Here is a 55190-nt window from a genome sequence, read left to right as displayed (position 1 = left end):
GTCAATGTAGTCCACGCCGAGGGACTGCAGGACCTGGGCTTCGACGAAGTGGCCGATGCGGGCCTTCGCCATGACCGGAATGGACACGGCTTCGATGATGGCGTCGATCATGTCCGGATCGGACATGCGCGACACGCCGCCCTGGGCGCGGATATCGGCCGGAACTCGTTCCAGGGCCATGACTGCAACAGCACCAGCGTCTTCGGCGATGCGGGCCTGTTCAACGTTGACGACGTCCATGATGACGCCGCCCTTGAGCATCTCAGCCATGCCGCGCTTCACGCGGTTGCTGCCCGTGACGCTGTTCGCGGACGAACCGGCCTCGTTGCTTACATCTGGTGTAGACACAAAAACCCCTATGGGTAGATAGACGATCTTCGCCGGGTGTGCAGGCGGGCATGCTGATGCCGGACTGTACACACACGGATTGCCGGGTCCATTGACCGGGCAATCCTTATAGTAGTCCCCCGGCGGCCAGCCGCGGCAATTACGTTTCGTCCGCGGGAAGCGGTTGTGCCAGGGCCTGCCGGCGGACCGAAGCAACACGCTGGACGATCGTCGTGAAGCTGGCCAGCGCCAGCAGCACCAGCGTCACGAGCAGCACCACCGGCGGCAGTCCCAGCCCGGTGAGCCCAGTGACCACCAGGACGGAGACGAGCCGCTCGGCCCGCTCCGCGATGCCGACATTTGCCGTGTATCCAAGGGACTCGGCTTTGGCCCGCGCATAGGAGACCACCATGCCCAGGACCAGGCAGACCATGGCCCCCGCGGCGATGGCAGTATTTTGCCCGCCCGTGAAGAACCACACCGCCAGTCCGGCGAAGAGCGCGCCGTCCGCGACGCGGTCCAGGGTGGAGTCCAGGAAGTTGCCCCAGCGGCTCTTGACGTCCTGCATGCGGGCCATGATGCCGTCCAGGACATCGGAAAAGATGAAGGCCGTAATGAAGACCGTCCCCCAGAACAGTTGCCCGAGGGGATAGAACACCAGGGCGCCCAGCGCGACGCCCGCGGTTCCGATGACTGTTACGGCGTCGGGCGAGACACCCAGGCGCAGGAGCCAGCGGGCCAACGGGGTGAAAAGCGCGGTAAAGAAACCGCGGGCGTGCCTATTCAGCATCAGTCTCCCCGGGCCAGGCGTCGGCCACCATCTGCCGGACCTCATCGAGGGTCTGCGTGATGGCCTTGGTCTGGGCAATGATGGGGAAGAAGTTCCCGTCGCCGCCCCAGCGCGGAACGATGTGCTGGTGCAGGTGGGCGGCGATACCGGCACCGCCCACCACACCCTGGTTCATGCCCAGGTTGAATCCGCCCGGGTTGGACACCTTGCGCAGGACGCGCATCGCCGTCTGGGTCAGGTCGGCGAATTCGGCAGTTTCCTCGACCGTCAGGTCCGTGTAGTCCGGGACGTGCCGGTACGGGCAGACCAGCAGGTGCCCGGGGTTGTACGGAAAGAGGTTCAGCACGACGTAGCAGGTTTTCCCCCGGTACACGATGAGGGCGTCCTCGTCGGTTCGTCCCGGGCCCACGCAGAACGGGCAGTCATTCTCATTCTTGAACTGGTGCTGCCCGCCCTTGATGTAGGCCATCCGGTGCGGAGTCCACAGGCGCTGGAAAGCGTCCGGGACACCGGCCAGGGCAAAGTCGTCGGTTACACCGGCATCCCCTGGATACCCGGCGCCTGTGTTCTCCTCCACGGTGCTGTTCCGTTCGCTAGCTGGTCCGGTTACGGACGGCTTCGGTGATCCGCTTGACTGCTTCTGCCACCGGCACGCCGTTGTCCTGGCTGCCGTCACGGAACCGGAAGGAAACCGCGCCGGCTTCGGCGTCGTCTCCGCCGGCGATCAGCACGAACGGGATCTTGTCCTTGCTGGCGGTACGGATCTTCTTCGGGAAACGGTCCGAGGAGGTGTCCACCTCGGCACGGATACCGGCCGCCTTCAGCTGGTCGACGACGTCGAACATGTACTCGTTGAAGGTTTCGGCCACCGGGATGCCCACCACCTGGACGGGTGCCAGCCATGCCGGGAAGGCGCCGGCGTAGTGCTCGGTGAGGACGCCCATGAACCGCTCCACCGAGCCGAAAAGTGCACGGTGGATCATCACGGGACGCTGCCGGCTGCCGTCTGCAGCCTGGAATTCGAGTTCGAAGCGTTCGGGCAGGTTGAAGTCCAGCTGGATGGTGGACATCTGCCAGGTGCGGCCCAGGGCGTCCTTGGCCTGCACGGAGATCTTGGGGCCGTAGAACGCGGCTCCACCCGGATCCGGTACGAGTTCCAGTCCCGATTCCTGGGCCACTTCGGCCAGGGTGCGGGTGGCTTCCTCCCACGCAGCGTCCTCGCCGACATACTTCTCCGGGTCCTTGGTGGACAGCTCCAGGTAGAAGTCGTTGAGGCCGTAGTCCTTGAGCAGGTCCAGGACGAAGGTGAGCGTCTTGGTGAGCTCGTCCTTCATCTGCTCGCGGGTGCAGTAGATGTGGGCATCGTCCTGTGTCATCCCACGGACGCGGGTCAGGCCGTGGACCACGCCGGACTTCTCGTACCGGTAGACAGACCCGAACTCAAACAGGCGAAGCGGAAGTTCGCGGTAGGAGCGGCCCCGCGAACGGAAGATCAGGTTGTGCATGGGGCAGTTCATCGGCTTCAGGTAATAGTCCTGGCCGGGCTTGCGGACGGTGCCGTCCTCATTGAGCTCGGCGTCGACGTGCATCGCCGGGAACATGCCCTCCTTGTACCAGTCCAGGTGCCCGGAAACTTCGTACAGGTGGCCCTTGGTGATGTGTGGGGTGTAGACGAACTCGTAGCCGGCCTCCACGTGGCGCTGGCGGGAGTAGTCCTCCATTTCCTTCCGGATGATGCCGCCCTTGGGGTGGAACACCGGAAGGCCCGAGCCCAGCTCATCCGGGAAGGAGAACAGGTCCAGCTCGGAACCGAGCTTGCGGTGGTCGCGGCGTTCAGCCTCGGCGATGCGTTCCTGGTAGGCCTTGAGGGCGTCCTTGGTGGGCCAGGCGGTGCCGTAGATGCGCTGCAGCTGCTGGTTCTTCTGGTTGCCCAGCCAGTAGGCGGAAGAGGAACGCGTCAGGGCGAAGGCGTTGGAAATGAGCTTGGTGTTGGGCAGGTGGGGGCCACGGCAGAGGTCGCACCAGACAGTGGTGCCTTCCTTGCGCTCAACGTTGTCGTAGATGGTGATGTCGCCGGCGCCGACCTCGACGTTCACGCCTTCGCCGGCCTCGGCAGCTTCGTTCTTCTTGCCCAGCAGCTCGAGCTTGTAGGGCTCGTTCTTCATGGCATCGCGGGCTTCGTCCTCGCTGACAACGCGGCGGACGAACTTCTGGTTCTGGTTGATGATCTTCTGCATCATCTTCTCGAGGGTTTTGAGGTCCTCGGGGGTGAACGGTTCGGCGACGTCGAAGTCGAAGTAGAAGCCATCGGTGATGTAGGGGCCGATGCCGAGCTTGGCATCGGGGCGCAGCTGCTGGACGGCCTGGGCCATGACGTGGGCGGTGGAGTGGCGCAGGACGTTCAGTCCGTCCGGGGATTCGATGGTGACGCCTTCCACCTCGGCACCTTCGGGCAGTTCCTGGTCCAGGTCCTTGAGTTCGCCATTAACGCGGGCCACGACAACATCGCGGCGCTCAAAGAAGAGTTCCGCACCGGTTGTCCCGGTAGTCACCTTGGTCTCTTCGCCGTCGACGAGAAGGGTGATCTGCTGGGCATCTGACACGGGTGTCTCCTATTCAAAGTTGAGGCTTCATAGCTTGCGGCGTACGGGGACCACAGCCAGCCACCGTCAATGCTATCGGTTCGGCGGAGGGCCGACCAACGCGGCTCACGGCAGCGGGAAAGCCGAAGTCAGCCGTTGAAACCGGTGATGGCGAGGCTCCTGGCAATGCCGTCCAGTGGGTGCGCCACGTCCTGGAAGGGAGTTTCCGACGGCGGGAACGGCAGCGTTTCGGGCCTGCTGAGGTCCCAGGCCATGCTGGCGCTAAGGCTGATTCCCCGCGGACCGGTCCTGCGGGTGGTGCCCCGGATCAGCAGCATCCGGGTTCCGAACAGGAGCGGACCGGCGCTTTCCTGGGCTTCATGGAAGAACACTGAATCGATGCAGCCGGTACCGTCGTCGATGCTAATGAACACCACCCGCCGGCCCCCACGCATGGGTGGCGTCTGGGTGGCTACCCGGACGCCGGCCACCAGCACTTCGGTTCCGTTCCGCAGTCCCAGCAGCTTGTCGGCCGTGGTGACGCCCAGCTTTTCCAGGATTGGGCGGTGGCTGTCCATCAGGTGGGTGCTGACATCCACAGCCATCAGGTCAAGTTCAGCCCGGACGGTTTCCACCAGGGTCGGTTGGGGCAGCCCGGGTTTAACGTTGCGCAACTCAATATCGCCCAGCGGGAAGGACAGCTGCCCTTCCACTACGTCGGTGCCCTTCCGGCTTCCTGAGACCTGGAGTTGCTGCAGGTGCTGGACGAGGTCGGCCCGGTTGGCAGTTCCTCCTGCCTCCCGGTGGAGGGAGTCGAACGCGCCAAGCTGGGCAAGCCGCTTGATGCTGGGCTTGCTGATCCTGGAACGCGACCGAAGGTCCGCGAGCGAGTCAAAAGGCTGCCCGGCGACGATCCTTTTCAGTTCAGTTCCCGAAAGCCCGTAAATGCCTTTCAGGCTGAGACGTATCCCCAGCTTTCCGGAATCGGCTCCGGTCAGGATCCGCTCTACCCGGTATTCGTCCTTGCTCCGGTTGATGTCCAGCGGAAGGATGGGGATGCCCAGGCGCCGTGCTTCAGCTACCAGCAACCGTTTGGGGTACATGCCGGGATCGTGTTCCCACAGCCCAGCCAGGAAGGCCTCCGGGTGGTGCGTTTTGAGCCAGGCGGACTGGTATGTGGGAACGGCAAAGGCTGCGCCGTGGGCCTTGCAGAACCCGAAACTTCCAAAGGCCTTCAGGGTTCCCCAAACTTTGTCCACCACCTCGTGGGCATACCCTTTGGCGCGGGCTGCCTTGCGGAAGAACTCCTCCACAGCGGGTTCGCGGTTTTCATTGCCCAGGGCACGCCGGAACTCGTCGGCACGGGCAAGCCCGCAGTGGGTCATGACATCGAAGGTCTTGAGGATCTGTTCATGGAACACCGTGACCCCGTGGGTTTCGGCAAGGACTGGCTTGAGGTCCGGGTGGGGATATACCTCGGGGGCGAAGCCGTGCCGGTGCTCCAGGAAAGGCCGGACCATGTCTGATTTCATGGGCCCCGGCCGGAACAGGGAGATGTCGATGATGAGGTCGTTGAATTCCCGGGGTGCCATTTTGCCGATCAGTTCCCGCTGCCCGGGAGACTCGATCTGGAAACATCCGAGTGTATGGGTACTCCTAATGAGTTCGAACGTGGCTTCGTCGTCCAGCGGAACAGCATTGAGATCGATGTGCCCGTTATCCGCGATGTAGTCAGGGCCGGCCCCTTCCGGACCGGGAGCATGGTGCCCTGCTGCTACAACGTCGCTCTTGGAGGGATGGATCCGGATGATTTCACGGACGGCAAACGCCATGGCGCTCTGCATCCTGACGCCCAGGACATCAAGCTTCAGCATTCCCATGGGATCCATGTCATGTTTGTCGAACTGGCTCATGGGCAGCCCCAACCCGCTGGGCTGGACCGGGGTGCGGTCCAGCAGGGTGGCGTCACCCAGGATCACTCCGCAGGGGTGCATGGAGATATGGCGGGGCAGCCGATCAAGGCGTTCAGTCAGGTCCACCAGGAGATCCAGTTGCTGGTTGCCGTCTGTGTCCCGTTGTTCCACCCGTCCGGCGAATTCGCGCAGTTCTGGTTTTTCCTGGAGCGCTTCACGGAATTTCCCTGCGGAAAAGCGCCACAGCTGCTTGGCGATCTCCCCCACCTCGTCGCCGTCCATTCCCAGGGCGAGGCCGGCATCGCGGACTGCTCCCCTGGCCCGGTATCCGTTTTGCATGCTCATCAGGGTGACCCGCTCAGCCCCGAACCGTTCGAAGATTTTGCGGTATACATTGTGGCGCTCGGCGCTTTCGACGTCGATATCGATATCCGGCAGGGTGGCCCTGTCCTGGGACAGGAAACGCTCAAATATCAGATCATGCTGCAGCGGATTTACCTGGCTGACGTCAATCAGGTAGTTGACCAGGCTGGATGCACCTGAGCCTCTTGCTGCGGCACGAACTCCCATGTCCTGGATCATCCTGGAGACTTCAGCCACGGTCAGGAAGTAGGAGGAGAAGTTGAGGTTGCGGATGATCCCCAGCTCATGCTCGAGCCTGGTGAGCATGGTTTGCTCAGCGGTACCGGTAATACCCGGGAAGCGCCTGGCGATTCCGGCATGGCACCGTTGGACCAGTTCCAGGGCGGGGTCCTGGTTGATCCCGATGATGGACGCTTCCGGAACGACCGGCTGCTTCCACCCCATGTCACTGGCAGGATCGATGCGGCAGGCATCGGCGAGCGCCTCGGTCTGTGCAAGGAGCTGCGTAAGGTCTGCGGCGCCGTAGCCTGCAGCGGAAATGACTTCCTGGGCAAGCCGGCGCATGTGGTTTGAGGTTTTCAGCCATCCCTGGCCGGTGGGCTGCAGGAGGGGTTCGCCGGCCAGTTCGGGAAGGGATTTGAGCGTGCGTGCGGAGTCGAGGACGTCGGCAGTGGGCGCTCCGTCCGCTCCGCAATACCTGACGGCATTGGTGAGGACCGCAGGAACACGGTGTTCTTCGGCGAGTCGAAGCATCCTTACCGCGTGGGCGGTGCTCAGGGGTGACCCGGGGGCGCTGAGCTGGGAAACAATCTCTGCCACCACTGTCCCAGCGGGCATGGCATCGAGCCATTGCTTGAACAGGGTGCGTGGACGCAGGTATCGCCTTCCTCCCATGGCACGCCCCACGTCGGAGTCTGGCCCGATGAGGACCACCAGGACTGGTTTGAGCGTTTGGGGGTCGAGGGTCCTTGAGGCCAGTTCTGCCCGGGTCACTGCCACGGGGATGGCACCCCCGGCCTTGCCGGACGTCCGGGAGTGGGCATCTGAGATCAGCCGGCAGAGCGCCCTGTAGCCGGCACCGTTGTTGTGCCCCTTGGCGAGCACCACAACCCGTCCGGCGACCTCGGTGCGGCGATCGCCGTCGTCGTCCAGCACCGCAAGGTCCACCCCAACGATGGGGTCGATCCCCGCGGCCATGCAGGCCTTGAGGTGCTTAATGGTGCCGTATAGCCCGTCGCGGTCTGTGCAGGCCAGCGCGGAGGCGCCGTCGTCAGCGGCGGCCTGGGCCAGTTCCTCCGGCCAGGAGACTCCATAGTGCGCGCTGAAGGCGGTGGAGACATGCAGGTGCGTGAAACTCATGCTGTTCTGGGTCGAAGGGCGTCGTGGATGCGCAGCAGCCGCCACCTGCCACTGCGGATGTGGCGGGTGAGGTCAAGCGTGAGTGGTTCCATGGGCTGGCTTTCCCTGCCGGGCAGATGTCCTGGCGAAGCCTGGGGCAGGACCTGGATCCGCCAGATTTCGTGATCCACCATCCCGGGGCCGCTCCCCAGGGGAACCCGGCTTTCCTCAGCCCACCATTGGCGGCGTTCGTACCATCGGAGGGGTTCGGCGCAGATGTCATAGGTACACCCTGCCCATACAAGGCTCTGGGGAAGACCGTCGGAGGTGCAGGCGACATCAACTGATTCGCTGAACATGCCCATGGCGCCTCCGGGACTGGCTGGTACTGCAAACTGGGGAAAATATTCGAATATGTGTTCGAATATCTCCAGTCTACGCCCGGCCCCACCCAATGCATAGAATCGTGGTTCAGGGGGTGGACTGACAGTTCTGCAGGGAGCAGGATGGGTGCATGAGCACCTCTGACGCACTCCTCAAACAAGTCAGCATCAAGGCACAGGACTCCACGCTGGTGGCCACGTTCGATATAGACGGCAACATCCCCGGTTCCGGCGCCTACGTGGTGGGTCTTGTGGCGGCGAGTCCGGACTACTCATCCCAGCGCCGGCTGGGCATTGAATTCATGAACGGGGAGGCCATAGCCTTCTTTTCGTTTAACCACGAACAGAACTGTGAGGAGAACTATGACCTGGGCGGCGTCAGCCATTCAGGCAGCACCATCACAGGCAACTTCCCCATGGCAGCAATCAATGGCCTCGGCAAGGGCCATGTGATGACAGGCTTCAGCGAGGCTGACGGGCGGGACTTCCAGTCCGGCGTGAAGGTGGACGAAAACCTCTAGGGTTCCCCGCAGCGTTGCAGCTGCAGGGTAAGGAGGGGTGGCCCGGGCGGGTCAGCCGTTGTCTTCGTGGTGGACCCGGAGCTCCAGTTCGATGAATCCGGAGATCATTGCCCGGTACGTCGCTTCCACGATGTCCGGGTCGATGTCCTTCTTCTCAGCTGCCGAGCGGACATGCTGGATGATTTTCTCCACGCGGTCCGGTGCGCGGACTTCGGCGTCGTCACCCTTGAGGGTGCCGGCGATCCTGATCAGGCGTTCGCGGCGCGCAATAAGGGTGACGATCTGGTCGTCCACCTCATCCACGGCAATTCGGACTGCGGCGAGCTGTTCCTTGTCGGCCAGTGCATCCCGGTCGTTTCCTTGAATTGTTGCCATCTTCTGACAGTATCGAAGCATGCAACCCAGAGTCGACTTCATCTCGCTAGGTGTCCGCAGTGTTCCGGCCTCCCGGGCCTTTTATGTCGACGGTCTCGGGTGGCCCGTGCACCGGGAGGTCCCCGGCGAAGTCGTTTTCATCCAGGCCAACCACGGGCTGGTGCTTTCCCTGTGGGATGCGGGCCAGATGCACGCCGAGGCCGGGGTGGACGCTCCCGGACCGGTCCCCTGCATCACCCTGAGCCATAACGTGCACGCCGCCGATGAGGTGGACCGGGTCCTGGAGGAGGCGAAGGCCGCCGGGGCTGCAGTTACCGGCGAACCGGTCACCCAGCCGTGGGGCGGCTACACGGGTTACTTCTCCGATCCGGACGGTTTCCGCTGGGAAGTTGCGTACAACCCCACCTGGGCAGTGGACGACGACGGGACGGTCACCGTCTGAGTTCCGGTTCCGGCGGTCCGGGCTGCTAGAAGAGGGCCTCCACGGGCCGGATGAGCTCCGGACCGTTGTTGCGGACGTTGCCCACCTCTTTGCCCACGGACTCCACGTGCCAGTCGGCGGCCACATCCTTGACTCCGGACCGCACCATGTCCACCAGGGCGGCGGCGTCATCAGCCTGCGGATCAAGCCAGGCCTGCATGGTGTCCCTGTCCATGGGCAGCGGTACCCGGTCATGGAGTGCGGTCAGTTTCCCGAACACGGTTGATTCGGAGCCCGGCGGCGGGGTGTCTGCCGTCAGGATGGACGTGGAAAGCAGCCACTGGCCGGGCTCGCCCGCCGGCACCGACGGATCGCGCCACCATTCATAGAGGCCTGCGAAGGCCAGCCCCCTTTCTGCGCCGGGGTGCACGTAGTACGGCTGCTTGGACTTCCCGGGGCCCTGCTTCCACTCGTAGTAGCCATCGGCGGGGACGGCGCAGCGCCGTGACTTGATCGCCTTCCGGAAGGCAGGCTTCTCCAGCACTGATTCGCTGCGGGCGTTGATCATTTTGGACCCGATGCCCGGGTCTTTGGCCCAGGAAGGAACCAGGCCCCAGCGGGCGACGTGCAGCTGGCGGACCTGCCGGGCGTCCGGGCCGTTCTCAACCAACCGCTCCAGGACAATGGGGACGGCATCGGTGGGAGCTACATTCCACGACGGCGGAATGCTCACCTCGTCCTCCAGTTCGGCGTCGAATTCTGCCAGGAGGTCCCCCACGGCGCGTGCCATTACGTAGCGTCCACACATGGCTCCAGCATGCCATCGGCGCCACATACTGTCATCCGGGCAGCGCCCCGGCGGCCGGACGCCGGGGAATACCGGCGGGCACGCTACCGTTGACCCGAACGAAACCTTCACCCAACCCAGAGGAGAACCCTGTGGATTTCACTCCCGAAACCGGCACCATCACCATGTTTTCCACCACCTGGTGCGGCTACTGCAACCGGCTGAAGAAGCAGCTCGACGCGCAGGGCATCGGTTACACCGAAATCAACATCGAGGAAGTGGAGGGTACCGCCGAGCTCGTGGAGCAGATCAACGGCGGCAACCGCACCGTACCCACCGTCCTGTTCCCGGACGGCACGGCGGCCACCAACCCGTCCGCTGCAGAGGTCAGGAACCGCCTGGCGGCCTAGTCCAGGACAATGCGGGCGGCCGGGCCATTACTTGCCCGGTGCCGCGCCCGGACACTGGTGATCCAGCAGACGCGGGTCATGCCCCCAGGCTGCCGAACGGCGCCGAAGCCAAGGTGGCATGGCCCGCGTACGTTTCGAGCAGGGCTTCGGTGACTGCTTCCACCGTCAGCCCGGGGACGAGGTCGTCCGCGGCGCCGGCCGTGGCTGGGTCCCAGTCGAGGCCGAGCGCGGCGTAGCTGTCGGTCAGGACCTTCCGGATCGGTGCGGAGTCCTCCACCACGATGACCGAACTGAACAGCCAGCCGCCGGCCACCACCCGCTGCGCAGTGCCTACGAGTTTGATGCGGGACCCGTCAGCCGCGGCCGTGCCGTGCACGCTGAATTCGCCGGGGCAGTATTCCCCCGGGATTTCCCCTACTGCGGCCTGCACACCCACCCTGCGCAGGGCGTCGGCGAAGAGCTCCCCGAAATAGCCGAACCGCCTTTTGGAACCGGCGATGGCATCGTCGTCAGGCTCAATGTGGTCCACCACCAGGGTGCCTTGGTGATAAGCGGCCGCTCGGCCGCCCGCACGGCGGACCAGGGGTTCGAAGCCGTTGTCGCGGCACGCCTGGGCGGCGGCGTCAAACCCGGGCAGCCGGGTGTCACGCTGGCCGAAGGCCACTGTGGGCGCGGGGCGGTACAGCCGAAGGGTGGGGCCCATGCTTCCGTTGCGCACCCTGGCGAGCAGCTCAAGGCCGAACTCAAGGTCCCGGGCGGCACCGAGCGAGACGTCCTGCCGGACCACGGTCAGGGTTCCGGAGTCAGGGTGGTGGGCCATGGCACTGGGCTCCCTTGGTCGTCATGATGCTGTTCCTTGACCCTGCCGCGGCGGTGCCGGACGGGCCCAACCTAGGGTACGCCGTCGTGCGCCCTGCCCGGTGCCCGACCCACCGGCCGGGCGCCCGGCTACCGCCCCCTCCGCCCCACCCAGGCGCCGTGGAGCAGCGGAACCGCTGACGCTGCCATCAGGACGGTGCCGAGTACGGAATCGTCGGCCCGGACCACGGCCCCGGCGATGAGCAACGCGGCGAAGACCACTGCCGACGCCGTCCGGCGGGCCGTGCGGTCCAGCCTGGCCACCTGCCGCTCCAGCCGGGGGTTGGCGACAGACACGTTGCCTTCACCGATCCGGGTGATCAGGTCATCCACCCTCTGCGGCAGCCGCAGCGCAAGTCCCGCAGCCCCGGCCAGCTGCCGGGCGGCGTCCTGAACGATGTTCCCGCCCTCCTCCCGCAGCAGCCGGGCAGCGTAGGGCTCTACCGAGTCCCACAGGTTGAAGCGCTCATCCAGCGAACTGCACACCCCCGAGGTGAGGGACATCGCCCGGATGATCAGCAGGAAGTTCTCGGGAAGCTGGAACGGCAGGGACCGGACCACTTCGCCGAACTCCTCCGCGAAGTCGCGGAACTCGCGCGGATCCACCTCGCGGAGCTCGGCGAAGCCCATCCCGCCAAACCGGGCGAACAGGTGCGTCATGGCCCGTTCCAGCTCCACGGTGTCCGCCGATGGCACCAGCACTCCGACGTCGCGGATGGCGGCAACCAGTCCCTTGCCGTCGCGGGCCGCGGCGGCGATCAGGAGCTTGCGCAGGCCGCTGCGGGTGGAGGGGGTTACCTCGCCCATCATGCCGAAGTCGATGAAGGTCAGTTTCCAGCGATGGCTGCCCGAACCGGGCCGGGTGGGCGTGACGAAAATGTTGCCCGGGTGCGGGTCGGCGTGGAAGAAGCCGTTGGTGAACAGCTGGTCAAACATGACCGAGGCGAACACCGGCGCCACCTCTGCGGGGTCGATGCCTGCCGAACGGAGCGCGTCCGTGTCCGTGATCTTGATGGCTGTGACATCCTCCAGGGTGAGCACGCGGCGGGTGCACCGCTCCCAGGCGGGCCGTGGCACGTGGACCCGGGCATCGCCGGCGAAATCCGCTGCGAACCGCTCGGCACTGGCGGCCTCGTGGAGGTAGTCGATCTCCTCCAGGCTGGTCTGCGCGAACTCCTCCACCAGGGACGGCATGTCGGCGCGGTCGGCCACGATCCGGAAATGGCTGAGCCAGCCGCCCACCTTCCGCAGCGCCGCGAGGTCGACGGCGACGATCGCCTCTATGCCCGGACGCTGCACCTTGACCACCACGTCCTTGACCCCGGCCACCTCCGCGTCGGCGGGCAGCAGCCGCGCCCGGTGCGCCTGGCCGAGGGAGGCTGCGGCCAGGGGCTCCTCCTCGAACATGGCAAACACCTCGTCAAGGGGAAAACCCAGCTCGGAGGAGGCAAGGGCCCGGATGGCCGGGAACGCGACCGGTGGCACCTCATCCTGCAGGCCTTGGAGTTCCTCGGTGATTTCCGGCGGGAGCACATCGAGCCGGGACGACAGGAACTGGCCCACCTTGATCATGAGGCCGCCGAGCTCCACGGCCAGTGCGTGGAAACGGCGGGCGAACCGCTGCATCCTGGCCGGACGGGTCCGCTCGGCGACGCGGGCCAGCCCTATCCGGGGCAGCAGCAGCTCGTACCACCACACTGATGCCAGGTGCCGTGCGGCAAAACGCAGGATTCGGCGGTAGCGGGAACGGACGTGGCCCAGGAATGCAGCCGGGCCCACCTGCGGGCGAGGGCCGGAAGCCACCCCCGTCAGTCCTGGGCGAGGATCGAGTACAGCCGTCGGCGTGCCTCGTCCAGCACTGCCACGGCCTGCTTCACCTGCTCCGGGGTGCCGGTCCGCCCCACCTGCGCGGCGGCCTGGGCCAGCTCGACGCCTGCCTTGGGAAGGGCAGCGAATCCGGTGGTGGATTGCGGGCCCGCCCCGGCCCAGGGATTTGATGCGGCGCTGCCGGCAGCCTCGTCCCGGCCGGCTTCGGTCAGGGAGTAGATCTTCCGGCCGTTGGATTCCTCGGCCCGGATCACACCCTCATCAGCGAGCAACTGCAGGGTGGGGTAGACAGAACCGGCGCTGGGCTTCCAGCTGCCGCCGCTGCGCTCCTCGATCTCGCGGATGATCTGGTAGCCATGCATGGGGCGCTCCGCCAGCAGGGCAAGGACCGCCGCCCGCACCTCGCCTTTGCCGGCCCTGGTGCCTTCCGGCTTTTCGAAGCGGGAACGGAAGTCCTCGATGGCCTGCCAGAGGCCATCGATGTTGTTGCTGCCGAATCCATATCCCGGGTTTGAGCCACGCATAAGGGTCTCCTCTGGAGATCGTGAACGATATACAACGACACAGTTAACGATACGTCTGGAAGGGCGTGGCAGCCATGGGTCCGGCGCCTAGGTTTGGCGCAGGGTGAGGATCTGTTCAGCCCTGCCGAACGGGCCCTGCGGGTCGTGCAGGACCGTTGATGTCAGGCCGATGCCGTCGCGGCCGAACGATACGGCGTTGTCCAGGCCCAGCCACTCCCCCTCGGGCCGGCGGTACATGTGGATCTGCAGGTCCAGGTTGGGGAAGGCGTAGCTGTCCGGTCCCGGCGGAACCCGTGCGGCAATGCCGTTGGCGGTGTCCACCAGCCCCATGAGGCGGGCAAGGTCTCCGCTGTCTTCACGGTCGGTCAGCGGATGCGCCGTGCGAAGCCAGACCTTCCCCGCGCCGGGACGGTGTCCTTCCGCCACCCGCATCTCCAGGGACCGGATGTAGCCGCCGGGCCAGATGGCGGACCCGTCGTAGGGCTTGCAGTCTTCCGGGCCGGGGATGGCGGTGTCTTCAATGGCGGCAACCGCTGAGGTGTCGCTGGTGACCATCCGCCAGGCGGTGGCCCGGATGGCAGTCCTGCCCTGGGCCACAAGTTCAGCCTGGAGCAGCTCGATGGTCCTGCCGGGCCGCAGCACAGTGGCCTCGATGTGGAATTCCCCGCCGGGAATCAGGCCCAGGATCTCGTAGCTCAGCCGCGCCATCCGCATCCCGGGCCGCGGTTGGAGCCGCTCCAGGGCATCCGCCAGCAGGCCGGAGGCCGGTGCCATGTGCTGCTCGTGCGTGTTCCAGGCGCCCTGGGCGTGGATGGTGGAGCGGAAATGTCCGCCGCCAAGGGCCTGGTAGTAGGCGCTGCCTTCGGCCAGTTCGGGGAGTTCGTCAGTCAACAGTGGCCTTTCAGGAAATCCCAGTGAATTGCCACTAACTCTATCCGGACGCCGCAGAATGGTGGCCAGCGGGTCGCGGCGAAATGTTTGAGCGCAGGGTCCGGCCGCGGACTAGACTCAGGAACTGGTCCTGTCAGCAACCCTCGGAAGAGGTGTTTCATGCGCGTCATCAGCTACAACCTCCGCAAGCACGCAGCGAGCGGCGAACTGCTTGCCCTCGCCCGGAATCATGACATCGATGCGCTGTGCCTGCAGGAAGTTGATGCGGCGGACCTGCCGGAAACCCTGGGCCCGCTCCATCTGGCGGACGCCACCAAGGGGAACCGGCTGGGCCTGGCGATCTATTACCGGACCAGCCGCTTCACGGCCCTGGATACCCAGTCCTTTGCGCTGCAGAAATCGATGCATGACCGGGTATTGGCGCCGGCTCATGAGCGGCTGATCGGAACCCGTGTGATGGACAACGAAACGCAGCACGAACTGGTCATCGGGTCCTTCCACGCCGCCCCGCTCACAGCGTCGAATTCATTGCGGCGCAAGCAGATCCACGCCGCCCACGCCGAATTGCTGAGCATGGGCAAGGGCCTGATGACGCTGATGGTGGGCGACTTCAACTACCCGTTCTTCACCAAGAACCTGCATCTGCACATGAAGAATTCCGGCTACGCCCTGTCCCTCAGCAACCGGCGCACCTACACCCGCTACAAGGTCTTCAAGGGCCACTTCGATTTCGCCACGTCCCTGGGACTGGACATCACCAGCGTCGAAACGCTGCCCCGGGGCAAGTCGGACCATCTGCCCATCCTGGTCCACGCCGAATACGGCAAGGACTACTAGGCCAGCCGTTCCCGGAGGCCGGGCCACGCGGCGCCGAATCCGGGATGCAGCTCCTTGTCCGCCACCTCGGGCAGCGGCACCCACAGCAGTTCGATGCTTTCGGGGTCGCTGATCACGGGCTCGAAAGGCTCGCGGACCTTGACCACCACCGTGGTGTAGGACCAGTAGCCCAGGTCCAGGACCGACGTGAACAGCACGTCCACGTGCCCGGCGGGGACGGCAGCCTCCTCGTGGGCTTCGCGGAGCGCCCCGGACACCGCGTCCTCCCCTTCGTGCAGGGCGCCGCCCGGCAACCCCCAGGTTCCCCCGTTGTGGCTCCAGACGGCGCGGTGCTGCAGCAGTACACCCCTGGCCGGGTCCCAGGCCAGGACGCCGGCGGCGCCGAACCGGCCCCAGAAGCGGCCGCGGTCCCCTTCCACCCAGGCATCGCCCGGGTTGCGGGGGCCGGTGCGGACAGGCGGAATCGACGATGCGGCGACGGAAGCGTGGTCCATCGTCCCAGTCTGACAGGTCCGCTGCGCCGGAGGGCGGCCGGCGGAGGGTCAGTTGGCGTGTCCGTGGTCGACGGCGAAATCACCGCCGGGGTACATGACGGTTTCGTGGCCGTCGTCGAAGCGGACCACATACGGCGGCGCGCCGCCTTCGCCCCGGACTTCCAGGATCACTCCGTGACGGTCCGTTGCACCCACAGTCCTTCCGTGCACAATGATGCGGTCGCCCTGTGCAGCCTCCATGGCACTCACCTCCAAGCCCCCAGATTACGACTCCGGGGCGGGCCCGGACAGGTCCCCGTGGCAGGATTTCCCCATGCCGCTGAACATCCTCCTGATCGCCGATACCCACGTCCCCAAGCGCGCCCGGGAACTGCCCGCCCAGGTGTGGTCCGCCGTCGAACGTGCTGACGTGGTCTTCCACGCCGGAGACTGGGTGGACGCCTCGCTGCTTGATGAATTGGAGCAGCGCGCGCGGCAACTGGTGGGTGTCTATGGCAACAACGACGGCGCGGATCTCCGCGCCCGGCTGCCCGAAACGGCAGCCGTCACCCTGGACGGCGTCCGTTTTGCGATGGTGCACGAGACCGGCCAGGCGAAGGGCCGTGAACTGCACTGCGAGGCGCTCTATCCGGACGCGGATGTCCTGGTTTTCGGTCACAGCCACATCCCGTGGGACACCACGTCGCCGCGGGGCCTGCGGCTGCTGAACCCGGGATCCCCCACGGACCGCCGGCGGCAGCCCGCGTGCACGTACATGACGGCCGTGGTTAGCGGCGGCCGGCTCGCCGGGGTGCACCTGGTGGAGGTACAGCGGCGGTAGCCCGGCTTGGCAGCCGGCCCCCGGGTGCCTAGGCTGGAAACGTAAGCATGCTTAGCTTCGAGAATCCAGCCGTACCAGCAGGAGGAAACCATGACAGACCAGTACACATTCCGCGATCCGGTCACCGCCTACGAGCACATCTCCCCTCCCAAGCAGCACCAGCCTGAACCCGGCCTGGACGCCGAACTGGCTCCCAAGGCCGACCTCGGCGAGGAGACCTACCGCGGCACGGGGCGACTCGAAGGCCGCAAGGCGATCGTTACCGGCGCCGATTCCGGCATCGGGGCGGCAACAGCCATCGCCTTCGCCCGGGAGGGTGCCGACGTAGTTTTGTCCTACCTGCCGCAGGAGGAAGAGGACGCGGCCAGGATCGCGGGGATCATCGAGGCGGCCGGGCGCAAGGCCATCAAAGTGCCGGGCGACCTCAAGGATCCTGCAGTCTGCCGCGAAGTGGTGGAAACCGCCGTGGCCGTCCTGGGCAGTGTGGACATTCTGGTGAACAACGCCGGCAAGCAGGTGGCCCAGGAGGACCTGGCGGACATCACCGACGAACAGTTCGACCACACGGTAAAAACCAACGTCTACGCCATGTTCTGGCTGACCAAAGCGGCCCTGGCGCACATGCCGGCCGGTTCGACCATTATCAATACCACGTCCATCCAGGCGTACAACCCCTCGCCCACGCTGGTGGACTACGCCACCACCAAGGCCAGCATCAACAACTTCACCAAGGGCCTGGCCCAGCAGCTGGCGCCCAAGGGCATCAGGGTCAACGCCGTGGCGCCGGGTCCCATCTGGACGCCGCTGCAGGTAAGCAGCGGACAGCCCAAGGAAGAACTGCCGGAGTTCGGCCAGTCCACTCCCCTGGGCCGTGCCGGGCAGCCGGCCGAACTGGCGCCGGCGTACGTGTTCCTTGCGTCACCGGAATCCAGCTACGTGGTGGGCGAGACCCTGAACGTCAACGGCGGCAGCCCCACGCCGTAGCGGCTATTCCGCGTCCTGGTCGGCAAGCAGCGAGTCGGTGGACCCGTCCGGCTGGCCGTCGAAGAACTGGGGGAGGACCGTATTGAATACCGTTTCGCCGGGCGCGGCGCGGAGGAACAGGGTCATGGACGACTGCAGCTTGCGGGCGTCGATGCCACCCAGGATGTCCTCTGCGGAGCGCCCGGCGTGGTGGGTCAGTGCCTGCGCGGACTCAAGCAGGCGCGGGCCCAGCACGTCATGTTCCAGGTAGGCCCGCGCTTCCGCCAGGGAGGCAATGGCGTATTTGCGGGATGTTGCGCTCTGCCCCAGGCCTGCGATCTGGGGGAAGATGAACCACATCCAGTGGCCTGTCTTGTTCCCGAGCTGGAGCTCGGCCAGCGCCTGGTCATACGTTCCGCCGTTTTGGGCCGCAACGAAACGCTCGAGATTAAAGGGATCGTCCATAGTCATTCTCCTTTGTGGTGGGACAGTGTTGCTGCTGCCGCCCGCAGGTGGGCGTCCGGGTCGGCACCCCATCGGGCCAGCACGGTTTCAGCGCGTTGCCGGTTGCGGTGCTCCAGCCTCTCCAGGAGCGGCCGCAGAACGTCGGTGACGAGCGGATCGGCAAGTTCGGGTGCATGCGCGGAGCGGAGGAATCCCTCAACGCGGGTCAGATCCGAGTGCCGCAGCAGGGCCACCCGCGACTGGAGCAGCACCACCGCGGCCTGGCGGCGTTCGAAGACCGGCCGGGCGCCCGGTTTCGGCTGGCCCCACAGTTCCGAGGCAAGCCGGACCACGGCATCGTGGTCCAGCTCCTTGAACTTGCGGAGGGCGTCGCGGATGGTCCCGCGCACGGCGCCCACTGAGGAACCGTAGGAGCCGAGGGTGCCGCCAAACCTGCTGCCGACGTCGTCCGCGCGGTACCAGGCGCCCTCGTTCTGCAGCGTGCGGTCGATGAAACCGGCCGCCTCGGCGACGGCGTCCGGACCGGTGCTCACGAGCGCCCTGCGGCTGCGTGGTCGATGCAGTACGGCGTCCACGGCCGGGCCTCAAGCCTGCCTTCGGCGATGGGCCGGCCGCATACGGCGCAGCTGCCATACGTTCCGGCGGCGATCCGGGCCAGGGCCGCTTCCACCTGGTCCAGGCCGGCCGAGCTCTGGTTCAGCAGCGCCGAGGCCTGGGACAGCTCGAAGGCGATGGTGGCACCCTCGGGATCGTGTTCGTCATCCACGTTGGCTCCCTGGCGGGCGGAGTTGGCGGCGGCGATGTCCGCCCGCAACGCCGGCAGCAGGGCCAGTTTCAGCTGCCGCTCCTCTTCGAGCAGCAGCCGGAAGCGTTCGTAGTCAGCCATGGGAAAAGCCTAGTCCTGCGTCAGTACCAGTTGTTCGCCATCGAGTGGCTCCAGGCTCCGCAGGGCGAGCCGTACCTGTCGCGGATGTATCCCAGACCCCACTCAACCTGGGTCCGGTAGCTGGTCAGCCAGTCACTGCCGGCGCTCGCGTACTTCCCGGGCGGCAGGGCCTGGGGGATCCCGTAGGCGCCCGAGTAGGGGTTGGTGGCCGTGGTCTGCCAGTTCGACTCCTTGGTCCACAGCTGCGCCAGGCACAGGAACTGATCCTGGCCCCAGCCGTAGGCGCCCAGGCGTCCGGCGGCGTAGCTCTTCGCTCCGGCAGGATCGTTGACGGCACCACCGGGAACGGAGGGTACGACGACGGGCGGCGGCACCGGCTGGGCCGGCGGCGGGGGCGCCGGGGCCGGGTTCGCCGGAGCGGGCTTCACCGGATCCGGGTTCGCCGGCGCGGGACCGGCAACTCCCGGCGGCGCCGCGGCCGCGGGCGGTGGTACCTCCACGCGGGCGTCTGCTGCGGTTTTCGCTGCCCGGTCCGAGTCCCGTTGGGCCTGTTCCCGGGCGGCGGCCCGCTTGGCTGCCTGCGAGGCTTCATAAGCGGCGAGGGCGGCCTGGCCCTGCCGGAACTCCCCCTCAACGGCCGCGGTTATTCCCTTGAGTGAGGCCAGCTGTGCAGTGAGTTCACCGCCGTGCTGCTGCTCTTCACTGATGTGGCGGGCTACGGCGTCCTGCGCCGATCTGGCCCCGGCAAGCCTGGTCCCGGCCTCCTTGGCCAGGTTTTCCCGTTCGGAGCGTGCAGCTTTCTCCTGTTCACCCAGGGACGATGCCACCTTCGCGGCGGACGCCGCGCGGTCCACCAGGCCGGCCGTCTTCGCGCCCACCAGCTCCACCATGTTGAGTCCGTGGACGCTGCCGGACTCAAGGGCGTCCAGGGCCATGAAGAATCCGGCCGTGGTTGAACCCGTCTTGTACGACTGCACGGCAAGGGCGCCGATCTCCCTGCGGTGCTGCTGCAGTTCCCCGTTGGCTGCTGCGGACTGCGCCGCCAGGGCTTCGACCCGGCTGTTGGCTGCGGTGAGTGCCGCTTCGGCAGTGGCGTACTCCGCTGCAGCCGTCACGGCCGCGCCGCCAAGCGTTTCTGCATCCGCCTGCAAACCGGCGAGGAGGCTGCCGAGCCGGGTGATCCCGGCCGCTGTACCCGCTTCAGACTCCCTGGCCTGCCGGACGTCTTCCCAGGAGGGGTATCCCTCCGGCGGGAGGTCCGCGGCCGACGCCGGAACCAGGGCCGCGCCCAGCAGGGTAAACACCAGAAGTCCGCCGAGCACCGCGGACTTCAGTTTGGTAACGAACTGGGACATAGTCCCGTAGCCTACGGGCTCAACCACAGGTTGAGGGTTTACAGCTGTGGATTGTTATCCAGCAGAGACGGAAGCCTCGCCACAGCCCTAGACTGTGCCCATGGCCGGCGCCAGCACACCACGCACCACAGCAATCCGCCGCGGCCCCGCCTCCGCACGGACAGCAAGACCGGAAACCGGCGACCGCGTGCTGCCATTCCTGACCGCGGCAGTACTGGCGGTATCAGCCTGCAGCCCGCAGCAGCCCACCCCTGCAGCGTCCCCCGCTGCCGCCGCCCCCGGACCGGTCACCATCGAGGTAAACCAGTCCCGCGACCAGTACGGGCAGCACGCCATCCTGCTCCAGCTCACCAACACCACGGACGGTCTCCTCACAGTGGACCTGGCGCGCGTCAGTTCCCCGCTGTTCGACGGGGACATCGAGTGGACCCCACAAGCGGGCAGCCTGGAGCTTCCGCCGCACCAGCCCAAAAGCGTGCCCGCACAGCTTCCACCCCCCACCTGCGCCGACCTGGCAACGGCATCGCCGCAGGCCAGCGCCACGGTTTCCTTCGCTGCGGCCGGACAGCAGCCGGCAGCCCTGAGCCTTCCGGCGCCGGATCCCTTCGGCGTGCTGCCGCGCAACAACAGCGAGCTTTGCCTGGCCGCCGACGCCGCGAAGGTGGCCGGACTGGCCCTGGACCCGCACCTTGAGGTGGCGGCGGACGGCCGCACCGCCGTCGTCCTCCTTCGCATCAGCCCCCAGCCGACGGCCCCCGGAGGGACTCCGCCCCTCACGCTGCACAGCGTGGGCGGCACTCCCCTGCTGGCGGAGGCCGGGCCCGAGTCCGGGGCTGAGCCGTGGCCGCGGAACGTGACGGTCCGGACGGGGGAAACCGGCACTGCCCTGGCCCTGCGGGTGCGCCCCGCCCGGTGCGATCCGCACGCCGTGGCGGAAGACAAAGTGGGCACCCTGCTGCCCCTCACCGTTACGGTCGGGACCCGGGAAGGCGTCCTGAAAGTCGCCGCCAGCGGGCCGTTGCGTGCACAACTTTATGACTTTGTTACGCAGGCCTGCCAGACCGGCTAGGCACCGGGCATCATCCGAGGTCACCGCGGCGATCCGGGCCGCCATCCGGCCGATGGCTTCATCCGAGAGGTCCGCCTCGTATGTTATCCAAATGTGACAATCGGGTGAACGTCGGGTTATGGTCATACACGTGTCCCTCCCAAGCGGGACATTCCCCTCAGCTTGCCGAGCCCTGCCGCTGAACCGGGATTCAATCGCTTTCCAGCTGGCAGGGACGGGGGAACCAAGTTTCCGCGGCTTCACCGAAGCCTTGGGGTTAAGTCGATATCGCCTTCCGTCCCTGACGAAGTGCGTTACCGGCCGGGTATCTCCAGCCCGAACCCGACAGCTCACCCCGCAGGCATGGGAGAGGCGATCAACCGTGTCAAAAAATTTCACCACCGCCCGTCACCGCGCTACTCCGGCCGGCTCCATCGCGCTGCAGGGTTTGGCCGTGACGGCCAAGGCCCAGGCCCGGACCTTTGGACGCCCGGCACTCGCAGTAGCCGCAGCATCGGGCATTGCGTTCGGCGTCGGAGCTCCGGCACATGCAGGCGTGACCGGCCCGGACAGCACCGAAACCACTAACGTCCAGGCATACTCGGCTCCTGCCGCGCCCGTAGCCGCTGCCCCTGCAGCCGCTGCCGGCAACGTCCACACGGTTGCTTCCGGTGACACCCTCGGCGCCATTGCGTCCGCCTACGGGGTTGGCCTGAACGACGTCCTGGCAGCCAACGGCCTCGACGTTTCCTCGATCATCTACCCCGGTGACCAGATTGCCATTCCCGGCGCCGGCTACGCAGCACCGGCCGCTCCGGCCGTTGCTCCGGCAGCGGCACCGGTCCAGACCGCAAGCACCGCTCCCGCCAACACCGGCATGAACCTCGGCTACGCCTCGGCAACGCCTGCGGCCACCGGCTCGGGCACCGGCGCTGCCATCCTCGCCAACGCTTACGGCCAGGTCGGCGTCACCCAGGACTGCACCGCCATGGTGGAGAAGGCCCTGCGCGCCGTCGGCAAGTCCGTCGGAGACCTGGCTCCCGGCCAGTTCTTCCAGTACGGCACCGTGGTGGGCACCCCCGCCCCCGGTGACCTCGTCATCTCCGCCGGCCACGTCGGCGTGTACGCCGGTGACGGCCAGATGGTCAGCGGCGGCGTCAACGGCAGCCAGACCCAGGTGCACTCCGTCAGCTGGGTTGGTGCAGCCTCCTACGTACGGGTCGCATAGCCTGCTGGGCAGGTAGCTTCCAGCGCATAGAGCTGCAAAAAGGGCGGTAGCCGGGACATCCCGGCTGCCGCCCTTTTTACTGCGTAACCAAACTCAGGCTCAGGTGCCGCAGAAGGTCATGTACGTCCCGAAGTCCTCCGGGGCGCCCTCGGCGTACCGCTCCATGCCGGGGCGTTCGCTGTACGGCGCCGTCACCGCTTCCAGCAGCCCGTGCAGTGGATCCAGGTCCCCGCCGGTAGCCGCGGCCAGCGCCTCTTCGACGAGGTGGTTCCGCGGAATGTACGCGGGATTGGTGCGGTCCATCAGCCCGGCATCCGGCCCCAGCTTCTGCCAGCGTTCGGCCCAGGCATCGTACGCAGCCAGGTCCATGACCATCCCGCGGACAGGCCGGCTGTCACCCCGGGCGGCCTTGGCCAGGTTCCTGAAGAAGAGCGTGTAGTCCACCGGGCCGTCCTTGAGGATGCCGGTGACGCCGTCCACCAGGTCAGAGACCTCCTCGGCTGCCGCCGTATCCGGCTTCCCCGCAGCCAGGCCCAGCTTGGTGGCCATGCCGCCAAACCACGCCGCACTGTAATACCGCCGGAACCCGCCCAGCGCCTCCACGGCCACCGGAACCGCCGCCTTTTGGTCTTCGTCGATGAGCGGCAGCATGGCTTCGGCGAGGCGGGCCAGGTTCCATTCGGCCATGACCGGCTGGTTGGCGTACGCATACCGGCCGCCGACGTCGATGGAGCTGTACACGGCGGCCGGGTTGAACGCGTCCATAAAGGCACAGGGGCCGTAATCGATCGTTTCGCCGGAGATGGTCATGTTGTCTGTATTCATCACACCGTGGACGAACCCCACCAGCATCCACTGCGCCACGAGCGAGGCCTGCGAAGCCACCACGGCCCGGTACAGGGCGAGGTAGGGGTTCTCCTCCGCCGCGGCGTCCGGATAGTGGCGGCTGATGGCATGGTCCGCCAGCCGGCGCAGGAGCTCGGTGTTTTCCGTGGCCCGCGCATACTGGAAACTGCCCACCCGAAGGTGGCTGCCGGCCACCCGGGCCAGCACGGCGCCGGGAAGCATGTCATCCCGGCGCACCTGCCGTCCGGTAGCCACGACGGCGAGGGAGCGGGTGGTGGGGATGCCGAGGGCGTGCATGGCCTCGCTGACCACGTATTCGCGGAGCATGGGCCCGACGACGGCACGGCCGTCACCGGCGCGGGCAAATGGCGTGCGGCCGGAGCCTTTCAGGTGGAGGTCCTTCACCCGTCCGCGGGCATCCTCCAGCTCACCCAGCAGCAGCGCGCGGCCGTCACCGAGGAGGGGCGAGTAGCCGCCGAACTGGTGCCCGGCGTAGGCCTGGGCCACAGGCGTGGCACCTTCCGGGACGTGGTTGCCCAGCAGGAACCGCGCTCCCTCTTCCGAGCCCAGGTACGCCGGGTCGAGCCCCAGTTCCGCGGCGAGCGGTCCGTTGAGTACCAGGAGTTTGGGGTCCGGGGCTTCCTCCGCCTCCCAGGGCACCGCCAGCTCGTTGAGTTCGCGGGCGAAGCGGCCACCCAGGGCGACAGTCGATTCTGCAGCAGCGGTCATGGTTTTAACCCTATCCCCGCGGCGGCCGTTGCAGGCCCCCCGCGGCGGTTCGGAAGGCGGATGCGCTGGAGGTCGTCGGCGGCGATCACAGTGGCACCCTTGGCGCGGGCGGACGCCTGCCGGGCCAGGAAGGTGACGTCGTTGCCGTACCGGGACGAGAAGTGCGTGAGCACCAGCGTCCGCGCGCTCCCCTGTCCCGCCAAATCGCCAGCCTGCCCGGCGGTGAGGTGGCGGTATTCCTCCGCCAGCCCGCCGTCGTCGTCGCTGAAGGTGGACTCGGCGACCAGGAGGTCGGCGCCGTCGGCAAGGTCTTCGGCACCGTCGCACGGTGCGGTGTCCATGACGAACGCGAAACGCTGCCCGGGGCGCGGAACGCTGACATCGGCGAGTCCGACGCCGGCAAGGGTACCTTCGCGCAGGAGGCGGCCGACGTCCGGCCCGGCGATGCCCGCTGCCGCGAGGCGGTGGGGCAGGAACGTAAAGCCCTCGGGCTCGGTGAGGCGGTACCCGTAGGTCTCTATCCGGTGCTTGAGCGGCCGGATGTGGAGGCCTTCCGCCACCTCACCGGCGGCGCCGTGGGGATGGAGCCTCAGGTCCAGGCCGGGCGTGCTGACAGAGACCAGCGCCCGCACCACAGCATCCCCGGAGGCCGGGTAGTGCAGGTGGACCGGGTGGTTGACGCCGTCCAGCACCATTCTGGACAGGACGCCGGGGAGCCCGAAGCAGTGGTCGCCGTGGACGTGGGTGAGGCAGATCCTGGTGACCTGCGTTGCCGAAACTCCGGCGTGGATCATCTGGCGCTGTGTCCCTTCGCCGGGATCGAAGAGCAGCCCCTCCCCGTCCCAGCGGAGCAGGTACCCGTTGTGGTTCCGGGTACGGGTGGGTACCTGCGATGCTGTGCCCAGGACCACCAGTTCACGCACGGCCGCTGCCGTGACGTGCGGCCACCAGGCCTTTCGCGTAGGCTGCCTGGCCCACGTGCTGCAGGCAGTCGGCGAGGGTACTGACAAGCCGGACTCCGAGGGTCACCGGAGGGTCACCGGAGGGTCCCAGTTGGTGTCCACGGTCCGGTCAAGGTCTTGGTCTGCCAGTTCACCGAGGACTTGCATGGTCTGCCGGTGGACCGCGCCGTAGTAGTCCCCCAGCAGGCTTGCCGTGGCGCGGACAGAGTCCACCTGCCCGCTGGTGTGCCCGTAGCCGGTGTCCCGGTCCGTCAGCGGGAGGCCGAAGCGGGCAGCGAAACCCGCGTGCGTCCACACCTGCTCCAGGCCTGCAGCGGAGGCAACCTGTGCGTCCTCCACCCGGGCCAGGTGCCAGAGAAGCCAGGCGATGGGGTTGCCGGTGCCGGCCGGGCGATGGTGCAGGGCTTCTTCATCGAGGCCCTTGAGCGTCTCCGCCACGGCATCGCTGATGCGCACGAAGGCATCCTGCAGGAGTTCATTGCTTTTCATGTCCCCGCCTTTCAGCACCAGCGCCGGTGGCCGTGGCTAACGCTCAAGATCGTTGGGGTCGAATTCGCTGCCTTCCCCCGGGACAGCTTCGTCCTGGAGCAGCGGGTCTTCCTGCCAGCGGTCCGGATTGTTTTCGGCCGCACCGGGATAGCTGTCCGGTTCGCCGTGTACGGGGTCAAGCTCCTGTGACGCTGCGCTTCCCGGTGTTTCATCGAGCAGCACGTCATTTTCGTCAACGATTTCCAGGCCATCCTCCGGGAGGTTCTGTTCACTCATAGTCACGCCTTTCCTTGGGGCTGCACCCGGTCTGATGCAGCGCAGAACGGTACCGCCAGACAATAGTAAGCATACTGAGCACCCCTTCGGGTGGGAACTGTCCTCCGATAGCCGTGACTTTCGGCCCTACAGATGGCAGGACTCCGGCGGCCACTCTTGTAGGCAAGGAGACGTGCTGTCGCCGCGCCAGGCTGGGGGCGGCCACCGCCTCCTGCGTCCGCCCACAACTCCACACGAAAGACCAGGAAGCCGGCCATGACATCACGTAAACCGATTGCTGTTGCCACCAACGACTCGGCGCAGAGCCAGGCGGCGGTGCTGTGGGCCGCGCACCGGGCCGAAAAGTCCGGGGCACCTTTGGCCGTCCTCCACGTCGTGGACGACCGCTGGGTGGCCGAGCCCTACCCCTGGTTCGGCGTACTGGAGGAGGCAGGCGACCAACTGCTGAAAATTGCGGCAGGGCGCGTCCGGGGAGCAACACCGGCCACGGTCACCACACGGCTCCTGACCGGGAGCGTGGGCGGGTCGCTGGCGAAGTACTCGGGCAAGGCGTCGATGCTGGTGATCGGTTCCGGCTCCGGACACTTGGGGGGAACCCTGGCAGACCGGGCCCTGCAGGTCGCGGCCTCCGCCAAGGTGCCGGTGGCCGTCGTCGGGACGCAGGACCTTGCCGGACGGTCCGGCGTGGTGGTGGGGGTCGACGGCTCCCGGGAGGCTACGCAGGCAGTCGCTTTTGCGGCTGCGGAGGCCGACCGGGAGGGCGATGAGCTCACCGTTGTCTATGCAGTCAGGATGCCCGACCCCGTGACGGATGCGGGGCTGGCCCCGGCCAGCCTGGCCGAGATGGTCTCCGAAGAAGAACGCGTGGTCCTCTCTGAGACGGTGGCGGGCCTCGAGGAGGACTACCCGGACCTGTTGGTGCACCGGGTGCTGGACACCGAACGGGACCCCGTTGACGCGCTGGTCCACGCGGCAGGCGGAGCAAGGATGCTGGTGGTGGGAAGCCGCGGCCGCGGCGGCATCAAGCGGCTGCTGCTCGGTTCCACTGCCCACGGGGTGCTCAAGCACCTTCCCTGCCCCACTGTCATCACCCGGATCCAGGCCGGCAAGAACAAGGCCTGACCGGGAACGGGACCCGGCCAGGCAGGGGGCCGGATTCCGCCATCCACATTGTCCGCACCATCAGTTCCGGGGGCGACACCATGAGAAAAACCGCAGCAATCATCATGCTCATCCTGGGGATCCTCCTTTCGCTGGTGGGCCTCACAGCGCTCGCCGGTGGCGCCGTAGCCATGGCGGTGGGGTCCGCGCAGGGTGACGGCTTCCTTACCTCCGGCACGGCCCGGCTGTCAGTCGCATCCCACGCGCTGACCTCGCCCCGGCTCGATGCCATCGGCGAGGGCGCTCCGCCCCGCCTTCCCTTTGATCTGGGGACCCTGCGGCTGCGGGCTGCCCCGGTGGACCCGGCCAAGGACATCTTCATCGGAATCGCGTCCCAGTCCGACGTCGAGAAGTACCTGTCCGGCGTCTACCATTCGGAACTGCTCGACGTCGAGATGCAGCCGTTCCGGGCCGAGTACCGTGACATACCGGGAACTGCCGTCCCTGCCGCACCCGCCCAGCAGACGTTCTGGGCTGCGTCCGCAACCGGCCCCGGCGAACAGGAGCTCACGTGGGACCTTGCGGCCGGCAACTGGTCGATTGTCCTGATGAATGCCGATGCGAGCCAGGGCGTGGCTGCAACGCTGCAGGCCGGGGCCCGGTCTGAACTGATCCGGCCGGCCGCCACGGGCCTGCTGGTGGGCGGCGCCATTGCCTTGGTGATCGGTGTTCCGCTGCTGGTTTTTGGGGCCATGGGCCTGGGCCGCCATACCGGCCCGCCGGCCCGGGGGCAGGGTGCGCCGGGTGCGCCGGGACTTCCGGTGCAGGTTCAGCAGCCCACGCAGAACATGGCAGAACTGGCGGACCGGGCACCCTACCCGGCGCGGCTTTTCGGTGAGCTGGACCCCGGTCTGTCCAGGGGCCTGTGGCTGGTCAAGTGGTTCCTGGCGATTCCGCACTTCGTTGTGCTGGTCTTCCTGTGGTTTGCCTTCGCAGTGACCACCATCGTGGCCGGGTTCGCGATCCTCTTCACCGGCCGCTACCCGAGGGCACTCTTCAACTTCAACGTCGGGGTGATGCGCTGGAACTGGAGGGTAGCGTTCTACGCCTATGCCGCCGCCGGCACGGACCTCTATCCGCCTTTCACCCTGGCGCACACCGACTATCCGGCGGACTTCGACGTGGACTATCCGGAGCGGCTGTCCCGGGGACTGGTGCTGGTCAAGTGGTGGCTGCTGGCCATCCCACACCTGCTGATCGTGGCTGCCCTCGCCGGCACGGCCTGGACGTGGCGGGCGGAAACCACGGATCTGGGAACCACGTATGAGCGCACCACCGGGATTTCGCTGCTGGGGATCCTGGTACTGGTGGCCTTGGTGGCGCTCCTCTTCACCGGCCGCTACCTGCGCCCGCTGTTCGACCTGATCCTGGGCATCAACCGCTGGATTTACCGCGTCATGGCCTACACGGCGCTGATGCGGGACGAATATCCTCCCTTCCGGCTCGACCAGGGGCCCGGGGAAGCGCCGCCGCCGGCGGGCCAACCCGCCCGGCAGGAAGTACCCGTGCCCGGGACAGGCACAACGCCCCAGCCCTAGCCGCCGGCCCGGGCAGGGCAACACACGGACGTGACCGCACCAGAAGGAGTTGAGATGGGTTCTGCCGGAGCACCGTTCGGCCGGATCGTCGTGGGAGTCGACGGCTCGGAGGCCTCCATCGAGGCGCTGCGCCAGGCGCAGCGCCTCGCCGTGCCGCTCGGCGCCAAGGTCGAGGCCCGGGCCTATTGGGATTACCCGCAGGCCTACTCCGGCTACATGCTGATGGGCATCGAGGGATTCGAAGAGCGGGCCGGCCAGATCCTCGATGAGGCGGTCAGCGCCGCCTATGGTGACGAAACGCCGTCGAACGTCGTGGCCAGCCTCGTCCGCGGACACCCCCGGGATTCACTGATCGAGGCCAGCCGCGACGCTGACCTGCTGGTGGTGGGCCGGCGCGGGCACGGCGGCTTCGGCGGCCTGCTCCTGGGCTCGGTCAGCTCGGCGCTGGTGGCCCATGCCCACTGCCCGGTACTGGTGGTGCACACGCCGGAGGCACCGGCGGAAACGCCGTGACGCCGGTGCGGAAGGGGACGGCGCGGAACGGGCCGGTGCGGAACTGGCCGGTGCGGAACTGGACCCGGTGCGGTAAAGACCAGGGGTCAGCGCCCGCCGTCGGCCCCTTCTGCCTGGGCCGGAACCACCAAAACCGGGCAGTGGGCATGGCTCACGCAGGCGGAACTCACCGAGCCCGGGACGAACCCGCCGTGCCCATGCCGGCCGACAATCAGAAGCGCAGCTTTCCTGCTGCCGTCAATCAGGAGGTGCGCTGCGCTGCCCCGCAGGAGCCGCCCGCGGATTTCCGGCGGCACCGCGGCCCCGAAGGCATCGGCGAGCGCCTGCTGGAGTGACTGCTTCGCCGCGAACTCGAATCCCTCAATGCCAACGGCCAGGTAGATTCCGAAACCGGCGGGTACATCCCAGCACGCCCATGCCTCCACAGCAGCGTCCAGCGGCCCCGCCAGGGCATGGGCAGTCCGGAGGGCCTGGATCGAGGCGCCCGATCCGTCCACGCCCACAATGATCCTGGGCTGGCGTTCGCCGGCTTCCATGGTGGGCTCCCTTCCGTTTGCCAGTGCACGTCTGTTCCAACCCTGCTGACGGAGCAGCCGGCCGGGTAGGGCCTTTGGTCACCGGGCGGCTGCAGCAATATCAGGCAATTTCCGACTTTGGTCCCTTACATCCGCGGACGGCGGGCGCAAGAATGGTACTTGCCCCTGCCGGGGGCTGCCCGCACAGCGCAGCGGGTGCAGGTGTGGTCCTTATGAAAATGGGAGCGTAACGTGCAAAGTCTTGAGTCTGGCTCGGGGGAAGCTGCAGATCCGCAGGAATCGCTTCGCGTCTTCATCCTCGACGACCACGAACTTGTCCGGCAGGGGTTGAAAGACCTGTTGGAAGGTGAAGGGTTCGTGGTGGTGGGCGAAAGCGGATCGGCTGCCGAGGCCACACGCCGGATCCCGGCGCTTCGGCCGGATATCTCCATCCTGGACGGGCGCCTGCCGGACGGCACCGGCATCGAGGTCTGCCGAGACGTCCGTTCGCTCGATCCGCGGCTGAACTGCCTGATCCTGACAAGTTACGACGACGAACAGGCCATCCGCGGAGCCGTCCTGGCCGGTGCTGCGGGCTACATCCTCAAACAGATCAGGAGCGATGACCTCCTGGCCGGTATCCGCAAGGCGGCCACCGGCGCCTCCCTGTTCGAGCCAGGGGTGCGGGAACGGATTGTCTCCGGACTGACCCGGACCCCGACGGACCCGAGGATGGAGGGGCTCAGCGCGCAGGAGAAGAAGGTGCTGGCGCTGGTGGGGCAGGGCCTGACGAACCGCCAGATCGGCGAAGAGCTGTTCCTGGCCGAGAAAACCGTCAAGAACTATGTCTCGTCCATCCTGGCCAAGCTCGGTTTCGAACGCAGGACACAGGCGGCCGTGTTCGTCACCAGGAACAGCCAGGAAGCGCACTGACGGGGCCGGGCACCGTCAGGTCAGTCCGACGCGCCACCGGACCCGGGTCCCCATGCCCGGTTCGCTGTCTATGCTGCAGCTGCCGCCCAGCATCTCCGCCCTGTGCCGCATGTTGGCGAGCCCGCTGGTCAGCGCCGGCTCTTCGAAGCCGCGGCCGTTGTCCGATATGACCAGCTCCACATCATCCGCGGACGCGGTCACCGCCACGCGGATGTCCGCAGCCCCGGAGTGCCGCGCGGCGTTGCTCAGGCCTTCGGACAGGACGGAGAGCAGGTGGCCGGCCACGTCCTCGCGGACGGTGTCGTCAACAGGGCCGCTGAAGGCTACGTTGGGCACGACGGCGTAACCCCGGGATGTTTCTTCGGCCACCTTGAGGATGCGGCCGGTCAGCGGTTCCTGGTTGCCGCCGGTCCGCAACGAATAGATGGTGTCGCGGAGCTTCCGGATGGTGTCATCCAGCTCCGTGGTGACGGCGGCGATCCGTTCATGGGCCACCGGATCCGGTGTGTAGCGGCGGAGGCTCTGGATGCTCAGGCCTGCGGCGAACAGGCGCTGGATGACCAGGTCGTGCAAGTCGCGGGCTATCCGTTCCCTGTCCGTGAACAGAAGGTTCTGTTCACGGAGGGCGTGGACCCGGGCGAGGTCGAGCGCCAGCCCGATCCGGCTGCCGAACAACGCGCTGGACTCCACCTCTGCCTGGGTGAACGGGCCCGAACCCGACTGTCGGGCAAGGATCAGCACGCCGTTGTCACTTCCGCTGTGGCCAAGCGCGCAGACCAGTACCGGACCGAGCTTTTCGACCACACCGTCGTCAAAGACCTGCTGGGGATCCCGCACCATCACGGACTTTCCCGTCCTGATGACGTCGTCGACGACGCCGGAAGCTTTGATCTCCCGGCCCGCCTGCAGGCTCTGGACGCCCAGCGAGGAACGGCAGCGCAGGGCACCGTCACCGGCCGGCACAGCGATCACGGCGAGGGCTGAATCCGAAACCCGCAATGCGGTCTCCGACACCAGGTCCAGGTTCTCTGCGTCCCCGGGCCTGGGCGTGACAATCAGCCGGCTGCTCAGTTCCATCCCGGCTTCCAGCCACTTCTGCCGGCGCCTGCTGTCATCGAAATGGCGCGCATTCTGGATCGCCACGCCGGCAGCAGCCGCCAACGCCACAGCCAGGTCCTCATCCTCCGGCGTGAAATCCAGCCCGCCGGTCTTTTCCGTGAGGTAGAGGTTGCCGAAGACGACGTCGCGCACCCGCACGGGGACGCCGAGGAAGGTCTTCATGGGGGGATGGTTCTGGGGGAACCCGGAAGCGATGGGGTGCTGGCCCAGGTCGTGGAGGCGCAGCGGCCGCGGCTCCCGGATCAGCAGTCCCAGCACGCCGTGCCCGGTGGGCAGGTCCCCGATGGACCTGATGCCCTGCTCATCGATCCCCACGGTGATGAAGTGGCTGAGGCTGCGGTCCTCACCAATGACCCCCAGGGCGCCGTAGCGCGCACCCACCAGTTCGCAGGCCGAGCGCACAAGCCTGTCGAGCACGGTTTCGAGGCTGAGGTCTTCGGCCAGGCCCACGACGGCGGACAGCAGGCCGTTCATCCTGTCCTGGGTCTGCAGCAGTTCGTCGGCGCGGGAGACAAAGTCGCGGAGGAGGTCTTCGGCGCGCTCCCGCATGGGCGAACGCCACGGCTCAGTACTCACGTCGGACCTCCTGTTGAAGCGGCCCGCGCCATTGCAGGCTTCCAGCAGCTGTGCAGCGTCCAGGGTGATGCATCCCCGGCGGACCCGCCTGCGCCTGGGCACGCAACAGAGGGCTTGGCACCATCCTAGGAGAGGATCAAGGGGCGGGGAATGCCCGCAGCCCGCATAATTCACGCACCGGGACCTTCTTCCCTACCCCGCCCGGATTCCCGGACCTAAGCTACGGCCATGGATACAGGTGCTGTGGAAGCGGAAGCGGAAATTCTGGGCGTTCATGACTGCTGGAAATACCTGCAGTCGACGCCGGTGTGCAGGATCGCCTTCCCGCACGGGGACACGGTCGAAATCCTTCCGGTCAACTTTGTTCCGAGCAACGGCACGGTGCTCATCCGCACCGGCGAGGGAACAACGCTGGATTCGCTGCCAGACGGCCAGGCCGTATCCCTGGAGGCCGACGGATTCAACCAGTACGGCACCATCGCCTGGAGCGTGGTGGTCAAAGGCCGCGCCGAGGCGGCGGACGACGCCGCGTCCCACCGGGAGGCCAGCGACGGCCGCCTGTCCCCCTGGCAAGCCGGGACCAAGGACCGACTGGTCCGCGTCACCCCCGCCGACGTCACCGGGAGGCGGTTCGTCATCGCTCCCCCGTCGAGCTGGGCTCCGCAGGAACCTGCCGGCGAACGCTGACTTTTCCGCTCACCCACACACATTCATCCCCACCCAGGCACCCCCAAGGAAGGTCAGCCATGGATACCACCAAGCCCATCGCCGTCGGCGTCACCGAGTCCGAAGCATCCCGGGCAGCCCTGGCATGGGCTGCGGCCCGCGCCACCCGGCTCCGTCTGCCGCTGGTGCTCCTGTCCGTCCTGGATGACCACTGGATGGCGGGCGAAGCGCTTGAGGCGCTCCCCTACATTGATGTGCTGCGCACCTCCGGGGAGGACCTGCTGAAGAACTCCGCCGACCGGATCCGCAGCCAGGAACCGGGCCTGGAGGTCTCGCACGAAATGCTGGAGGGCAGCATCGGCGCCTCCCTGGGCCGCTATTCCGGGAAAGCGGCGATGCTGGTTTTGGGCAGCAGCGGGCAATCCCGCGGTGCCATGACGGACCGGGCACTGCAGGCGGCGGCGGTCGCCGATTGCCCGGTGGCCGTCATCGGCCCGGGGAAAGCTGATGGCCGCGGCATCGTGGTTGGCGTCGACGGGTCCGAACAGGCCACCCAGGCCGTGGCTTTCGCAGCCTCCGAGGCCGATGCGCTGGGTGAGGAGCTCACGGTCCTCTACGCCTTCACGGGTCCCAACCGGTGGATCAGGGCGGGGCTTCCGTCCGGCAGTTTCGCCCTGCACGTCATTGAGGAGGAGCAGGTGGTCCTCTCCGAGACTGTTGCCGGACTGCGCCAGGACTACCCCGGCCTGGCGGTGCACGATGTCCTCGAGACCGCCCTGGAACCCGCCGACGCGCTGCTCCGTGCCGGTGCCACAGCGAGGCTGCTGGTGCTGGGCAGCCGTGGCCGCGGCAGCTTCAGCAGGCTCCTGTTGGGGTCCACCGCCCACGCCGTCCTGGCCCAGCCGCCATGCCCCACCGTCATCACCAGGCTGAAGAAGCTGGCCTGAGCTCGGCCGGGGTTGCGGAACGGACCGCCAGGGGCGAAACGAACAGCGTCCCCGCCGCCACCAGCCGCAGCCTGTGGGAGATCGTCCGGGCAAATGTTTTCACCCTGTTCAATGGCATCGTGGCAGGCAGCTTCGTCCTGCTGTTCGTGCTTGGCCAGTGGCGGGATGCGCTCTTTGGCTTTTCCGCCCTGGGCAACGCCGTCATCGGCATCGTCCAGGAGTACCGGGCCAAGAAATCCCTTGACCACCTGGCAATCCTCCAGGCCGCCCGCAGCAGGGTCATACGGGATGGGGTCCCGCAGTGGATCCCGGCAGAAGACCTGGTCCCCGACGACGTCGTCCTGCTCAGCGCCGGAGACCAGGTTTCGGCGGACCTGCGGCTCCTCGACGACGGTTTCATCGAGGCGGACGAGTCGCTCCTGACCGGCGAATCGGAGCCGGTACCCAAATCCGCCGGAGCGGACCTGCTGTCCGGGTCGCTGATCCTCGCCGGCAGCGCGCGGGCGGTGGTAACCAGGGTTGGGGCAGGGACGTTCGCCGCGCGGCTCGCCGCCGAAGCGAAACGCTTCTCGCTCGTCACTTCCGAGATCCGGGCCGGCCTGGACAGGGTCCTCAAGGTCATCACCTGGCTGCTGCTCCCGACGGCGGCACTCGTCGCGAACGCACAGATCCAGGATGCGGGCGGCTGGGCCGGGGCCTTCAGTTCCGGCCGCTGGGTAACGGCTGCGGTGGGCGTGGTGGCGAGCCTGATTGCCATGATTCCCCTCGGCCTGGTCCTGCTGACCAGCATCGCCTTCGCGGCGGGCGGATTGCGGCTCTCCCGGCAGATGGTCCTGGTCCAGGAACTGGCAGCCGTGGAGATACTGGCCCGGGTTGATGTCCTGTGCCTGGACAAGACCGGAACCTTGTCCACGGGTGCCATCGCTTTTGACGCGCTCCACGATGCCGGGATGCCACCAGCCGAGGGATGGAAGGATGCGCTGGCGTGGTTTGGAGCCAGGCCCGAAGCCAGCACCACGGCAGCGGCCATCGGGGCCGCCTTCCCCGGGGACGGACTGCTGGCCGAATCCTCGTCCGTGCCATTCGACTCAACCAGGAAATGGAGTTCGGTCACCTTTCCCTCCGCGGGCGGTGCCGGAGGCAGCTGGGTGCTGGGGGCTCCCAGTGCCGTCCTGGGAGCATCAGCCCTGCTGGGTGAGGCGCACCGGAGGGCCAATGCCCTGGCCGCCACGGGGCTGCGGACACTCGCACTGGCGCACGTGCCCGGTTCCCTGCCACCGGGCGCGGCAGAGGGTGGTGGCCTCCCTGACACCCTTGAACCGGAATTGCTGCTGACCTTCCGCGAAGACATCCGGAAGGATGCGGCGGCCACGCTCGACTACTTCCGGGGCCAGGGAGTCACCCTCAAGATCATCTCCGGCGACGACCCCCGCACAGTGGCCGTCCTGGCCCGCACCATGGGAATGGGTGGTACCGGAGCCTGCGATGCCCGCACCCTTCCCACAAACCCTGCCCTCCTGGAGCAGGCCATGGAGGACTACGACGTCTTTGGCAGCGTCACCCCGGCGCAGAAGCGCGACATGGTGCAGGCACTGCAGCGGCGCGGCCACACTGTGGCGATGACCGGGGACGGCGTCAACGACGTCCTTGCGCTCAAGGAGGCCGATCTGGGGATCGCCATGGACACGGCATCGCCGGCGACGAAGGCAGTGGCCCGGCTGGTGCTCCTGGACGGCCGCTTCGACAGATTGCCGGCGGTTGTTGCAGAGGGACGGCGGGCCATCAGCAACGTGGGGCGGGTCTCCGTGGTCTTCCTCAGCAAGGCGGTCTACATCACCGCCATCTCCCTCGTCTTCGCGCTGCTCCTGTGGCCGTTCCCGTTCCTGCCGCGGCAGCTGTCCATCCTCGATGGCCTGACCATCGGGCTCCCCGGGTTCTTCCTGGCCTTGCAGCCCGGCGGAGAGCGGTACACGCCGGGCTTTCTGAGACGGTCCCTGTCTTTTTCGCTGCCCGCAGGACTGTGCGCAGCCCTGTGCGTGGCCGGAGTCAGCGGGTACGCGGGCACCATCGGCCTGGCGGGAACAGCTGCCGGCCAGTCTGCTGCCATCATCACCCTTGCCCTGCTGGCATCGTGGATCCTGGTCACGGCGTCGCGCCCGCTCACCTGGACGAAGGGATTGATCCTTGCGGGTATGTACGCCGGCCTTTTCGTGCTGTTCACCGTACCTCCGGCCACCGAATTCCTCCGGCTTCAGTGGCCGCCACCGGACCTTCTGGCAGTATCGGCCGCCACCGGCATGGCAGGCAGCGCGGCGGTCCAGGCGTTCGCGGCACTGCAGCGGAGGTGCCCGCCGCGCCAGGCGCCCAGAGCAAGGGAGTCTTCGTAACCGGCGTTCAGCCGAACAGGACAGCTGCCTCCAGGTACCGTTCCTCGGGTACCAGCTTCAGTGTTCCGAGGGCCTCCTCCAGCCCCACGGGCACAATGTCTGTGCCCCGCAGGGCCACCATGGTCCCCCACCTGCCGTTGGCCGCAGCGTCCACGGCGGCGATGCCCAGCCTGGTGGCGAGCACCCTGTCGTAGGCAGTCGGCTCGCCGCCGCGCTGGATGTGTCCGAGGACGGTGGCCCGGGTCTCGAGGCCGGTCATGAGCTGCAGTTCCTCTTCAAGCAGGCGCCCGATACCTCCGAGCCGGGGCCGGCCGAACGTGTCCAGGCCACGGGGAGCGTACGGTGCCGCCTGTCCGGTGGGGGTGAACGCCTCGGCTACAACCACCAACGGTGCCCGCCCGCGGCCGTGGGCGGACATAACCCAGGCGGCAACCTGGTCCAGCGTCACGGGATGTTCCGGGATCAGGATGGCATGGGCGCCGGCGGCCATGCCGGCGTGCAAGGCAATCCATCCGGCGTTGCGTCCCATCACCTCCGCCACCATGCACCGGTGGTGCGATTCCCCGGTGGTCCGCAGCCTGTCGATGGCTTCCGTTGCCGTCTGGACCGCCGAGTCGAAGCCGAAGGTGTAATCAGTGGCGCCGAGATCGTTGTCGATGGTTTTGGGGACGCCAATGACCTGCAGTCCCTGGCTGCACAGTTCCCTGGCGGCGGCCAGGGTTCCCTCGCCGCCGATGGCAATGAGCCCGTCCAGGCCGTTGCGCCGGAACCCTGCCCGGACACGGTCCACCCCACCGTGGCTAAGCGGGTTGGTCCGGGACGTTCCGAGGATTGTGCCGCCCCGGCGCGAGATGCCGCGGACGCTGTGCCGGGGCAGGGGCACTACGTCCTGTTCCAGGAGTCCCCGCCAGCCGTCCCTGAACCCCATGAACCCGCAGCCGTGGACGATTTCTCCGGCGAGCACAGCCCCGCGGATCACGGCATTCACGCCCGGACAGTCGCCTCCACTGGTGAGGATGCCGAGGCGCCTCATGGCACGGCCGGATCCGCGGCGGCCGCCAGCCGGAAGTTGCCGGCCTGGCCCGGCATCAGGGTTGTATCCCTGCCGTTGACCCGCACGCCGATGGGCTCGGCGTCCCCGGGTGCCGACACCACATGAAGGTGCCCGCCCCTGAGCCTGATGTTCAGGTGGTGCCCCCGGTACCGGATGTTGAAGGCGACGCTCCGGAGTCCCGTGGGCATACTGGGTGCGAAAACGATGGTCTCCCCGCTGAGCCTCAGCCCGGCGAAGCTGCGCTGGATGACGTCCACTGTCCCGGCCATCGCGCCCAGGTGGATTCCCGCCCTGGTGGTGCCGTGCTGGGTGTCGTCCAGGTCGGCGTCGAGCGCTTCACGGAAGCTGTCCCACGCCCTGTCAGCGTCGAGTGCGGCGAGGACTGAGGCATGCGCCACCCGGCTCAGGGTGGAGCCGTGGGCTGTGCGGCCAAGGTAGTACTCGATGGTCAGGTTCAGCTGCTCCGCGGTGAACGTGTAGCCCAGCTCGGCCAGGAGTCCGGTCAGTCCTTCCTGGCCCAGGAGGTAGGGAAGCATCAGGACATCGGCCTGCTTGGCGAGCTTGTACCGGTTGGTGTCATCGCCCTCGGCCTCCAGGATGAGGTCCAGCCGCTCGATGCTGTCATAGGTTTCCCGGTAGCGGTCCCAGTCCAGCTCGCTGAGCTGCGCGTAGCCGGCGAACTGGCTGATGACGCCGTCGGCATGGAACGGCACGAAGAACGCCCGGCCCACGTGCTCCCAGCCGGCGGCCTCGTCGGCGCTGATGCCCAGCCTCGCAGCCAGCTCAGCCCGTTCTTCGCCCTGGAAGATGGCAGCGATGTCCGCCGCCCGCAGGCAGGCCCAGGCAGCCATCACGTTGGTATAGGCGTTGTCGTCCAGCCCCGGCTCAGGGTTTCCGGGATACCGGGTGTGGTATTCGTCAGGCCCCACCACGCCCCTGAGGTGGTAGCGGGAGGTGTCCTGGCTGAACTCCGCACGGGAGGCGAAGAACCGGGCAACGTCGATGACCAGTTCGGCGCCCCGCCTGAGCAGCCATGGCTTGTCGTTGGTGGCCTGGTAGTACTGCCAGGCGTTGAAGGCCACTGCCAGTCCGGCGTGCAGCTGCAGGTGCGAGTAGTCACGGACCCACCGGCCCGAGCGGTCGTTGTAGAGCCAGGTGGGCGTCTCCTCGGTCCCGTCGCTTCCGCTCTGCCAGGGAAACATTGCCCCGAAGCAGCCCGCCAGTGCGGCGGCATGCCGTGCGGCGGGCAGCCGGCGCCACCGGTAGTCGATCAGGGCGCGTGCCACGTCGGGCGTGCGCAGCGTTACCAGTGGCAGCACGAACAACTCATCCCAGAAAACGTGGCCGCGGTACCCCTCGCCGTGGAGCCCGCGGGCAGTGACGCCGGCATCCAGTTCAGCCGTGTGGCGGGTCAGGGTTTGCAGGACATGGAAGATATGGAGGTTCAGGACCAGCCGCACCTGCCCTGGCGCGTCCATCTCCACCAGGTAGGGCGCCAACTCCCGGCGCCAGGCGTCGAGGTGGGCGGCCAGCAGCGCACCGGGGTCATCGCCAGCGCGCCGCAGCACCCACCGCGCTGCGGAGGCCGGGGACGAGATGGCGCGGTCCCGGGAGGTCACCACGGCCACAACCTTGGTGACTGTTGACGGATTCCCGTCCGCGAGCGCCATCCGGAAGGACCGGTAGTGGAACGCCCCGTCCCGGCCTTCGGCAGCCCCAGGCGCGATGCCGGCTCCCAGGGTGCGGAAGGCCACGGCGATCCGCACCAGGCTTTGCGTCGTTTCGGCCTCGACGACGGAGATGCCGTCGTCCGGGAGGTCACCGGGTACGTCCCCGGGGGCTGTGCGCTCGCCGGTGCGGTCCGCCAGGTGGACCCCGGGACCGGCCGCCGGGCCGGGAATGTTGGCGTTCCGGACCCCGGCGTTCACTCCGCTGCGTACCTCCACCGTGCCGCTCCAGCCCAGCGGCGTCACCTGCATGTCCAGCACCAGCAGATGCGGCTCGGCCATGGACGAGAAGCGGGCCTGGACCACCTCCAACCGTTTACCGTCGGCAGTTTCGAGCAGCAGGCGCCGCTCCAGCACCGCCCTGCGCAGATCCAGCGAGCGCCGCTCAAGCAGGAGGGTCATTCCCCCGGCGGACCACCACCGGCCGCCTTCCAGCCTCAGGTCGAGGGGAAGGCAGTCCGGAGCGTTGACCAGGTGCTCCTCTACTACCGTCTCTCCGCCTGCTTCCGCTTCGGCCCTGTTGTACACGCCGGCAAGGTACATGCCGGCGTAGCTGGCCGGGCCGCCTTCTGCGGCTGCACCCCGGACTGCGAGGTAGCCGTTGCCCAGTGTGGTGAGCGCTTCCCGGTGCCCTTCGTGGTCGGCGTCGAATCCTTCGAAGACCAGGTGCCAGGGATCGCCCAGCACCAGTCCCAGGTCCAGTTCCCCCACGTCGTTCAGGACCGCACCGGCACCTGCAGCTTCAAGACCCCGCCGGGTGCCGCTGCGGTCAATGCCCACCACCAGGCCGAATCCGCCCCGCCGCGCGGCCTGGACGCCGGCCACCGAGTCCTCGATGACCACGGCGTGGGACGGTGGAACGCCCAGCCGAAATGCGGCGGCCAGGAAGACGTCGGGGGCGGGTTTGCCCCGCAGCCCAAGCTTGGCCGCGGCTGTTCCGTCCAGGATGACGCTGAAGAGGTCCGCGATGCCGGCTGCATCCAGGACGAAGGACGCGTTGCGGCTGGACGTCACCACGCCCGTGGGCACCCCGGCGTCCGCCAGCCGGCGCAAAAGCTGCATGGTGCCGGGGTAGCTTTGGACGCCGTCCCTGCGCAGGTGTTCGAGGAACAACCGGTTTTTCAGGGCCCCGAGTCCGTAGGCCGTCCAGGCGCCGGACTGGTCGTGGTCCGTTCCCCGGTCCACCGCTACTCCCCTGGCGGCCAGGAACTTCATGACGCCCTCTTCCCGGGGCAGTCCGTCGATGTACGTCCGGTAATCAGCTTTGGACATCGGCGTGCGGTCTGCCGTTGCCGGGATGCGCGGGTCCTGGAAGATGCGGTCGAATGCCTCTTTCCAGGCGGTCTGGTGGAGCAGTGCGGTGTTGGTGATGACTCCGTCGAGGTCGAAGATGACCGCGTCAAACGGCGGCCTGGCGGCAGCTGCGGTGGGAGAGCCGGTCATAGGACAGTGCTATCAGCAGTGGGTCCGTGGCAGACAGTGCCGTTAGGCCCGTCGGCCCAGCCGCTGCTCGGCGGCGGCAATGACGGGCAGGGTTCGGAGGTAGGTGTCCGGGTTCAGGGACAACGAATCGATGCCCTGGCCCACCAGGAATTCGGCGAGCTCCGGGTGGTTGCTTGGACCTTGGCCGCAGATGCCGATCCTGATACCGGCCGTGTGGGCTTTCGAGATGGCCTCGGCGATCATGGCGCTGACGGCAGGATCGCGTTCGTCGAAGAGCCCCGCCAGCTGTTCGGAATCCCGGTCCACCCCCAGGACCAGCTGGGTGAGGTCGTTGGAGCCAATGGAGAACCCGTCGAACCGCTGGGCGAACTGCCCCGCCAGGATCACGTTCGAGGGGATTTCGCACATCATGTACAGCTGCAGGCCGGCCTCCCCGCGGACCAGGCCGTGGCCGGCCATGGCCTCGATCACCTGGTCGGCTTCGTGGACGGTGCGGCAGAAGGGGACCATGACGACGACGTTGGCGAAGCCAATCTGTTCCCGCACCCTTTTGAGGGCGCGGCACTCGAGGGCGAACCCTTCGCGGTAGTCCTCGCTGTAGTAGCGGGAGGCGCCGCGGAACCCGAGCATGGGGTTTTCCTCGGGATGTTCGAAGGACCCGCCGCCGATCAGGTGGCTGTACTCGTTGGACTTGAAATCGCTGAGCCTGACGATGACGGGCTTGGGGTAGAACGGCGCGGCAATCTTGGCGATGCCGGTGGCCAGCGTGTCAACGAAGTATTCCTGGGGGTCGTCGTAGCCGCGGGTGAGCTTGCGGATCAGTGCGGCCTCGTCGTCAGCCACCCGCTCGGGATGGACCAGGGCCATGGGGTGGATCCGGATGAGGTTGCTGATGATGAACTCCATCCGGGCAAGGCCTACACCGGCAGCGGGAAGCCGCCACCATTTGAAAGCTGCGGCGGGGCTGCCGATATTGACCATCACATCGGTCCGGGTGGCTGGCAGCCGGTCCATGTCCACGTCCTCCACCGTGTACTCCAACAGCCCCTCGTAGACGCGGCCTTCTTCCCCCTCGGCGCAGGACAGGGTGATGGGGGCGCCGTGGGGCAGGGTGTCCGTTGCGTTGCCGGTTCCGACGACGGCCGGTACGCCCAGTTCACGGCTGACGATGGCTGCGTGGCTGGTAGGTCCGCCATGGTCCGTGACGATGCCGGCGGCACGCTTCATGACGGGAACCCAGTCCGGGTCGGTCATCCGGGTGACCAGGACGGATCCGTCGGTGAATGATTCGATGTCCTTCGCGTCCCGGATGACGCATACGTTGCCCTTGGCGATGCTGTCCCCCACGGCTGCCCCTGTGGCGAGGACCTGGCCCTGCTGCTGCAGGTGGTAGGTCCGGAACATGGAGCTGCTGCGGCGCGCCTGGACCGTTTCGGGCCGGGCCTGGACCATGAACAGTTCGCCGGTCAGTCCGTCCTTGGCCCATTCCATGTCCATGGGGCGCCCGTAGTGCTGCTCCACGGCGGTGGCCCACCGCGCCAGCAGGACGGCTTCGGCATCCGCCAGCACCAAGGCGGCGCGCTCGCGTTCGGTGGTGTCCACCATCCGGGTGAGTGCGCTGCCGCCATGGCTGTAGACCATCTTCCGCTCCTTGGCCCCGGTTTCCCGGGCGATGACCGGGATGAGGCGGCTGTCAGCGAGCAGCGGCTTGAACACCTGGTACTTGTCCGGGTTGATGGTTCCCTGCACCACCGTTTCCCCCAGCCCCCAGGCTGCGCTGATGAGCACCGCCTGGGGAAAGCCCGATTCGGTGTCGATGGAGAACATGACCCCTGAGGCCCCGACGTCGGAACGGACCATGCGTTGGATCCCTACCGACAATGCGACATCGAGGTGTCCGTATCCTTTGATGTCCCGGTAACTGATGGCGCGGTCAGTGAACAGCGAGGCATAGCAGCGCCGGCAGGCGTCGAGGACGGCCCGTTCCCCGGAGACATTGAGGAAGGTCTCCTGCTGACCGGCGAAACTGGCATCCGGCAGGTCTTCGGCTGTGGCACTGCTGCGGACCGCCACCGGCACCTGCGCCAAGCCGGCCCGCTGTGAAAGGTCCCGGTAGTGTTCACGGATTTCTTCGGCGATACCGTCCGGGAAGCCGGCGGCCAGGAACAATTCCCTGATGGCGGCACCGGCCTGCCGGAGTGTGGCCCGGCCCTCCTGGTATTGCGCGATGCAGTCCCTGATCCGGGGTTCCAGACCGTTGTGTTCCAGGAAGGCCCGGTAGGCGTCAGCGGTGGTGGCGAACCCTTCGGGTACCTTGACCCCTGCTGATTGCAGCGACCGGCTCAGCTCACCGAGGGAGGCGTTCTTGCCGCCCACGGAAGCGATGTCCCCTATCCCGGTGTCGCTGAACCATTTGATGTGGACACGGGTGGCGGAGGTGGCGGAAGGAGCAGTCATGCCTTGATTCTGGGCTTGGTCCGGCACCCCGGGGCAGGGTCTTAGGTCCCCGGCGTCACCGCCGGACCCAGCGGGCCTTGGCGCCCTTGTATATCCAGTCTGCCGCCAGGACGGCCGGTATCGCCACGGCCGCGGCCAGCAGGCCGGCCGGCGGGGGCGGGGCCTGTCCCAGCAGGCCCGCGGCAGGCGGAATGAACAGGCATGCTGCCAGGACCGCCAGCTCGGCCACCACGGCCCACAGCAGCAACCTGTTGGTGCCCCAGCCAAGCTGCCAGGGCAGCACCGTGGCGCTCCGGCAGGCAAAGGCGTTGGCCAGCTGTCCAAGGACCACCGCAGTGAAGGCCGTGCCCGACGCCGCCAGGAGCAGCCCGGATTCGGGAAGACCACCGCGGGTCCAGCCGCCGGCAAACAGCACAGCGGAGAAGGCGGCCATTTCGACGGCGGCCTCGACGGGTCCCAGCACGCAAAACACGCGCACCATGAGTTGCCGGTCCATCAGATGCCGCCGGTCCGGCGGCCGGGACAGGACACGCTTGCCCGGAGCTTCGGCACCCAGCGCCAGGGCCGGCAGCAGGTCCGTGCCGATGTCCAGCGCCAGGATCTGCAGCACCCCGAGCGCCAGCGGGAATTGGCCGCCCGAAAGCGCCCACACGACGAAGGGCGTCAGCTCTGCGACGTTGTCGGTCAGGTGGTAGGTCAGGAACCGGTGGATGTTGGCGTAGGTTGCCCGGCCCTGTTCGATGGCCGCCACGATGGTGGCAAAGTGGTCGTCGAGCAACACCAGGTCCGCGGCTTCCCGGGCCACATCGGTTCCGGCCAGGCCCATGGCAACGCCGATGTCCGCTTCCCGCAATGCCGGTCCATCGTTCACGCCGTCGCCCGTCATCGCCACCACATGGCCGCGTGACTGCAGCGCCTTGGCAACCCGGAGCTTCTGCTCGGGCGACACCCTGCTGACCACGATGCCGTCCCGGTCCAGCAGAGCACCCAGCATCTGCTCGTCCTCCGGCAGGCCAGAGCCTTCCACCACCATCTCCGGCGTTCCGGCCAGGCCGATTTCGCGGGCGATCGCCGCCGCCGTGGCCGGATGATCACCGGTGATCATGGCCAGCTTGAGCCCGGCACGGCGGGCTGTGCTGATGACATCGCCCACGCCGGGCCGTGGCGGATCGTGCAGGCCGATCAGGCCCAGCAGCTCCATGCCGCATTCCAGTTCTTCCGGGGGCATGGACATCCTGTCGCCCGCCATCCCCGCCAGGTTCCGCCGTGCCACCGCAATCACCCGCAGGCCACCGGACGCCATCACCTCCACCTCGCCGGCGGTGCGTGCGGTGACGCCCGCGCACAACGGCAGTACCGCTTCCGGCGCGCCCTTACAGAACAGGTCCGTGCCCACCATGGCCGACTCCCGGCGTCGTACGGGGTCAAACGCCAGCCGTCGCGCAGGCGGCGTCCCGGAAACCGGGCCGCCCGCGAGACGCTGCGCCAGCGCATCGATCGCCGCCTCCATCGGGTCGCCCGAAGCCTGCCACTCGCCGTTGCGCAGTACCGCCCGGCCCTGCGAGGCTGCCCGGGCGGCGAGCGCCGCCTCCGCGGCCGCCTCCTGCCCGTCACCCTGCACGGATCCGGCAGGGTCGTATCCCTCCCCCGCTACCTGGATGGTTCCGGCGGGCGTGTGGACCTGGACGGCGTTCATCCGGTTCTGGGTGAGGGTCCCCGTCTTGTCGGTGCAGATGAAGGTGGTGGACCCCAGCGTTTCAACGGCCTCCAGGTTGCGCACCAGTGCGTTTTTGGCGGCCATCCGCTGGGCGCCCATCGCCAGGGACAGGGTGACTGTGGGCAGCAGGCCTTCCGGGACGAGTGCGACAGCCACTCCGATGGCGAACAGGAAGGAGTCGCGCCAGGCGATTCCCGCCACCAGGGAGACCAGGAAGAACAGGCAGGCGATGCCCAGGGCCACAATCACCACCAGCCGCACGATCCTGCGCAGCTCGAGGGACAACGGCGTGGGCGGCGGCACGGCAGCGCTGGTCAGTGCGGCGATCCCGGCCAGGCGCGTGGCGGCGCCGGTGGCGGTAACGGTGGCTTCGGCGTCGCCGTTGACCAGGAACGTGCCGCCCCAGGCGGCGTCACCGCCGGATTTGGGGACGGGCACGCTTTCGCCGGTCAGCATGGATTCATCAACGGCACAGGCCGCGGCCGTGAGCAGGATGACGTCGGCGGGGATCCGGTCGCCGGCGGTCAGGAGCACCGCGTCATCTGTGACCAGGTCACTGGCATGGACGGTCCGGACCTGTCCGTCCCGCCGGACGCGGACGTCGGCGGGCAGCAGCCCGCGGAGCCTGGCGGCGGCGTGCTGGGCGCGTTCCTGCTGGATGTGCGCGAAGACGCCGTTGACGATCACGACGACGATGATCGCCACCCCCAGTTGCGGCATGTCGGCAACGAAGGCCAGGGCGGCAGCCACCCAGAGCATGAGGGCGAAGAAGTGGGTCAGCTCCGCCCAGAGCTTGCGCCACTGCGGGACGGGCTTCTCACCCGGCAGGACGTTGGGTCCGGCACGTTTGAGCAGTTCCGCTGCCCGCTCAGTCGTGAGGCCTGCAGCGGCCATCACACGCTGTCCGGCTCCTGCCCCACCAGGACCACCGGGCACGCGGACCGCGCGGCGCAGGCCTTGCTGACCGAGCCCATGGACGTGCCGGGGAAGCCTCCTTCACCATGCCTGCCCACCACCAGCAGCTGGGCCCGCTTGCTCTCTTCCACCAGGACTTTGCCCGGCGCGCCGAACCTGACCGTCACGTCGATAGCCGTGGGCCGGTCGCCGGTGAATGCCCTGCCGAGGGCGTCCTCCACCAGGCGCCTGGCGGTCTCCTCCAGCCCGGCCGTCAGCGGGTGCTCGCTGCTCTCAAGGCTGGATACCACCAGGTAATCGGGCATGCCGATGCAGGTGATGACCTCCAGCCTGGCGCCGAACCGGGCGGCGAGGGTTCCGGCGTACCGCAGGGCAGCCGAGGAGAATTCGGATCCGTCAACACCCACGATGACGGGCCGGGAAGCTGGTTCTTCGTTCATATCCACTACCTTCGCTACGACGGCGGGCGGCCCGGAAGTGCCAAAGGTCATGCCGGTGCGGCCGGCCGGACGGTGGCTCCGTTCAGGGCCCGCAGCCCGTTCAGGATGGTGGCCAGGTCCACGAGTTCCTGGAGGAGGGCGCCGGTGACGGCGGGAATGTAGCCGGTCATGGCCACGGCCATCAGCCCGACGCTTAGTCCGATGCCTGTCCAGATGCTGACGAGGGCCACCGACATGGTGCGTTGCCCGATTGCCACCGCCAAGGCAACCCTGGACAGGTCATCCAGCATCACCACCACGTCCGCGGATTCGCTGGCAGCTGTAGCGCCCTTGGCGCCCATGGCGATGCCAACGTCCGCTGCCGCGAGCACCGGCGCGTCGTTGACGCCGTCGCCCACCATGAGCACGGGCCGCTCACGGACGGCCGCCACGGCCTGGACCTTGTCCTCCGGCAGGCAGTCCGCCTGCACCCTGGTGATCCCGGCTTCCCTGGCGATGTGTGCGGCGGTGGCGCCGGCGTCGCCGGTCAGCAGCACGGTGTGCCGGACCCCCAGCCGCTGTAGCTGGTCTAGGGTTCCCACCGCGTTGGCCCGCAACGGGTCTTTCATGATCAGCGCTCCGGCGTAGGTCCCGTTGATGGCCACGTGCACCGCCAGCTGGCCGCTTCGGATCGACGCATCGCGGAACCCGGCCGCGGTTTTCACCAGGCCGGCCTTGCCCACCACCACGGTGTCGTCCCCGCAGACGGCCTGCACACCGTGGGTGGCATGCTCGGTGGCTTCCGTCACCGGCAGGAGCTCCAGGTTGCGCTGGGCGGCCGCCTCGATGACTGAGGCCGCCAGGACGTGGGAGGAATACTGTTCGGCGGAGGCAGCCAGCTGCAGGATACGCGCAGGATCAAAGGCCGGCCCGGCGCCGGGCCCCGCGGCAGGTGCCGCCTGCACCGTATCCAGGACGGGACGTCCCGAAGTCAGGGTTCCGGTCTTGTCGAAGACCGCCGTCCGGGCGCGGGCAAGCTGTTCCAGCGTGCCGGTGTTCTTGATGATGATGCCTTTGTGGGCCGCCTGGCTGGTGCCGGCGAGGAATGCCACGGGCGCGGCGATCAGGAGCGGGCACGGCGTGGCCACCACCAGGACCTGGGCAAACCGGACGGGGTCTGCCGAAAGGAACCAGGCCGTGGCGGCCATGGCCACCGCGAGCGCGGCGAAGGGAACGGCGTACCGGTCCGCGAGGCGCACCACCGGCGCCCGGCTGGAGGAAGCCTCCTCCACCAGGGCGATGATGCGGCTGTACTGTGAGTCGGCCGCCGTGGCCGCCGCCCGAACCCTGATGGCTGCCTCGCCGTTGACGGATCCGCTGAGCAGGAGATCCCCCCGGACCCTTTCCACGGGCAGGCTCTCGCCGGTCAGGGACGATTCGTCCATGCTGGCCGCCCCGGACAGGAGCTCGCCGTCCACCGGGACCAGCTCGGAGGGGCGCACCACCAGGATGTCGCCCGGCAGCACCTCGCCGATGGGCGTGTCCTCCAGTACCGATCCGTTGGCTTCGCGGTGGGCGTAGCGGGGAGCCCTGTCCAACAGGGACCGCAGTTCGCGGACGGCACGGCCCTGGGCGAAGGTTTCCAGCGCCTCGCCGCCGGCAAGCATGAGGATGACCACCAGGGCGGCCAGGTACTCGCCCACGGCCACCGTGCTCGCGATGGCCATGAGCGCCAGCACGTCGATCCCCCAGCGGCCCTCCCGGAGGGACCGGACCATCACCACCGCGCGGAACACGGCCACGAGCGCTGCATAGGCGGACGCACCCAGCCGGGCAGGCTCTTCCCACCCGGCGAGCAGCAGCCCCAGGGTGGCGGCGAGCACAAGGCAGGTCAGGAACACCAGGGGGTACAGGCGGACCTGCGCCCGCATCCTGGCCGGCAGCGGATCGCCCGGACCCGGGCTGGTGTCCGCCGTCCCGGGCCCTGCGATCATGCCCGGCGGGGACGGCTGTCCCTTAGGCAAGGTCCGCCCGCGGGGCATCATCCAGGTGGTTCCACCACGTCAGCGGGGAGGTAACCACGAACCGCCTGCCGGTTACGGACCTGGGGACGATCCGCACAAAATGGTCCTTGGGTCCCGCCTGCCACGGAAAAAGAACCAGCCCCACGCCCCTCATCAGGTCCGGGGAAGGTTCCAGGACCACGGCGCGGCCCTTGACCTCCACGCTCCATGCCCGCCTCGGTTCGCCACCTGTACCGTCAGCTTCGAGGGCGACGGCGGCGTCCCCGGCCAGGGCGGCCAGTTTTGTTCCCTCGCCGGTGCGGAACACCAGGGCCCCATTGTCCACTTTGTAGTTGACCGGGAAGATTTCTGGATGCCCGTCCACCAGGACTGCCAGATGGCCCACCGACACTTCGCGCAGGAGGTCCCAGCAGGCATCGGCGCTGAGGACTTCCATCTCCGGAGCCGCTGAACTGTTGTGCATACAGCCGAACGTAGTGGCCGGGGCGCAGCTGCACTAGGGCATTACGGCCCGGGCGCGGTGTGCTGCCGGGGTGCACCGGCACCTTACGGTCTTTGGGCCCTGTTGGTACCCCGGCCGGGCTTCTAGGATCTGGGCATGACCGACAAGAACATGGTGCCCGAAGCTGAAATCCTCGATACCGACGAATGCTGGCGCTTGCTGGAGAACACGAGCGTGGGCCGCCTCGCCGTGGTTGTTGATGGCCAGCCGGACGTCTTCCCAGTGAGCTTCAAGCCCGACGGCGGCGGCCTGCTGTTCCGCACCGGCAGCGGAACCAAGCTCGATGCCATGGAAGCGAACTCGTTGGTTGCCCTCGAAGCTGACAGCGTCAGCGGCGAGTTCGGGCTGGCATGGAGTGTTGTGGTCAAGGGCAAGGCAGTCCAGGACGATGCCCCGGGTGGGTCGCTCAACGACACCCGCCGCGGGCTATTTCCGTGGCAGGGTGTGGGCCAGGAGCACCTGATCCGCATCGTTCCCCAGTCGGTGACCGGCAGGAAGTTCACCCTGTCCGCAACAGGCACCTGGCGGACGGCGCTGGACGACGCCACCCGGGCAGGGCTCGAATAGCCGCATGCGCCTGGCGGCCCTTGCGTGGTCACAGCTTTAGGGGCCTAAGGCCCTGACGGGCCCGGCAGCGTACGCGGCACCATGGTGCCATGAACAGCTCCAGCACCAACGGCGACGCCGGCCTGCCGCCCCGGAGAGTGCACCTCGCAGAGCAGCCGGTCGCCGTCGTCCGTGAACAGGTCCGCATGGATGCGCTCCCGGCGTTCTTCGGCCGGGCCTTCGGCACCGTCCTGGCGGCAGCGCAGCGGCAGGGAGCCACCCCGGCCGGGCCGCCCTTCGCGCGCTACCACGGCATGCCCGGCGAAACCGTGGACTTGGAGGCCGGGTTCCCCATCACCGGCACGTTCACCACGGCCGATGGCGTCCTGGCCGGAACGTTGCCGGAGACCGATGCCCTGGAGGCGATCCACACGGGCCCCTATGACACCCTCCGGCAAACCTACGGAGCCATCCATCAGCAGATGCAGGCGGACGGGCTCACCCCGTCCGACAGCATGTGGGAGTACTACCTCAGCGACCCGGAGAAGGAACCGGACCCGGACACGTGGGAGACCAGGATCATTTGGCCTGTTGCCGACCGGACAGGCTAGCTGCCATGCCCCGCATCCCATCAGCTGCCGTGAACCACCACGCCGCAGGCACCGGCCGGGAGTGGAAACCCCTGTTCGTCTGCGCAGGGGTGGCAGCAATCCTCTACGTGGTCCTGCTGATCACGGCACTGGTCCTGGACTTCGCCGCGCCGCCCCCGGTGGATGGCGGCGCCGAAACGCTGGAGTTCATTGCCGGGCACAAGGCGGCCTATGTTGCCGAGCAGATCCTGTGGATCCTGCCGAACATCCTCGCCGTACTGGTCTTCGCCGCGCTCTTCGTGGCCGTACTCCCCACGCAGAGAAGCCTCAGCGTGGTGGCGCTGGCGGCCGGCGCCCTTCCGTGGGCGCTGTTCCTGGCCGTTCCGGTCAGCAGCCGCGGCTCACTCAACCTGGTCTACCTCAGTGACCGCTACATGGCCGCGTCCACAGCTGAGGGCCGGAGGATGTTCGCCACCGCCGCTGAAGCCATCATTGCCGAAAACAACACCCCCGCTCTCGTCGGTGCATTGTCGGCCGTGGGCATCCTCCTCATGGCCATCGCGATGGGCCGCACGCCGTCCGGGCAGTTCCCCCGCTGGGTTGCGTGGTTGGGCATGGCCACCGGGGCGCTGGGCGTCGCCAGTGAAATCCTGCGCTACGCCGTGCCGGAATTCTATTGGGGTTACGGCGTCCTGCTGTGGGCGTGGTTCGTTGCCACCGGCATTGCGCTGATCCGGATGCCGGTCCCCGCCGAACAGCACCGCGCACCCGCGGAGCCCTAGGAGCGGACCCCGCCCTCCGGCGTCGTACCCCGCTGCTTCAGGAGCGTCCGCAGCTCCTCCAGCAACTCAAGCTGCTGGCTGTTGATGGCCATCAGCCGGTCGATTTCCCCTTTCGACTGCATGTCCGTCTCAAGGTCGTGCCGTGCCATGGCAGCTGCAATCGCATCCTGCCGTTTGGCGGCAATGAGGAGGATGGCCCCCTGCAGGCCCGCCAGCATGGAGAGGAAGAGGTTCAACAGGATATACGGGTACGGATCCCAGGCAGTGGCCGTCAGCAGATAGGTATTCACGGCAGCCCATGCCGCCATGAAGGCCATGAAGAGACCCACAAACGTCCAGCTGCCCATCCCGTTCCGGAGGACGTCCGCCGCCCGCTCGCCCCGGCTAAGGCCCTCTTTGTGCCGGGCGTGCCACGTAGTTCTGCGCTCGCTCATGAGCCAAGGGTATGCGGCCGCGGCAACAAATAGCCCTGCGGTGGGCGGCGACAGAGCGCGCCCGGATCGCCGGGCCCCGCCTCCCCAGTGTCAGAAACTGGAAGAACTTCCGGAGCCCGAGAAGCTGCCGCCGCTGCTTCCGTAACCAGTGGTGGTGCCACCTCCGCCGCCCCGCGCGGAGCTGACACTGTTGAGGCCAGTGTTGAGTCCCGAGCTGAAGGCCGCGACGTTGAAGAAGTGGTAGGACGGGTAGACGGTTCCCAGGATGCTGGGCTCATAGGTCCGGCGCTGGCCGCGCCCCAGGCCGTCCTGGGCAGCCTCCATCTGCTCGCGCATCAGTTTCGCTTCGCGTTCGTTCTTCGCGAAGCCGGCTATCACCGTTGCGGCGTGGTTCTCCAGGAGCCCCGCCAGTCTGCTGCGTGCCTCGTTGAGGCGGTCCAGCGCCGTTTCGGGGGTGATCCGTTCCTCGGCCAGTTCCGCGGTCCAACCCTCGATGTCCCGCAGGCTGTGGTCCCGGAAAGACCGCAGTGCCGCCGCGGTGGCCGAGTCCCCCTGCCCGTGGTGCTTGGTCAGCAGCTGCTCCAGCCCGGACAGGTCGCTGCGGAAGGGCGCGAGTTGCCGGTCCCAGGCGGCAGGCCAGGTGGCGGCCCGGTTGAGGAAGGCGTTCGTGTCCGCGATGACGTCATCGAGTGCATCGAGTTCGGTGGCGGCATCTGCGTATTCGCGGGTAATTTTGAGGTTCCCGCGCCGGCCCAGCGAGCGTTGGCTGAGCGCGTGCACCCTGTTGGAAAGATCGGTGGCCGCGGTGTACCGGTTCAGGAACGTGCGGTGCTTTTCCAGGACCTGGCTGCCGTAGCGGGAGGATTCCGGGATGGTGCCGGCGTTGAGCTCCGTGACGTCCAGGTCCATGCTGACGCTGGCGTAGCTCCGGTCTCCGCGTTCAATCTCTTTGCGGCTGGCGGACCTGGTCACAGTGCGCACGATCAGCCAGGCGCCGGCGCCGAGGGCGGCGATCCCGCCGGTGACCCAGGCTGTTATTAGGAAGGCAGCCGACTGGTACCACGGCTGGTTGATCAGCTGCGCGGCACGCCGGACCCCGGCGATGGTGCCGTCCGTCCACTGGGCGTCCCGGAACAGTTCCTTGGTGGCGTCCTGGATGTCGCTGCGCTGCTCGAGCGACACCTTGCGGTCTTCACCCATGTACGTCCCCACGTGGCGGCCCACGGGGTCCAGGGCAAAGATGAACAGCCCGTCCGCCCACTTCTGCCCGTCTGCGCTGATCCATTCCGGATGCTCGGAGCGGGCGAACCGCAGCACTTCCTCGTTGAGGTTGTCTTCGGCCCGCCCGTTGTAGGTGTAAAGCGCAACGGTGGTGGGCTCGTGGAAGTCAATTGATTCAACAGCCGGGACCAGGGTGTTCCGGTCAAGCACTCCGGCGGTGTCCTCAACCACCACGGATGACGGCGGAACCGCGAGCGCCGGGGCTGCGGTGCCGAGCATCAGCGCGGCCAGGAACAGCAGCAAGCCCGCCATCCTTGGCACGGCTTCCCGGCGCCGGGAAGTGTCGTTTATTGTCAGCGGCATCCGTGACCCCCATCGAAGTTGTCCTGGTCCATTCGTATCAGCGGGCAACACTCCTGACCAGCGGGAACAGAACTTCCGGGCGCTGGGTTCAAGGGTCACCCGGATCATCCCGCGATTCCAGGGTCCTTGGTCCCGCAGCATCGCCGGGGGTGCAGGACAGGGTCCGGGATCCCGGGTCCTAAGACCCTTTCCGCGGAAGAACCGGTCTTCCATGATTAAGGCCCGTGACGCGTCCTGTTCCGCAGGCAAGGAGGGGCGCGGCGCAGGCAGGCCGTGCATCGGCGCACCACCACGCGATTCGGTAACGCACCCAACAGCAAGGACCAGAGATGAAAGCGCTTGTCTACGGCGGCCCCGGAAAGAAGTCCTGGACGGAGGTACCGGATCCGGCCATCCGGAACCCCGGCGACGCGATTGTCAGGGTGGACACCACCACGATCTGCGGGACGGACCTCCATATCCTCAAGGGTGATGTGCCCGCTGCGCAGGAGGGCCGGATCCTTGGGCACGAAGGCGTCGGCACCATCACGGAGGTCGGTTCGTCCGTCACCAGCCTCAAGCCCGGGGACCGGGTGATCATCTCCTGCATCAAATCCTGCGGCCACTGCGCCAACTGCAAAACAGGCCTGTATTCGCACTGCCTCGGTGACGAGGGCGCCCCGGGCATCGGCTGGATCTTCGGCCACCTGATTGACGGGACGCAGGCGGAGTACGTCCGGGTGCCGTATGCGGAGAATTCGCTGCACCTGCTGCCGGCCGGGGTCAGCGATGAGCAGGCCGTCATGCTCTCGGACATCTTCCCCACGGGTTTCGAAATCGGTGTCCAGTACGGCCGGGTGAAGCCCGGCGATACCGTGGCTGTGGTGGGGGCAGGACCGGTGGGGCTGGCGGCAATTGCCACCGCCGGGCTTTACGGGGCCGCCGGCATCATCGCTGTGGACCTGGACCGGAACCGGCTGGAGCAATCCCGAAGCTTTGGTGCGACTCAGGTGGTGGTGTCCTCAGACGCCGACTGGAAGAGCCAGGTACTCGCGCACACGGACGGGCTGGGCGTGGACGTGGCCATCGAAGCCGTGGGGATTCCCGCCACGTTCGACATGTGCACCGAAATTGTCCGCCCGGGCGGCAACGTGGCCAACGTGGGCGTGCACGGCAAACCGGTGGAGCTGCACCTGGAACGGCTGTGGATCCAGAACATCAATATCAGCATGGGCCTCGTCAATGCCAACACCACCCCCATGCTCCTGCGGCTTGTGGCCCAGAAGAAGCTGCCTGCGGAGAAGTTTGCCACCCACCACTTCAGCTTCGACCAGTTCATGGACGCGTACGAAACGTTCAGCCGGGCGGCCGAGACACAGGCCCTGAAGGTGGTCATTACGCGTTGAAGTCCGCCGGACAGGACATGCAAGAAACGCCGCGGCCCGTGGGAACGGACCGCGGCGTTTCAGGGATGGCGGTGTTTAGTCCTGCCCGGGGCCGCGCGGTGTGGCCTGGTCCGGGGACTTGCCGTTGCCGGCTGAACCAACCGAGGTTGTGGCCGCCGCTGGCTGGCCGAATCCCTTCAGCATCTGGATGACGTCAAATCCAGTGGTGTCCTTGAGCAGCTGGGCGGTTTCGTGGACACCTGAGGAAACGTTCCTGCTCACCTGCCCGGCGCCGTCGTTCGAGATGACCGTCATGTTGCTGATGGCACCCATCGGGGCCGCGATTTCCTTGGCGATGGACGGCAGTACTTCCAGCAGCTTGTTCAGGATGGCTGCCTCGTTGAACTCGCTGTACGCCTTGGCCTGGGCTTCGATAGCCTCTGCCTCGGCCTTGCCCCGCAGCCCGATGACGTCTGCTTCGGCGATACCCTGCGATTTGGTGACTTCCGCCTCGGCCAGGCCACGGATCTTGTTGATCTCCGTTTCCGCGTTGCCCTTGGCGGTGTTGGCGGCAGCCAGCGCCTGGGCTTCCACCTCGTTGCCGGCGGCCCGCAGTTTCCGGGTCTCCAGCTCGGCGGCTGCCTCCACCTTGGTGGCTTCGGAGATCCGGGTACGGCGGGAAAGATCAGCTGCGGCTTCCGTTTCCACCTTGTACTTGGCGGCGTCGGCGGGCTTGCGGACCTCAATGTCGAGTTCCTTTTCACGGAGTTCCGCCTGGCGTGCCACCACCTGCTGGTTTTTCAGGATGATGGCTTCCTGCTGGTCAGCCTGGGCCAGCGGGCCGGCAGCGTCGGCCTCAGCCTGGCGGGCATCGGTTTCCTGCTTGAGTTCAGCGCGGCGGAGCGCCAGCTTCTGCTCAGCCTCAGCCGTCTTCTGGTCCGCAAGGGCTTTTGCCTCAGCAGCCTCGCGCTGTGAATTGGCCTCGGCGATGCTCGCGTTGCGGGCCACCAGCGCGGCTTCGGGACGCCCCAGGTTCTTCAGGTAGCCGCCGGTATCGTCCACGGACTTGATCTGGAACGTGTCGATCACCAGGCCCTGGTTGGTCATGGAGTGTTCAGCTTCCTCCTTGACCGAGGCCGCGAACTGCGCGCGGTCCTTGATGATCGCGTCAACGCTCAGAGTGCCAACGATCGAGCGCAGTGAGCCGGACAGCGTCTCCTGCGTGTAGTGGTCGATGGCGTCCTGCTGGTCCAGGAACCGCTGCGCGGCCTTGCGGACCGAGACCTTGTCGCCCCCGACCTTGACCTGGGCAACACCTGTCAGCTTGAGCTGGATGCCGTTGTTGGAAATCGCCTCGATGGTCACCTCAACCTGGCGTGAGGACAGCGAGATGTGGCTGACGCGCTCGGTGATGGGATTGACGAACGCCCTGTTGTTGATGATGACCCTCGACTGGTCATCGGAGGTTTCGTTCGTGGTGTTCGGATCGCTCTTGCCGGTAATCAGCATCGCCTCGTTGGGCTTCGCGAACCGGATGCTCTTGGTATAGAAAATGAATCCCGCGATGAG

General features: G+C 67.3%; 52 protein-coding genes, 1 pseudogene and 1 riboswitch (2 of these 54 cut by a window edge). Of the genes and pseudogenes, 19 read left to right on the top strand and 34 right to left on the bottom strand.

The features are described 5' to 3' along the window. From pdxS to AC1DBN_RS00795, 6 genes are all read right to left on the bottom strand, one after another. Positions 1-348, bottom strand: partial view of a pyridoxal 5'-phosphate synthase lyase subunit PdxS gene (gene pdxS / locus AC1DBN_RS00820; protein WP_477722434.1) — the 5' end (the start) only. 579 nt of this gene lie to the left of the window's left edge; 348 of the gene's 927 nt are visible here — the first part of the coding sequence; its start codon is at positions 346-348; its stop codon lies off the left edge, out of view. Between the two features lie 139 nt (positions 349-487). Next, a complete protein-coding gene (pgsA, locus tag AC1DBN_RS00815) occupies positions 488-1117 on the bottom strand; it encodes a phosphatidylinositol phosphate synthase (RefSeq protein WP_477722433.1) in 630 nt (209 codons plus the stop codon). Continuing rightward, entirely contained in the window at positions 1107-1694 is a 588-nt protein-coding gene (locus tag AC1DBN_RS00810) for an HIT family protein (protein WP_056079499.1), read from the bottom strand. Before AC1DBN_RS00810 ends, pgsA begins: the two co-directional genes overlap by 11 nt. Positions 1695-1710: 16 nt before the next feature. Further along, complete coding sequence (thrS, locus tag AC1DBN_RS00805; RefSeq protein WP_477722432.1) at positions 1711-3720, bottom strand: threonine--tRNA ligase; 2010 nt, start codon at positions 3718-3720, stop codon at positions 1711-1713. Between the two features lie 128 nt (positions 3721-3848). Further along, on the bottom strand, positions 3849-7334 hold the full coding sequence (locus tag AC1DBN_RS00800; RefSeq protein ID WP_477722431.1) for a DNA polymerase III subunit alpha: 3486 nt from the start codon (positions 7332-7334) through the stop codon (positions 3849-3851). Beyond that, positions 7331-7678: a DUF6504 family protein gene (locus AC1DBN_RS00795; protein ID WP_091720524.1), complete on the bottom strand. Its 348-nt coding sequence runs from the start codon at positions 7676-7678 to the stop codon at positions 7331-7333. The genes AC1DBN_RS00800 and AC1DBN_RS00795 overlap by 4 nt, the downstream gene beginning before the upstream one ends. A gap of 149 nt (positions 7679-7827) precedes the next feature. Between AC1DBN_RS00795 and AC1DBN_RS00790 the strand changes: the two genes are divergently transcribed. Further along, the gene (locus tag AC1DBN_RS00790; protein ID WP_015937238.1) at positions 7828-8217 is read left to right on the top strand and encodes a hypothetical protein; all 390 of its coding nucleotides are present in this window, start codon (positions 7828-7830) and stop codon (positions 8215-8217) included. 51 nt (positions 8218-8268) lie between these two features. Here AC1DBN_RS00790 and AC1DBN_RS00785 read toward each other — a convergent pair whose 3' ends face one another. Continuing rightward, positions 8269-8592 carry a chorismate mutase gene (locus AC1DBN_RS00785; RefSeq protein ID WP_015937239.1) on the bottom strand — a complete coding sequence of 108 codons (324 nt, stop codon included), beginning with the start codon at positions 8590-8592 and terminating at the stop codon, positions 8269-8271. 19 nt (positions 8593-8611) lie between these two features. Between AC1DBN_RS00785 and AC1DBN_RS00780 the strand changes: the two genes are divergently transcribed. Further along, entirely contained in the window at positions 8612-9034 is a 423-nt protein-coding gene (locus tag AC1DBN_RS00780) for a VOC family protein (protein ID WP_091720527.1), read from the top strand. A 25-nt stretch (positions 9035-9059) separates the two neighbouring features. Here the strand turns inward: AC1DBN_RS00780 and AC1DBN_RS00775 are convergent, their stop codons facing one another. Further along, positions 9060-9821 (bottom strand): SOS response-associated peptidase, encoded by a 762-nt coding sequence (locus AC1DBN_RS00775; RefSeq protein ID WP_091720529.1) that lies wholly within the window; start codon positions 9819-9821, stop codon positions 9060-9062. A 131-nt stretch (positions 9822-9952) separates the two neighbouring features. Between AC1DBN_RS00775 and AC1DBN_RS00770 the strand changes: the two genes are divergently transcribed. Next, complete coding sequence (locus AC1DBN_RS00770) at positions 9953-10210, top strand: mycoredoxin (RefSeq protein WP_091720532.1); 258 nt, start codon at positions 9953-9955, stop codon at positions 10208-10210. A gap of 76 nt (positions 10211-10286) precedes the next feature. On the opposite strand, the gene AC1DBN_RS00765 is transcribed toward AC1DBN_RS00770, so the two are convergent. From AC1DBN_RS00765 to AC1DBN_RS00750, 4 genes are all read right to left on the bottom strand, one after another. Further along, positions 10287-11030: a lipoate--protein ligase family protein gene (locus tag AC1DBN_RS00765; protein ID WP_091720551.1), complete on the bottom strand. Its 744-nt coding sequence runs from the start codon at positions 11028-11030 to the stop codon at positions 10287-10289. Positions 11031-11158: 128 nt separating this feature from the next. Further along, positions 11159-12871 (bottom strand): ABC1 kinase family protein, encoded by a 1713-nt coding sequence (locus AC1DBN_RS00760; RefSeq protein WP_091720553.1) that lies wholly within the window; start codon positions 12869-12871, stop codon positions 11159-11161. Between the two features lie 5 nt (positions 12872-12876). Further along, on the bottom strand, positions 12877-13419 hold the full coding sequence (locus AC1DBN_RS00755; protein WP_091720556.1) for a PadR family transcriptional regulator: 543 nt from the start codon (positions 13417-13419) through the stop codon (positions 12877-12879). 87 nt (positions 13420-13506) lie between these two features. Continuing rightward, the gene (locus tag AC1DBN_RS00750; RefSeq protein WP_477722430.1) at positions 13507-14310 is read right to left on the bottom strand and encodes a thioesterase family protein; all 804 of its coding nucleotides are present in this window, start codon (positions 14308-14310) and stop codon (positions 13507-13509) included. Between the two features lie 159 nt (positions 14311-14469). On the opposite strand from AC1DBN_RS00750, the gene AC1DBN_RS00745 reads away from it, so the two are divergent. Beyond that, positions 14470-15147, top strand: coding sequence for an endonuclease/exonuclease/phosphatase family protein (locus AC1DBN_RS00745; RefSeq protein ID WP_091720561.1), 678 nt, complete (start codon positions 14470-14472; stop codon positions 15145-15147). Here the strand turns inward: AC1DBN_RS00745 and AC1DBN_RS00740 are convergent. Both AC1DBN_RS00740 and AC1DBN_RS00735 read right to left on the bottom strand, forming a co-directional pair. Continuing rightward, positions 15144-15641, bottom strand: a complete 498-nt coding sequence (locus tag AC1DBN_RS00740; RefSeq protein ID WP_091720563.1) for an NUDIX domain-containing protein — start codon at positions 15639-15641, stop codon at positions 15144-15146. The genes AC1DBN_RS00745 and AC1DBN_RS00740 overlap by 4 nt on opposite strands. Positions 15642-15689: 48 nt before the next feature. Further along, a complete protein-coding gene (locus tag AC1DBN_RS00735) occupies positions 15690-15881 on the bottom strand; it encodes a DUF1918 domain-containing protein (protein ID WP_015937249.1) in 192 nt (63 codons plus the stop codon). A 73-nt stretch (positions 15882-15954) separates the two neighbouring features. Between AC1DBN_RS00735 and AC1DBN_RS00730 the strand changes: the two genes are divergently transcribed. Next, the gene (locus tag AC1DBN_RS00730; protein ID WP_091720565.1) at positions 15955-16461 is read left to right on the top strand and encodes a metallophosphoesterase family protein; all 507 of its coding nucleotides are present in this window, start codon (positions 15955-15957) and stop codon (positions 16459-16461) included. A 90-nt stretch (positions 16462-16551) separates the two neighbouring features. After that, a complete protein-coding gene (locus AC1DBN_RS00725; RefSeq protein ID WP_091720567.1) occupies positions 16552-17445 on the top strand; it encodes a glucose 1-dehydrogenase in 894 nt (297 codons plus the stop codon). A gap of 3 nt (positions 17446-17448) precedes the next feature. On the opposite strand, the gene AC1DBN_RS00720 is transcribed toward AC1DBN_RS00725, so the two are convergent. From AC1DBN_RS00720 to AC1DBN_RS00705, 4 genes are read right to left on the bottom strand one after another with little or no spacing between them, the layout of a single operon-like run. Next, entirely contained in the window at positions 17449-17889 is a 441-nt protein-coding gene (locus AC1DBN_RS00720; protein ID WP_477722429.1) for a DUF1810 domain-containing protein, read from the bottom strand. A gap of 2 nt (positions 17890-17891) precedes the next feature. Next, entirely contained in the window at positions 17892-18422 is a 531-nt protein-coding gene (locus tag AC1DBN_RS00715; protein WP_091720572.1) for a DNA alkylation repair protein, read from the bottom strand. After that, the gene (locus tag AC1DBN_RS00710) at positions 18419-18775 is read right to left on the bottom strand and encodes a TraR/DksA family transcriptional regulator (protein WP_091720574.1); all 357 of its coding nucleotides are present in this window, start codon (positions 18773-18775) and stop codon (positions 18419-18421) included. The genes AC1DBN_RS00715 and AC1DBN_RS00710 overlap by 4 nt, the downstream gene beginning before the upstream one ends. Positions 18776-18795: 20 nt before the next feature. After that, positions 18796-20130, bottom strand: a complete 1335-nt coding sequence (locus AC1DBN_RS00705; protein WP_314214645.1) for an aggregation-promoting factor C-terminal-like domain-containing protein — start codon at positions 20128-20130, stop codon at positions 18796-18798. Positions 20131-20230: 100 nt separating this feature from the next. On the opposite strand from AC1DBN_RS00705, the gene AC1DBN_RS00700 reads away from it, so the two are divergent. Further along, a complete protein-coding gene (locus tag AC1DBN_RS00700; RefSeq protein ID WP_314214646.1) occupies positions 20231-21199 on the top strand; it encodes a hypothetical protein in 969 nt (322 codons plus the stop codon). 185 nt (positions 21200-21384) lie between these two features. Next, positions 21385-21557, top strand: a riboswitch (cyclic di-AMP (ydaO/yuaA leader). 3 nt (positions 21558-21560) lie between these two features. Next, positions 21561-22406, top strand: a complete 846-nt coding sequence (locus AC1DBN_RS00695) for a C40 family peptidase (protein WP_091720583.1) — start codon at positions 21561-21563, stop codon at positions 22404-22406. 99 nt (positions 22407-22505) lie between these two features. Here the strand turns inward: AC1DBN_RS00695 and AC1DBN_RS00690 are convergent, their stop codons facing one another. The 4 genes and pseudogenes from AC1DBN_RS00690 to AC1DBN_RS00675 form a co-directional block, all read right to left on the bottom strand. Then, positions 22506-23981, bottom strand: a complete 1476-nt coding sequence (locus AC1DBN_RS00690) for a protein adenylyltransferase SelO (protein WP_091720586.1) — start codon at positions 23979-23981, stop codon at positions 22506-22508. Beyond that, a complete protein-coding gene (locus AC1DBN_RS00685; protein ID WP_477722428.1) occupies positions 23978-24904 on the bottom strand; it encodes a ribonuclease Z in 927 nt (308 codons plus the stop codon). Before AC1DBN_RS00685 ends, AC1DBN_RS00690 begins: the two co-directional genes overlap by 4 nt. Then, positions 24897-25432: pseudogene (locus AC1DBN_RS00680) on the bottom strand (mycothiol transferase). The gene AC1DBN_RS00685 and the pseudogene AC1DBN_RS00680 overlap by 8 nt, the downstream one beginning before the upstream one ends. A gap of 36 nt (positions 25433-25468) precedes the next feature. Further along, positions 25469-25708, bottom strand: a complete 240-nt coding sequence (locus AC1DBN_RS00675) for a hypothetical protein (protein WP_231994286.1) — start codon at positions 25706-25708, stop codon at positions 25469-25471. Positions 25709-25963: 255 nt separating this feature from the next. Here AC1DBN_RS00675 and AC1DBN_RS00670 point away from each other — a divergent pair, with 255 nt between their 5' ends. From AC1DBN_RS00670 to AC1DBN_RS00660, 3 genes are all read left to right on the top strand, one after another. Next, positions 25964-26830: a universal stress protein gene (locus AC1DBN_RS00670; RefSeq protein WP_091720593.1), complete on the top strand. Its 867-nt coding sequence runs from the start codon at positions 25964-25966 to the stop codon at positions 26828-26830. 80 nt (positions 26831-26910) lie between these two features. Next, a complete protein-coding gene (locus tag AC1DBN_RS00665) occupies positions 26911-28407 on the top strand; it encodes a DUF4389 domain-containing protein (RefSeq protein WP_091720596.1) in 1497 nt (498 codons plus the stop codon). A gap of 54 nt (positions 28408-28461) precedes the next feature. Continuing rightward, entirely contained in the window at positions 28462-28920 is a 459-nt protein-coding gene (locus tag AC1DBN_RS00660) for a universal stress protein (protein WP_091720599.1), read from the top strand. 86 nt (positions 28921-29006) lie between these two features. Here AC1DBN_RS00660 and AC1DBN_RS00655 read toward each other — a convergent pair whose 3' ends face one another. Beyond that, positions 29007-29456: a universal stress protein gene (locus AC1DBN_RS00655; protein WP_091720601.1), complete on the bottom strand. Its 450-nt coding sequence runs from the start codon at positions 29454-29456 to the stop codon at positions 29007-29009. Positions 29457-29687: 231 nt separating this feature from the next. Between AC1DBN_RS00655 and AC1DBN_RS00650 the strand changes: the two genes are divergently transcribed. Continuing rightward, the gene (locus AC1DBN_RS00650; protein ID WP_091720604.1) at positions 29688-30368 is read left to right on the top strand and encodes a response regulator; all 681 of its coding nucleotides are present in this window, start codon (positions 29688-29690) and stop codon (positions 30366-30368) included. A gap of 15 nt (positions 30369-30383) precedes the next feature. Here AC1DBN_RS00650 and AC1DBN_RS00645 read toward each other — a convergent pair whose 3' ends face one another. After that, on the bottom strand, positions 30384-32036 hold the full coding sequence (locus AC1DBN_RS00645; protein WP_091720607.1) for a GAF domain-containing sensor histidine kinase: 1653 nt from the start codon (positions 32034-32036) through the stop codon (positions 30384-30386). A 255-nt stretch (positions 32037-32291) separates the two neighbouring features. Here AC1DBN_RS00645 and AC1DBN_RS00640 point away from each other — a divergent pair, with 255 nt between their 5' ends. Genes AC1DBN_RS00640 through AC1DBN_RS00630 form a run of 3 tightly spaced genes read left to right on the top strand, consistent with a single transcriptional unit; the run spans position 32292 to position 36063 of the window. Next, positions 32292-32750, top strand: coding sequence for a pyridoxamine 5'-phosphate oxidase family protein (locus AC1DBN_RS00640; RefSeq protein WP_091720609.1), 459 nt, complete (start codon positions 32292-32294; stop codon positions 32748-32750). Between the two features lie 59 nt (positions 32751-32809). Next, positions 32810-33676, top strand: coding sequence for a universal stress protein (locus tag AC1DBN_RS00635; protein ID WP_091723989.1), 867 nt, complete (start codon positions 32810-32812; stop codon positions 33674-33676). Next, a complete protein-coding gene (locus AC1DBN_RS00630; protein ID WP_091720612.1) occupies positions 33637-36063 on the top strand; it encodes an HAD-IC family P-type ATPase in 2427 nt (808 codons plus the stop codon). The genes AC1DBN_RS00635 and AC1DBN_RS00630 overlap by 40 nt, the downstream gene beginning before the upstream one ends. A gap of 7 nt (positions 36064-36070) precedes the next feature. On the opposite strand, the gene AC1DBN_RS00625 is transcribed toward AC1DBN_RS00630, so the two are convergent. Genes AC1DBN_RS00625 through AC1DBN_RS00595 form a run of 7 tightly spaced genes read right to left on the bottom strand, consistent with a single transcriptional unit; the run spans position 36071 to position 48282 of the window. Continuing rightward, a complete protein-coding gene (locus AC1DBN_RS00625) occupies positions 36071-37096 on the bottom strand; it encodes an ATP-dependent 6-phosphofructokinase (protein WP_091720614.1) in 1026 nt (341 codons plus the stop codon). Continuing rightward, positions 37093-40287: a beta-phosphoglucomutase family hydrolase gene (locus AC1DBN_RS00620; RefSeq protein ID WP_477722427.1), complete on the bottom strand. Its 3195-nt coding sequence runs from the start codon at positions 40285-40287 to the stop codon at positions 37093-37095. Before AC1DBN_RS00620 ends, AC1DBN_RS00625 begins: the two co-directional genes overlap by 4 nt. 42 nt (positions 40288-40329) lie before the next feature. Then, a complete protein-coding gene (ppsA, locus tag AC1DBN_RS00615; protein ID WP_091720618.1) occupies positions 40330-42744 on the bottom strand; it encodes a phosphoenolpyruvate synthase in 2415 nt (804 codons plus the stop codon). A 55-nt stretch (positions 42745-42799) separates the two neighbouring features. Further along, positions 42800-45355 carry a cation-translocating P-type ATPase gene (locus tag AC1DBN_RS00610; RefSeq protein ID WP_091720621.1) on the bottom strand — a complete coding sequence of 852 codons (2556 nt, stop codon included), beginning with the start codon at positions 45353-45355 and terminating at the stop codon, positions 42800-42802. Beyond that, complete coding sequence (locus AC1DBN_RS00605) at positions 45355-45816, bottom strand: universal stress protein (protein WP_172829965.1); 462 nt, start codon at positions 45814-45816, stop codon at positions 45355-45357. The genes AC1DBN_RS00610 and AC1DBN_RS00605 overlap by 1 nt, the downstream gene beginning before the upstream one ends. 47 nt (positions 45817-45863) lie before the next feature. Further along, positions 45864-47789 (bottom strand): heavy metal translocating P-type ATPase, encoded by a 1926-nt coding sequence (locus AC1DBN_RS00600; protein ID WP_477722426.1) that lies wholly within the window; start codon positions 47787-47789, stop codon positions 45864-45866. Between the two features lie 22 nt (positions 47790-47811). Then, entirely contained in the window at positions 47812-48282 is a 471-nt protein-coding gene (locus tag AC1DBN_RS00595; RefSeq protein ID WP_091720628.1) for a pyridoxamine 5'-phosphate oxidase family protein, read from the bottom strand. Between the two features lie 135 nt (positions 48283-48417). On the opposite strand from AC1DBN_RS00595, the gene AC1DBN_RS00590 reads away from it, so the two are divergent. The 3 genes from AC1DBN_RS00590 (at position 48418) to AC1DBN_RS00580 (ending at position 50239) form a co-directional block, all read left to right on the top strand. Beyond that, the gene (locus AC1DBN_RS00590) at positions 48418-48888 is read left to right on the top strand and encodes a pyridoxamine 5'-phosphate oxidase family protein (RefSeq protein ID WP_091720630.1); all 471 of its coding nucleotides are present in this window, start codon (positions 48418-48420) and stop codon (positions 48886-48888) included. 89 nt (positions 48889-48977) lie between these two features. Further along, a complete protein-coding gene (locus AC1DBN_RS00585; protein ID WP_477722425.1) occupies positions 48978-49478 on the top strand; it encodes a GyrI-like domain-containing protein in 501 nt (166 codons plus the stop codon). Positions 49479-49483: 5 nt separating this feature from the next. After that, complete coding sequence (locus AC1DBN_RS00580) at positions 49484-50239, top strand: DUF4386 family protein (protein ID WP_477722424.1); 756 nt, start codon at positions 49484-49486, stop codon at positions 50237-50239. Here AC1DBN_RS00580 and AC1DBN_RS00575 read toward each other — a convergent pair. Continuing rightward, positions 50236-50673: a DUF1003 domain-containing protein gene (locus AC1DBN_RS00575; protein WP_477722423.1), complete on the bottom strand. Its 438-nt coding sequence runs from the start codon at positions 50671-50673 to the stop codon at positions 50236-50238. The genes AC1DBN_RS00580 and AC1DBN_RS00575 overlap by 4 nt on opposite strands. A gap of 90 nt (positions 50674-50763) precedes the next feature. Further along, a complete protein-coding gene (locus tag AC1DBN_RS00570; protein ID WP_477722422.1) occupies positions 50764-52257 on the bottom strand; it encodes a DUF5129 domain-containing protein in 1494 nt (497 codons plus the stop codon). A gap of 329 nt (positions 52258-52586) precedes the next feature. Between AC1DBN_RS00570 and AC1DBN_RS00565 the strand changes: the two genes are divergently transcribed. After that, positions 52587-53642, top strand: a complete 1056-nt coding sequence (locus AC1DBN_RS00565) for a zinc-dependent alcohol dehydrogenase family protein (protein WP_477722421.1) — start codon at positions 52587-52589, stop codon at positions 53640-53642. Positions 53643-53717: 75 nt separating this feature from the next. On the opposite strand, the gene AC1DBN_RS00560 is transcribed toward AC1DBN_RS00565, so the two are convergent. Next, positions 53718-55190 carry the 3' portion of a flotillin family protein gene (locus AC1DBN_RS00560; RefSeq protein ID WP_231994287.1) on the bottom strand. It continues 42 nt past the right edge of the window, so the window shows 1473 of its 1515 coding nt (coding positions 43-1515); its start codon lies off the right edge, out of view — the gene reads right to left on this strand; the stop codon is at positions 53718-53720.

The organism is Pseudarthrobacter sp. 10T415 (genome assembly GCF_056394175.1).
This window is presented reverse-complemented; position numbering and strand designations above follow the sequence as displayed.

What these genes read in the sequence shown, in the direction of transcription:
- AC1DBN_RS00565 (WP_477722421.1), top strand. Translation starts at nt 52,587, where the DNA reads ATGAAAGCGCTTGTCTACGGCGGCCCCGGAAAGAAGTCCTGGACGGAG.
- AC1DBN_RS00665 (WP_091720596.1), top strand. Translation starts at nt 26,911, where the DNA reads ATGAGAAAAACCGCAGCAATCATCATGCTCATCCTGGGGATCCTCCTT.
- AC1DBN_RS00730 (WP_091720565.1), top strand. Translation starts at nt 15,955, where the DNA reads ATGCCGCTGAACATCCTCCTGATCGCCGATACCCACGTCCCCAAGCGC.
- AC1DBN_RS00660 (WP_091720599.1), top strand. Translation starts at nt 28,462, where the DNA reads ATGGGTTCTGCCGGAGCACCGTTCGGCCGGATCGTCGTGGGAGTCGAC.
- AC1DBN_RS00740 (WP_091720563.1), bottom strand. Translation starts at nt 15,641, where the DNA reads ATGGACCACGCTTCCGTCGCCGCATCGTCGATTCCGCCTGTCCGCACC.
- AC1DBN_RS00570 (WP_477722422.1), bottom strand. Translation starts at nt 52,257, where the DNA reads ATGCCGCTGACAATAAACGACACTTCCCGGCGCCGGGAAGCCGTGCCA.
- AC1DBN_RS00710 (WP_091720574.1), bottom strand. Translation starts at nt 18,775, where the DNA reads ATGGCTGACTACGAACGCTTCCGGCTGCTGCTCGAAGAGGAGCGGCAG.
- AC1DBN_RS00575 (WP_477722423.1), bottom strand. Translation starts at nt 50,673, where the DNA reads ATGAGCGAGCGCAGAACTACGTGGCACGCCCGGCACAAAGAGGGCCTT.
- AC1DBN_RS00585 (WP_477722425.1), top strand. Translation starts at nt 48,978, where the DNA reads ATGAACAGCTCCAGCACCAACGGCGACGCCGGCCTGCCGCCCCGGAGA.
- AC1DBN_RS00725 (WP_091720567.1), top strand. Translation starts at nt 16,552, where the DNA reads ATGACAGACCAGTACACATTCCGCGATCCGGTCACCGCCTACGAGCAC.
- AC1DBN_RS00640 (WP_091720609.1), top strand. Translation starts at nt 32,292, where the DNA reads ATGGATACAGGTGCTGTGGAAGCGGAAGCGGAAATTCTGGGCGTTCAT.
- AC1DBN_RS00620 (WP_477722427.1), bottom strand. Translation starts at nt 40,287, where the DNA reads ATGACCGGCTCTCCCACCGCAGCTGCCGCCAGGCCGCCGTTTGACGCG.
- AC1DBN_RS00630 (WP_091720612.1), top strand. Translation starts at nt 33,637, where the DNA reads ATGCCCCACCGTCATCACCAGGCTGAAGAAGCTGGCCTGAGCTCGGCC.
- AC1DBN_RS00625 (WP_091720614.1), bottom strand. Translation starts at nt 37,096, where the DNA reads ATGAGGCGCCTCGGCATCCTCACCAGTGGAGGCGACTGTCCGGGCGTG.
- AC1DBN_RS00635 (WP_091723989.1), top strand. Translation starts at nt 32,810, where the DNA reads ATGGATACCACCAAGCCCATCGCCGTCGGCGTCACCGAGTCCGAAGCA.
- AC1DBN_RS00780 (WP_091720527.1), top strand. Translation starts at nt 8,612, where the DNA reads ATGCAACCCAGAGTCGACTTCATCTCGCTAGGTGTCCGCAGTGTTCCG.
- AC1DBN_RS00595 (WP_091720628.1), bottom strand. Translation starts at nt 48,282, where the DNA reads ATGCACAACAGTTCAGCGGCTCCGGAGATGGAAGTCCTCAGCGCCGAT.
- pgsA (WP_477722433.1), bottom strand. Translation starts at nt 1,117, where the DNA reads ATGCTGAATAGGCACGCCCGCGGTTTCTTTACCGCGCTTTTCACCCCG.
- AC1DBN_RS00590 (WP_091720630.1), top strand. Translation starts at nt 48,418, where the DNA reads ATGACCGACAAGAACATGGTGCCCGAAGCTGAAATCCTCGATACCGAC.
- AC1DBN_RS00690 (WP_091720586.1), bottom strand. Translation starts at nt 23,981, where the DNA reads ATGACCGCTGCTGCAGAATCGACTGTCGCCCTGGGTGGCCGCTTCGCC.
- AC1DBN_RS00735 (WP_015937249.1), bottom strand. Translation starts at nt 15,881, where the DNA reads ATGGAGGCTGCACAGGGCGACCGCATCATTGTGCACGGAAGGACTGTG.
- AC1DBN_RS00705 (WP_314214645.1), bottom strand. Translation starts at nt 20,130, where the DNA reads ATGTCCCAGTTCGTTACCAAACTGAAGTCCGCGGTGCTCGGCGGACTT.
- AC1DBN_RS00795 (WP_091720524.1), bottom strand. Translation starts at nt 7,678, where the DNA reads ATGGGCATGTTCAGCGAATCAGTTGATGTCGCCTGCACCTCCGACGGT.
- AC1DBN_RS00775 (WP_091720529.1), bottom strand. Translation starts at nt 9,821, where the DNA reads ATGTGTGGACGCTACGTAATGGCACGCGCCGTGGGGGACCTCCTGGCA.
- ppsA (WP_091720618.1), bottom strand. Translation starts at nt 42,744, where the DNA reads ATGACTGCTCCTTCCGCCACCTCCGCCACCCGTGTCCACATCAAATGG.
- AC1DBN_RS00755 (WP_091720556.1), bottom strand. Translation starts at nt 13,419, where the DNA reads ATGCGTGGCTCAAACCCGGGATATGGATTCGGCAGCAACAACATCGAT.
- AC1DBN_RS00765 (WP_091720551.1), bottom strand. Translation starts at nt 11,030, where the DNA reads ATGGCCCACCACCCTGACTCCGGAACCCTGACCGTGGTCCGGCAGGAC.
- AC1DBN_RS00580 (WP_477722424.1), top strand. Translation starts at nt 49,484, where the DNA reads ATGCCCCGCATCCCATCAGCTGCCGTGAACCACCACGCCGCAGGCACC.
- AC1DBN_RS00655 (WP_091720601.1), bottom strand. Translation starts at nt 29,456, where the DNA reads ATGGAAGCCGGCGAACGCCAGCCCAGGATCATTGTGGGCGTGGACGGA.
- AC1DBN_RS00720 (WP_477722429.1), bottom strand. Translation starts at nt 17,889, where the DNA reads ATGGACGATCCCTTTAATCTCGAGCGTTTCGTTGCGGCCCAAAACGGC.
- AC1DBN_RS00600 (WP_477722426.1), bottom strand. Translation starts at nt 47,789, where the DNA reads ATGATCGCAGGGCCCGGGACGGCGGACACCAGCCCGGGTCCGGGCGAT.
- AC1DBN_RS00675 (WP_231994286.1), bottom strand. Translation starts at nt 25,708, where the DNA reads ATGAGTGAACAGAACCTCCCGGAGGATGGCCTGGAAATCGTTGACGAA.
- AC1DBN_RS00670 (WP_091720593.1), top strand. Translation starts at nt 25,964, where the DNA reads ATGACATCACGTAAACCGATTGCTGTTGCCACCAACGACTCGGCGCAG.
- AC1DBN_RS00700 (WP_314214646.1), top strand. Translation starts at nt 20,231, where the DNA reads ATGGCCGGCGCCAGCACACCACGCACCACAGCAATCCGCCGCGGCCCC.
- AC1DBN_RS00605 (WP_172829965.1), bottom strand. Translation starts at nt 45,816, where the DNA reads ATGAACGAAGAACCAGCTTCCCGGCCCGTCATCGTGGGTGTTGACGGA.
- AC1DBN_RS00745 (WP_091720561.1), top strand. Translation starts at nt 14,470, where the DNA reads ATGCGCGTCATCAGCTACAACCTCCGCAAGCACGCAGCGAGCGGCGAA.
- AC1DBN_RS00785 (WP_015937239.1), bottom strand. Translation starts at nt 8,592, where the DNA reads ATGGCAACAATTCAAGGAAACGACCGGGATGCACTGGCCGACAAGGAA.
- AC1DBN_RS00800 (WP_477722431.1), bottom strand. Translation starts at nt 7,334, where the DNA reads ATGAGTTTCACGCACCTGCATGTCTCCACCGCCTTCAGCGCGCACTAT.
- AC1DBN_RS00790 (WP_015937238.1), top strand. Translation starts at nt 7,828, where the DNA reads ATGAGCACCTCTGACGCACTCCTCAAACAAGTCAGCATCAAGGCACAG.
- AC1DBN_RS00610 (WP_091720621.1), bottom strand. Translation starts at nt 45,355, where the DNA reads ATGGCCGCTGCAGGCCTCACGACTGAGCGGGCAGCGGAACTGCTCAAA.
- AC1DBN_RS00645 (WP_091720607.1), bottom strand. Translation starts at nt 32,036, where the DNA reads ATGCGGGAGCGCGCCGAAGACCTCCTCCGCGACTTTGTCTCCCGCGCC.